Annotated in this window: 47 protein-coding genes (1 of these 47 running past the window's edge); 29 read left to right on the forward strand and 18 right to left on the reverse strand. The window is 72.0% G+C overall.

Annotation, left to right across the window (positions count from 1 at the left end; genetic code table 11):
- Window positions 1-335 precede the first annotated feature (335 nt).
- Window positions 336-1925, forward strand: a complete 1590-nt coding sequence (gene serA / locus IE244_RS27655) for a phosphoglycerate dehydrogenase (RefSeq protein WP_191876305.1) — start codon at window positions 336-338, stop codon at window positions 1923-1925.
- Window positions 1926-2000: 75 nt separating this feature from the next.
- On the opposite strand, the gene IE244_RS27660 is transcribed toward serA, so the two are convergent.
- Complete coding sequence (locus IE244_RS27660) at window positions 2001-3545, reverse strand: MFS transporter (protein ID WP_191876306.1); 1545 nt, start codon at window positions 3543-3545, stop codon at window positions 2001-2003.
- A 97-nt stretch (window positions 3546-3642) separates the two neighbouring features.
- On the opposite strand from IE244_RS27660, the gene IE244_RS27665 reads away from it, so the two are divergent.
- The 3 genes from IE244_RS27665 to IE244_RS27675 all read left to right on the forward strand — a co-directional run bounded on the left by IE244_RS27665 (window position 3643) and on the right by IE244_RS27675 (window position 6224).
- Window positions 3643-4227, forward strand: coding sequence for a TetR/AcrR family transcriptional regulator (locus tag IE244_RS27665; RefSeq protein ID WP_191876307.1), 585 nt, complete (start codon window positions 3643-3645; stop codon window positions 4225-4227).
- Window positions 4228-4261: 34 nt separating this feature from the next.
- Window positions 4262-4519 carry a hypothetical protein gene (locus tag IE244_RS27670; protein WP_191876308.1) on the forward strand — a complete coding sequence of 86 codons (258 nt, stop codon included), beginning with the start codon at window positions 4262-4264 and terminating at the stop codon, window positions 4517-4519.
- A gap of 118 nt (window positions 4520-4637) precedes the next feature.
- Window positions 4638-6224 carry an FAD-dependent monooxygenase gene (locus IE244_RS27675; RefSeq protein WP_191876309.1) on the forward strand — a complete coding sequence of 529 codons (1587 nt, stop codon included), beginning with the start codon at window positions 4638-4640 and terminating at the stop codon, window positions 6222-6224.
- Window positions 6225-6444: 220 nt separating this feature from the next.
- Here IE244_RS27675 and IE244_RS27680 read toward each other — a convergent pair whose 3' ends face one another.
- The gene (locus IE244_RS27680) at window positions 6445-7641 is read right to left on the reverse strand and encodes a PucR family transcriptional regulator (protein WP_191876310.1); all 1197 of its coding nucleotides are present in this window, start codon (window positions 7639-7641) and stop codon (window positions 6445-6447) included.
- A gap of 181 nt (window positions 7642-7822) precedes the next feature.
- On the opposite strand from IE244_RS27680, the gene IE244_RS27685 reads away from it, so the two are divergent.
- The 3 genes from IE244_RS27685 to IE244_RS27695 all read left to right on the forward strand — a co-directional run bounded on the left by IE244_RS27685 (window position 7823) and on the right by IE244_RS27695 (window position 11081).
- Window positions 7823-8749, forward strand: a complete 927-nt coding sequence (locus tag IE244_RS27685) for a proline dehydrogenase family protein (protein ID WP_191876311.1) — start codon at window positions 7823-7825, stop codon at window positions 8747-8749.
- 39 nt (window positions 8750-8788) lie between these two features.
- Window positions 8789-10420 carry an L-glutamate gamma-semialdehyde dehydrogenase gene (pruA, locus tag IE244_RS27690; RefSeq protein WP_191876312.1) on the forward strand — a complete coding sequence of 544 codons (1632 nt, stop codon included), beginning with the start codon at window positions 8789-8791 and terminating at the stop codon, window positions 10418-10420.
- A 121-nt stretch (window positions 10421-10541) separates the two neighbouring features.
- Entirely contained in the window at window positions 10542-11081 is a 540-nt protein-coding gene (locus IE244_RS27695) for a GNAT family N-acetyltransferase (protein WP_191876313.1), read from the forward strand.
- 45 nt (window positions 11082-11126) lie between these two features.
- On the opposite strand, the gene IE244_RS27700 is transcribed toward IE244_RS27695, so the two are convergent.
- Entirely contained in the window at window positions 11127-12119 is a 993-nt protein-coding gene (locus IE244_RS27700) for an MDR family NADP-dependent oxidoreductase (RefSeq protein WP_191876314.1), read from the reverse strand.
- A 103-nt stretch (window positions 12120-12222) separates the two neighbouring features.
- On the opposite strand from IE244_RS27700, the gene IE244_RS27705 reads away from it, so the two are divergent.
- The 4 genes from IE244_RS27705 (at window position 12223) to IE244_RS27715 (ending at window position 15945) form a co-directional block, all read left to right on the forward strand.
- Window positions 12223-13131, forward strand: coding sequence for a LysR family transcriptional regulator (locus IE244_RS27705; RefSeq protein WP_191876315.1), 909 nt, complete (start codon window positions 12223-12225; stop codon window positions 13129-13131).
- A gap of 220 nt (window positions 13132-13351) precedes the next feature.
- Window positions 13352-13483 carry a hypothetical protein gene (locus IE244_RS42875; protein ID WP_107069346.1) on the forward strand — a complete coding sequence of 44 codons (132 nt, stop codon included), beginning with the start codon at window positions 13352-13354 and terminating at the stop codon, window positions 13481-13483.
- Between the two features lie 85 nt (window positions 13484-13568).
- The gene (locus tag IE244_RS27710) at window positions 13569-14612 is read left to right on the forward strand and encodes a 3-isopropylmalate dehydrogenase (RefSeq protein ID WP_191876316.1); all 1044 of its coding nucleotides are present in this window, start codon (window positions 13569-13571) and stop codon (window positions 14610-14612) included.
- Window positions 14613-14856: 244 nt separating this feature from the next.
- The gene (locus IE244_RS27715; protein WP_031167140.1) at window positions 14857-15945 is read left to right on the forward strand and encodes a branched-chain amino acid aminotransferase; all 1089 of its coding nucleotides are present in this window, start codon (window positions 14857-14859) and stop codon (window positions 15943-15945) included.
- Here IE244_RS27715 and IE244_RS27720 read toward each other — a convergent pair.
- Entirely contained in the window at window positions 15942-17411 is a 1470-nt protein-coding gene (locus IE244_RS27720; protein WP_191876317.1) for a cytosine permease, read from the reverse strand. The two genes, IE244_RS27715 and IE244_RS27720, sit on opposite strands and share 4 nt — an antisense overlap.
- A 144-nt stretch (window positions 17412-17555) precedes the next feature.
- Here IE244_RS27720 and ureA point away from each other — a divergent pair, with 144 nt between their 5' ends.
- Genes ureA through IE244_RS27740 form a run of 4 tightly spaced genes read left to right on the forward strand, consistent with a single transcriptional unit; the run spans window position 17556 to window position 21675 of the window.
- Entirely contained in the window at window positions 17556-18266 is a 711-nt protein-coding gene (ureA, locus tag IE244_RS27725) for an urease subunit gamma (RefSeq protein WP_191876318.1), read from the forward strand.
- Entirely contained in the window at window positions 18263-19987 is a 1725-nt protein-coding gene (locus IE244_RS27730) for an urease subunit alpha (protein WP_191876319.1), read from the forward strand. The genes ureA and IE244_RS27730 overlap by 4 nt, the downstream gene beginning before the upstream one ends.
- 16 nt (window positions 19988-20003) lie before the next feature.
- Window positions 20004-21044, forward strand: coding sequence for an agmatine deiminase family protein (locus IE244_RS27735; protein WP_191876320.1), 1041 nt, complete (start codon window positions 20004-20006; stop codon window positions 21042-21044).
- A gap of 19 nt (window positions 21045-21063) precedes the next feature.
- Window positions 21064-21675 (forward strand): TetR/AcrR family transcriptional regulator, encoded by a 612-nt coding sequence (locus tag IE244_RS27740; RefSeq protein WP_191876321.1) that lies wholly within the window; start codon window positions 21064-21066, stop codon window positions 21673-21675.
- Here the strand turns inward: IE244_RS27740 and IE244_RS27745 are convergent.
- The gene (locus tag IE244_RS27745; RefSeq protein WP_191876322.1) at window positions 21641-22348 is read right to left on the reverse strand and encodes an ABC transporter ATP-binding protein; all 708 of its coding nucleotides are present in this window, start codon (window positions 22346-22348) and stop codon (window positions 21641-21643) included. The genes IE244_RS27740 and IE244_RS27745 overlap by 35 nt on opposite strands.
- The gene (locus tag IE244_RS27750) at window positions 22345-23433 is read right to left on the reverse strand and encodes an ABC transporter permease (RefSeq protein ID WP_191876323.1); all 1089 of its coding nucleotides are present in this window, start codon (window positions 23431-23433) and stop codon (window positions 22345-22347) included. Before IE244_RS27750 ends, IE244_RS27745 begins: the two co-directional genes overlap by 4 nt.
- A gap of 168 nt (window positions 23434-23601) precedes the next feature.
- Here IE244_RS27750 and IE244_RS27755 point away from each other — a divergent pair, with 168 nt between their 5' ends.
- From IE244_RS27755 to IE244_RS27775, 5 genes are all read left to right on the forward strand, one after another.
- Window positions 23602-24876 carry a sensor histidine kinase gene (locus IE244_RS27755; protein WP_191876324.1) on the forward strand — a complete coding sequence of 425 codons (1275 nt, stop codon included), beginning with the start codon at window positions 23602-23604 and terminating at the stop codon, window positions 24874-24876.
- Window positions 24873-25508, forward strand: a complete 636-nt coding sequence (locus IE244_RS27760) for a response regulator (protein WP_191876325.1) — start codon at window positions 24873-24875, stop codon at window positions 25506-25508. Before IE244_RS27755 ends, IE244_RS27760 begins: the two co-directional genes overlap by 4 nt.
- 72 nt (window positions 25509-25580) lie before the next feature.
- The gene (locus tag IE244_RS27765; RefSeq protein ID WP_191876326.1) at window positions 25581-26903 is read left to right on the forward strand and encodes an MFS transporter; all 1323 of its coding nucleotides are present in this window, start codon (window positions 25581-25583) and stop codon (window positions 26901-26903) included.
- 285 nt (window positions 26904-27188) lie between these two features.
- Window positions 27189-28799: a citramalate synthase gene (gene cimA, locus IE244_RS27770; protein WP_191876327.1), complete on the forward strand. Its 1611-nt coding sequence runs from the start codon at window positions 27189-27191 to the stop codon at window positions 28797-28799.
- A 13-nt stretch (window positions 28800-28812) separates the two neighbouring features.
- Entirely contained in the window at window positions 28813-29262 is a 450-nt protein-coding gene (locus tag IE244_RS27775) for a VOC family protein (RefSeq protein ID WP_191876328.1), read from the forward strand.
- Between the two features lie 55 nt (window positions 29263-29317).
- Here IE244_RS27775 and IE244_RS27780 read toward each other — a convergent pair whose 3' ends face one another.
- Complete coding sequence (locus IE244_RS27780) at window positions 29318-29920, reverse strand: GOLPH3/VPS74 family protein (protein WP_191876329.1); 603 nt, start codon at window positions 29918-29920, stop codon at window positions 29318-29320.
- 308 nt (window positions 29921-30228) lie between these two features.
- Here IE244_RS27780 and IE244_RS27785 point away from each other — a divergent pair, with 308 nt between their 5' ends.
- Both IE244_RS27785 and IE244_RS27790 read left to right on the forward strand, forming a co-directional pair.
- On the forward strand, window positions 30229-33240 hold the full coding sequence (locus IE244_RS27785; RefSeq protein WP_191876330.1) for a glycoside hydrolase family 3 N-terminal domain-containing protein: 3012 nt from the start codon (window positions 30229-30231) through the stop codon (window positions 33238-33240).
- A gap of 47 nt (window positions 33241-33287) precedes the next feature.
- Window positions 33288-34658 carry a hypothetical protein gene (locus IE244_RS27790; protein ID WP_191876331.1) on the forward strand — a complete coding sequence of 457 codons (1371 nt, stop codon included), beginning with the start codon at window positions 33288-33290 and terminating at the stop codon, window positions 34656-34658.
- 900 nt (window positions 34659-35558) lie between these two features.
- On the opposite strand, the gene IE244_RS27795 is transcribed toward IE244_RS27790, so the two are convergent.
- Window positions 35559-36167, reverse strand: coding sequence for a YceI family protein (locus IE244_RS27795; RefSeq protein ID WP_191876332.1), 609 nt, complete (start codon window positions 36165-36167; stop codon window positions 35559-35561).
- A 225-nt stretch (window positions 36168-36392) separates the two neighbouring features.
- On the opposite strand from IE244_RS27795, the gene IE244_RS27800 reads away from it, so the two are divergent.
- From IE244_RS27800 to IE244_RS27815, 4 genes are all read left to right on the forward strand, one after another.
- Window positions 36393-36908, forward strand: coding sequence for a hypothetical protein (locus IE244_RS27800; protein ID WP_191876333.1), 516 nt, complete (start codon window positions 36393-36395; stop codon window positions 36906-36908).
- 30 nt (window positions 36909-36938) lie between these two features.
- Window positions 36939-39242 carry a polysaccharide lyase 8 family protein gene (locus tag IE244_RS27805; RefSeq protein WP_191876467.1) on the forward strand — a complete coding sequence of 768 codons (2304 nt, stop codon included), beginning with the start codon at window positions 36939-36941 and terminating at the stop codon, window positions 39240-39242.
- Between the two features lie 154 nt (window positions 39243-39396).
- A complete protein-coding gene (locus IE244_RS27810; protein ID WP_031167180.1) occupies window positions 39397-40992 on the forward strand; it encodes an acyl-CoA carboxylase subunit beta in 1596 nt (531 codons plus the stop codon).
- A 57-nt stretch (window positions 40993-41049) separates the two neighbouring features.
- Window positions 41050-41244 carry an acyl-CoA carboxylase subunit epsilon gene (locus IE244_RS27815; RefSeq protein ID WP_191876334.1) on the forward strand — a complete coding sequence of 65 codons (195 nt, stop codon included), beginning with the start codon at window positions 41050-41052 and terminating at the stop codon, window positions 41242-41244.
- A gap of 62 nt (window positions 41245-41306) precedes the next feature.
- Here IE244_RS27815 and IE244_RS27820 read toward each other — a convergent pair whose 3' ends face one another.
- The 10 genes from IE244_RS27820 to IE244_RS27865 form a co-directional block, all read right to left on the reverse strand.
- A complete protein-coding gene (locus IE244_RS27820; protein ID WP_191876335.1) occupies window positions 41307-44396 on the reverse strand; it encodes an NACHT domain-containing protein in 3090 nt (1029 codons plus the stop codon).
- Window positions 44397-44439: 43 nt separating this feature from the next.
- Complete coding sequence (locus IE244_RS27825) at window positions 44440-44826, reverse strand: hypothetical protein (RefSeq protein WP_191876336.1); 387 nt, start codon at window positions 44824-44826, stop codon at window positions 44440-44442.
- A gap of 82 nt (window positions 44827-44908) precedes the next feature.
- Window positions 44909-45490, reverse strand: a complete 582-nt coding sequence (locus tag IE244_RS27830) for a GTP-binding protein (RefSeq protein ID WP_030216560.1) — start codon at window positions 45488-45490, stop codon at window positions 44909-44911.
- Window positions 45471-46046 (reverse strand): DUF742 domain-containing protein, encoded by a 576-nt coding sequence (locus tag IE244_RS27835; protein ID WP_191876337.1) that lies wholly within the window; start codon window positions 46044-46046, stop codon window positions 45471-45473. Before IE244_RS27835 ends, IE244_RS27830 begins: the two co-directional genes overlap by 20 nt.
- A 97-nt stretch (window positions 46047-46143) precedes the next feature.
- A complete protein-coding gene (locus tag IE244_RS27840; protein WP_004983065.1) occupies window positions 46144-46557 on the reverse strand; it encodes a roadblock/LC7 domain-containing protein in 414 nt (137 codons plus the stop codon).
- A gap of 10 nt (window positions 46558-46567) precedes the next feature.
- A complete protein-coding gene (locus tag IE244_RS27845) occupies window positions 46568-49774 on the reverse strand; it encodes a sensor histidine kinase (protein WP_191876338.1) in 3207 nt (1068 codons plus the stop codon).
- A 393-nt stretch (window positions 49775-50167) separates the two neighbouring features.
- Window positions 50168-50743: a GTP-binding protein gene (locus tag IE244_RS27850; RefSeq protein ID WP_191876339.1), complete on the reverse strand. Its 576-nt coding sequence runs from the start codon at window positions 50741-50743 to the stop codon at window positions 50168-50170.
- The gene (locus tag IE244_RS27855; protein WP_009190816.1) at window positions 50724-51122 is read right to left on the reverse strand and encodes a DUF742 domain-containing protein; all 399 of its coding nucleotides are present in this window, start codon (window positions 51120-51122) and stop codon (window positions 50724-50726) included. The genes IE244_RS27850 and IE244_RS27855 overlap by 20 nt, the downstream gene beginning before the upstream one ends.
- 110 nt (window positions 51123-51232) lie before the next feature.
- A complete protein-coding gene (locus IE244_RS27860) occupies window positions 51233-51646 on the reverse strand; it encodes a roadblock/LC7 domain-containing protein (RefSeq protein WP_023546525.1) in 414 nt (137 codons plus the stop codon).
- A gap of 9 nt (window positions 51647-51655) precedes the next feature.
- Window positions 51656-55465: a sensor histidine kinase gene (locus IE244_RS27865; RefSeq protein ID WP_191876340.1), complete on the reverse strand. Its 3810-nt coding sequence runs from the start codon at window positions 55463-55465 to the stop codon at window positions 51656-51658.
- 567 nt (window positions 55466-56032) lie between these two features.
- Between IE244_RS27865 and IE244_RS27870 the strand changes: the two genes are divergently transcribed.
- From IE244_RS27870 to gltX, 3 genes are all read left to right on the forward strand, one after another.
- Window positions 56033-56227 (forward strand): hypothetical protein, encoded by a 195-nt coding sequence (locus IE244_RS27870; RefSeq protein ID WP_191876341.1) that lies wholly within the window; start codon window positions 56033-56035, stop codon window positions 56225-56227.
- A 441-nt stretch (window positions 56228-56668) separates the two neighbouring features.
- The gene (locus IE244_RS27875; RefSeq protein WP_031167197.1) at window positions 56669-57454 is read left to right on the forward strand and encodes a fumarylacetoacetate hydrolase family protein; all 786 of its coding nucleotides are present in this window, start codon (window positions 56669-56671) and stop codon (window positions 57452-57454) included.
- On the forward strand, window positions 57447-57671 hold the 5' end (the start) of the coding sequence (gltX, locus tag IE244_RS27880; protein WP_191876342.1) for a glutamate--tRNA ligase. Its footprint extends 1260 nt past the window's final position; only the first 225 of its 1485 coding nucleotides appear in the window; its start codon is at window positions 57447-57449; the stop codon falls past the right edge of the window. Before IE244_RS27875 ends, gltX begins: the two co-directional genes overlap by 8 nt.

Genomic DNA, 57671 nt, shown 5'->3' on the forward strand with positions numbered 1-57671 from the left:
GTACAAGCAGCAGGACTCCGAGCACCTGCTGGAGACCACCGGCAAGCAGCTGCGCAAGCTGATGAGCTGGGTGAACGAGGAGGCGTAAGCCTCACGGCAGGGGGTCGGGGCAGCTGCTCCGGCCCCCTGTTCCACAACCGGCGGCAGGGCTACAAAATGTAGATTCCCGTCCGGGTGATACTTCCGCGGTGGCGCAAAACGACGACCGCCGCGCCACTACACTGCTGCACAACATACGCGTCAGGCCCACAGCGTCGTGCGTCTTCCGCGGCTAGCCCCCTCCACCGCCAGCGGCCGTCGGGACGGCCGTCCGCATTGGACTTGTGAGGACTCACGTGAGCTCGAAACCCGTCGTACTCATCGCTGAAGAGCTGTCGCCCGCCACCGTCGACGCGCTTGGGCCGGACTTCGAGATCCGGCACTGCAACGGAGCCGACCGCGCCGAGCTGCTTCCCGCCATCGCCGACGTCGACGCGATCCTGATCCGTTCCGCCACCAAGGTCGACGCCGAGGCCATCGCCGCGGCGAAGAAGCTCAAGGTCGTCGCGCGCGCCGGCGTCGGCCTGGACAACGTCGACGTCTCCGCCGCCACCAAGGCCGGCGTGATGGTCGTCAACGCCCCCACCTCCAACATCGTGACCGCCGCCGAGCTCGCCTGCGGTCTGATCCTCGCCAGCGCCCGCAACATCCCGCAGGCCAACACCGCGCTGAAGAACGGCGAGTGGAAGCGCAGCAAGTACACCGGTGTCGAGCTGGCCGAGAAGACCCTCGGCGTCGTCGGCCTCGGCCGCATCGGTGCCCTGGTCGCCCAGCGCATGTCCGCCTTCGGCATGAAGGTCGTCGCCTACGACCCCTACGTGCAGCCCGCGCGGGCCGCGCAGATGGGCGTGAAGGTGCTGTCCCTGGACGAGCTGCTGGAGGTCTCCGACTTCATCACCGTCCACCTGCCCAAGACCCCCGAGACCCTCGGCCTCATCGGCGACGAGGCGCTGCGCAAGGTCAAGCCGAGCGTGCGTGTCGTCAACGCCGCGCGCGGCGGCATCGTGGACGAGGCGGCGCTGTACGCGGCGCTGAAGGAGGGCCGGGTCGCCGGCGCCGGTCTCGACGTGTACGCCAAGGAGCCGTGCACCGACTCGCCGCTGTTCGAGCTGGACCAGGTCGTCTGCACCCCGCACCTCGGCGCCTCCACCGACGAGGCCCAGGAGAAGGCCGGCATCGCCGTCGCCAAGTCGGTGCGCCTCGCGCTCGCCGGCGAGCTGGTGCCGGACGCGGTGAACGTGCAGGGCGGTGTCATCGCCGAGGACGTCAAGCCGGGTCTGCCGCTCGCCGAGCGCCTCGGCCGGATCTTCACCGCGCTCGCCGGTGAGGTCGCGGTCCGCCTCGACGTCGAGGTCTACGGCGAGATCACCCAGCACGACGTGAAGGTGCTGGAGCTGTCCGCGCTCAAGGGTGTCTTCGAGGACGTCGTCGACGAGACGGTGTCGTACGTCAACGCGCCGCTGTTCGCGCAGGAGCGCGGCGTCGAGGTCCGGCTGACCACCAGCTCCGAGTCGGCCGAGCACCGCAACGTCGTCACCGTGCGCGGCACGCTCGCGGACGGCGAGGAGGTGTCGGTCTCCGGCACGCTGGCCGGCCCGAAGCACGTCCAGAAGATCGTCGCGGTCGGCGACTACGACGTCGACCTCGCGCTCGCCGACCACATGGTCGTGCTGCGCTACGAGGACCGCCCCGGTGTCGTCGGCACCGTGGGCCGCATCCTCGGCGAGGCGGGCATCAACATCGCCGGCATGCAGGTCGCCCGCGCGGCGGTGGGCGGTGAGGCGCTGGCCGTGCTCACCGTCGACGACACGGTCACCGCCGGTGTGCTGGCCGAGGTGGCCGCCGAGATCGGTGCGACGTCCGCCCGCTCGGTGAACCTGGTCTGAGACCCTCGCACGACAAGCGCCGGACGGCCTGACCGATGTCAGCCCGTCCGGCGCTTTTGCGTGCCGTGAGGAACCTCAGACCACAGCCTCCTCGGCCTCCGCCGCCGGCGTCTCCCGCACGTGGATCCGGCGCAGGGTCGTCGCCGCCGCGATCGCCGCGAGGAGCAGGACCGCCGTGCCCGCGAGGGCGGCGCCGTGCATGCCGGTGGTGAACGCCTCCCGGGCCGCCGTCGCCAGGGCGTCTCCCGCACGCCCCGGCAGGTGTCCGGCGACGGCCAGCGCGCCGCCCAGGGTCTCGTGGGCCTCGGCCGGGGCCGAGGACGGCATCTCGTGGCGGTAGACCGCCGTACCGATGGAGCCGAGGACCGCCATGCCCAGCGCGCCGCCGAACTCCTGGCCGGTCTCCAGCAGGGAGGAGGCGGCGCCCGCCTTCTCCACCGGGGCCGCGCCCATGGCCAGGTCGGTCATCTGCGACATCACCATGACGATGCCGGAGGCCAGGACGCCGCAGGCGGCGAGGACGAGCCAGAGGGAGTCCGTGCCGGCCAGGGCCAGCAGGCCGTAGCCCACCGCGGCGATGACGAAGCCCGAGGTGACCACGTAGGCGCGGTTGACGCCCTTCTGGACCAGGGCGGTCGCGATCGGGGCCGCCATGCCGATCGGCACCGAGGGCAGCAGCGCCCACAGGGCCGCCTCCATCGCGCTCTTGCCGAGCACCGACTGCAGGTACTGCGTGGTGAAGAAGGCCGAACCCATCATCGCGAACGCGGAGACGAGGTTCAGGACCACCGCGGGGGCGAAGCCCCGGCCGCGGAACAGGGCCGGCGAGATCATCGGCGAGGCGGCCGTCCGCTGGCGGTGGACGAAGAGGACCGCGAAGAGCAGGCCGACGGTGACCGAGACGACGTACTGCGGGTGCCAGCCCTCGGACGGGATCTCCTTGAGGCCGTAGATCACCGGGAGCACCGCCGCCAGCGACAGCGGCACGCTCACGAGGTCGAAGCGGCCGGGCTCAGGGTTCCTCGACTCGGGGAGCAGGAGCGGACCGAGGACCAGCAGCAGGGCCATCGCGGGCAGGTTGACCAGGAAGACCGAGCCCCACCAGAAGTACTGGACCAGCACACCGCTCAGCACGGAGCCCAGTGCGATGCCGCCGGTCATCACGCCGGACCAGATGCCGATCGCCTTCGCCCGCTGCCCGGGGTCGGTGAACATCGTGCGGACGAGCGCCATCGTCGAGGGCATCAGGGTCGCCCCGCCGATACCGAGGACCGCGCGGGCCGCGATCAGGGTCTCGGCGCTGTTCGCGTAGGCCGCGACCAGGGACGCGGCCCCGAAGGCCGCGGCGCCGATCAGGAGGAGCTTGCGGCGGCCGATGCGGTCGCCCAGCGAACCCATCGTCATCAGCAGGCCGGCCAGGACGAAGGCGTAGATGTCGAAGATCCACAGCTGCTGGGTGCCGCTCGGGGCGAGGTCCGCGCTGATCGCCGGGATGGCGAAGTAGAGGACCGAGACGTCCATGGAGACCAGCAGCAGCGGAAGCATCAGCACCGCGAGCGCGGTCCATTCGCGGCGACCGGCGCGTCCGGCAGGGGAGTTGGTGCTCGTCGAGTGGGTCATGCCGATGACTGTACGGGCGTCTTAAACACTTGTCTAGAACGAATGTATAAGTCATCCGTCTAGGACGCTCGTATGGATCGGCGGTAGGGTGGGACGCATGGGACACCGTGAGGATCTGCTCGAAGGCGCCAAGCGCTGCCTGCTGGAGAAGGGGTTCCTGCGCACGACCGCGCGGGACATCGTCAAGGAGTCGGGCACCAACCTGGCGTCGATCGGCTACCACTACGGGTCGAAGGCCGAGTTGCTGGTGCAGGCCTACGTCGCGCTGATCGAGGAGGTGGGGGAGCGGTTCGACCCCGGGCTCGGCGGGACGGTGACGCAGCCCCCCGGGTCGCTGGAGCGCTTCCAGGAGGTGTGGACGAGCATCATCCGCACGGTGCCCGACTCCCGGGCGATCTGGCTGCTCAGCTTCGAGCTCATGTTCCAGGACGAGCGGCTGGAGCAGGTGCGCAAGCTCCTGGCCGAGGCGCAGAAGGAGGGCCGCGCGGGGCTCGCCGCCATGTTCAGCGGTGTCCCGGAGGCCGAACTCGACCCGGAGGCGGTCGATACCGAGGGGCGCCTCTACCAGACGCTGCTCAACGGCCTCATGGTCCAGTGGCTCTTCGACCCGGACTCGGCCACCACCGCCGAGCAGCTGACGGCGGGGCTGCGCCGGGTGATCGACGGGGTCGGCAACAGCTAGCAGCGCCGGCTGCGTACGGATCGGCGGCGTCCCGGTGACCTGTGCGGGCAACGGCGTCCGGGGCCCGCTGACCCTGGACGCCGACACCGGCGGCTTCTCGGTCACCGGCAACGCGGTCACCGGCCCGGTGCGGATCACCGGCAACAGCGGCAGCGGCCCGCTCCCCGAGGAGTCCACGCCCGCCTTCGTGGACGACCAGGTCGACGGTCCGCTGTCCTGCGACGGCAGCGCGCCGGAACTGCGGCAGAGCGGCAACACGGTGAGCGGGCCACGGTCCGGACAGTGCCGGTGAGCCGTTGACGTGCGTACGCGCCGGTACGCGCTGAACGCGCCGGTGCGCGGATTGCGGGCGGCCGTCGGGTGCGGGAGATTGACCCCATGTGCCCGAATCGCCAGGAACCCTGGCCGAGATGCCCGTAGCGGACACCCGGACGGCGGTGCTGATCGTCGGGGCCGGCCCGGTGGGGCTCACCGCCCGCGCCCTGCTGGAACGCTGGGGCGTGCGGACGCTGCTGGTCGAGCGGCATGGCGAGCTGTCACCGTTTCCCCGGTCACGGCTGGTCAACGTGCGCTCGATGGAGATCTTCCGGGGGCTGGGGCTCGCCGACCGGATCACCGCCAGGGCGTTCGCGCCGCGCTACGGCCGGGTCCGCTTCCGTGACACCCTGAGCGGCCGCGACTTCGCCACGGCGGCGATGGCCGCGGTGCACGCACCGGTGCCGGAGAGCCCCGTGACCGGCGTGGTCACCTCGCAGGACCGGCTGGAGCCCGTCCTGCTCGGCGCGGCGGACACGCCGGTGCGGTTCGGGACCGGGCTCGCCGGCCTGACCGAGGAGGACGACGCCGTCGTCGCGCGGCTCGCCGACCACCGCACCGGCGCCGAGACGCGGATCCGCGCCCGGTACGTCCTCGCCGCCGACGGCGCGCACTCCACCGTCCGGCGGCTGCTGGGCATCGGCACCGCCGGCCCGGGCGCGCTCGGGGACGCCACCACCGTGGTGTTCGACGCCGACCTGGACCGCTGGTGCGCCCGGCAGCCCGCCGGGGTCTACTTCACCCCGCACGGCTCCTTCATGCCGCTCTACCCCGAAGGAGGCTGGGCCTGGTTCGGCCCCACGCCCGACGGCGCCGGGGACACCGACTGGGCCGGCCTCGTGGCGCGCGCCCTCGGCCCCGGCACCGGCGTACGGCCCCGGGTGCTGCGTGTCCAGCACTGGGTGATGGAGGCGTTCGTCGCCGAGCGGCTCCTGCACGGCCGGGTCCTGCTGGCCGGCGATGCCGCACACGCGGTCCCGGTCATCGGCGGCCTGGGCATGAACGCCGGCGTGGCCGACGTGCACAACCTGTGCTGGAAACTGGCGGGCGTGCTCCAGGGCTGGGCCGGGCCGGGGCTGCTGGCCACCTACGAGCCGGAACGGCACCCCGTCGCCCACGAGACGCTCCGCCAGGCGGTGGCCAACGCCCAGCTCCTGCGCGAGGTGCAGCGCCGCCGGCTCGCACAGCTGCGGGCCGGGGGAGCGGTGCCGGACCCGGTCGAAACCCCCTGGGCGGACCGGTACTTCGCCCAACTGGGCCTGGTGCTCGGCGCCGTCTACCGCTCCGCCGCCGTCCTCCCCACCGACCAGCCGCCCACCCGGCCCTCCGACCCCGGCACGGACCCCGGCCCCGGCTCCGGTACGGACTACGTGCCCACCGCGGATCCGGGGCGGCGCCTGCCGCACCTCTGGCTCGGCGACGACCGCTCCACGCTGGACACCGTCGGCGCGTGGTTCACCCTGCTCACCCCGGACCCCGCCGCCTGGGCGCAGCGCACGGCCGGGTCCGTCCCGCTGCGCGTCGAGCCACTGCCCCGCGAGCACACCGAGCCGTACGGCCTCGGCCCGCGCGGCGCCCTGCTCGTCCGGCCGGACGGGCACATCGCAGCCCGCTGGCCCGACCGCCCCCCGACCACCACGCCCCTCCCCGACGCCCTGGCCGGTCTTACCGGCCGCCCTTGACGCCCTGGCCGGACGGGACGACATCCCCATCCGCCGGCCCGACCGTCCGCGGGCGGCCATGCCCCTCGCCGCCACCTTGGCCGTTCTTCCGGGCCGCCTGTGGCACGTTCGGCGGGGTGGGATGACCTTGCCGCGCGCTGGCCCGACCGCTCACCAAACGCCACGACCTCTTCTCGGCGCCCTGGCCGGTCTTACCGGGCGTCCCTGATGTCCCGGCCGGTCACAGTCGGGCCCGCTTCAGGGCCATGTGCAGGAGGAGGCGGTCCTCGCCGTCGTCCAGGTCCAGGCCGGTCAGCTGCTCGACCCGGGACAGGCGGTAGTACAGGGTCTGCCGGTGGATGCCCAGTTCGGCGGCCGTGCGGCCGGCCTGCCCCGCGCGGTCGAGATAGACCTCCGCGGTGCGGGCGAGCTCCCGGTGGGCGGGGGAGAGGAGCGGGCCGACCACGGGATCGTGCGCGGACTCGGGCGGCAGCGCGGTCAGCAGCCGGTACGGCCCGATGCGGGCCCACTGGGCGATGGGCCCGAAGCGCGGCTCGGCCAGCGCGGCGCGCGCCGCCGCCGCGGCCTCCTGCCACACCGTCCCCAGTTCGGTGAGACCGACGCGGGGCTCGCCGACCCCGGCGGCCGCCGCTGCCACCCGGGCGCCGGCCCCGCGCGCCGTCTCGGCCTCCTTCAGCACCCGCCCGGCCGCCGCCAGCGCGGGTGTGCTCGTCTGGGTGGTCCGCAGCCGGATCAGCAGCGCGAGGCTCTGCCCCGACACCCCCCAGGGAAGGGTGCACAGCGCCGCCGTGTGGGGGATCGTACGGGCGGCCGGGGCGTCGTCCGGGTCGGCGGACGGCCAGGGGGCGACGCACACCAGGGTGACGGGTCCGTCCGCGCGTGCGCCGAGCGCGGTGCGCAGCTCGGCCACCGCCATGTCCCGCTGCCAGCCGCGTTCCGCGGTCAGCACCGCCCGCAGCTCCCGGCTCAGCCCGGCCCCGGCCTCCGCCTCGTCGGCGAGCAGCGCGCCGATCCGGCCGGCCACCTGCATCGCGGCGGCCAGCTGCGCGTCCGTCGGCCCCGGATCGCCGTCCAGCAGCCAGACGTAGCCGAGGACGACCCCCCGATGGCGTACCGGCAGGCAGATCCGGCCGCGGTACACGCCGGCCTCGGGGCTCGGCGGGATGCGCACCGGGCCGGTCGCGCGGGTGATGCCGAAGCCCTCGAACCACGACCGGACCGTCGCCGTGGAGCGGCGGGTGAGGATCGAGCGGGTGCGCACCGGGTCCAGCGCCGAGGGATCCAGCTCGTCGTCGCTGTCGTACGCGCCGAAGACGATCAGCTCGAAGTCGCGGTTCTCCAGGGTCGCCGGGAAGCCCAGCAGCTCCGAGATCTCGTCCACCAGTTCCTGGTAGTCCGCCTTGTATTCCGCCGCCACTCGGGCATTCTCTCCCATTTTCCGGCGCCTTCATACATCTGTCTGAGATCCCGGGCACGGATGCGTGACAGCTGTCGATGGCTCACGATCGGAGAGATCCTTAGGTTTCACGGTGGTTCTCCGTGCCGTACCCGAAACGTCGGGTGACGGCCCATTTGATGCTTGTCTGTGGAGGTGCCCCGTGCTGGGTCCCGTGATTCTCGCCGCGTCGCGCAGCGACCGGATGCGACGCCTGATCTCGGCGGCCCCGGTGACCAAGCAGGTCGTCGACCGCTTCATACCCGGCGAGACCGTGGCCGACATCGTCCCGATCATCGAGGACCTGACGGCCAAGGGCCTGGAGCTGACGATGGACGTCGTCGGCGAGGACATCACCACCCCCGAGCAGGCCACCCACGCCCGCGACGCCTACCTGGCGCTGATCGACCACCTCAAGGAGCTGCAGCTGGGCGAGCGGGTCGAGATGTCCGTCAAGCTGTCCATGTTCGGCCAGGCGCTGGAGGGCGGCCACGAGCTGGCGCTCGGCAACGTCCGCCCGGTCGTCGAGGCCGCCGCCGCCATCGGTACGACCGTGACACTGGACGCCGAGGACCACACCACCCTCGACTCGATGTTCGCCATCCACGACGAGCTGCGGAAGGACTTCCCGCAGACCGGCTGCGTCATCCAGGCCTACCTCTTCCGCACCGAGGCGGACGCCCGCCGCCTCGCCGCCTCCGGCAGCCGGGTCCGCCTGGTCAAGGGCGCCTACAAGGAGCCCGCCGAGGTCGCCTACCAGCAGAAGCACGAGATCGACAAGGCGTACGTCCGTATCCTGAAGACGCTGATGGAGGGCGAGGGGTACCCGATGATCGGGTCCCACGACCCGCGTCTGATCGCCATCGCCCAGGAGCTGGCCCACCAGGCCGGCCGCAAGCTGGACGAGTACGAGTTCCAGATGCTGTACGGCATCCGCAGCGACGAGCACCTGCGGCTGGCCGCCGAGGGCCACCGCATGCGCGTCTACACCGCCTACGGCACCGACTGGTACGGCTACTTCATGCGGAGGCTTGCCGAGAAGCCGGCGAACCTGCGCTTCTTCGTCCGGTCGATGGTCAGCAAGGGCTGAGCCCGAACACCCGCTCAAGTTCAAGGAGTCAAGGATCTCATGGACGCTGTGACCCAGGTCCCCACCCCCGTCAACGAGCCGGTGCACGGCTACGCCCCCGGCTCGCCCGAGCGCGCCCGGCTGGAGGCCAAGCTCAAGGAGCTGGCCGAGAACCCGATCGAACTGCCGATGACCATCGGCGGCGAGAAGCGGATGGGCGGCGGCGAGCCCTTCGAGGTCGTGCAGCCGCACAACCACAAGGCCGTCATCGGCACCGGCCGCCACGCCACCCAGCAGGACGCGACGGACGCCATCGACGCGGCCCTGGCCGCCGCCCCGGCCTGGCGCGCGATGTCCTTCGACGACCGTGCCGCGATCATCCTGCGCGCCGCCGAGCTGCTGGCCGGCCCGTGGCGGGAGACGATCGCCGCCTCCACCATGCTGGGTCAGTCGAAGACCGCCCAGCAGGCCGAGATCGACTCCCCCTGTGAGCTGGTCGACTTCTGGCGGTTCAACGTCCACTACGCCCGGCAGATCCTCGCCGAGCAGCCCCCGGCGAACTCCCCGGGCGTCTGGAACCGCCTGGACCACCGCCCGCTGGAGGGCTTCGTCTACGCGATCACGCCGTTCAACTTCTCGGCGATCGCCGCCAACCTGCCGACCGCGCCCGCGCTGATGGGCAACGTCGTGCTCTGGAAGCCGTCGCCCACGCAGACGCACGCCGCCGTGCTGCTCATGCAGCTGCTGGAGGAGGCCGGTCTGCCCAAGGGCGTCATCAACCTCGTCACCGGCGACGGCATCGAGGTCTCCAAGGTGGCTCTTGAGCACCGCGACCTCGCGGGCATCCACTTCACCGGCTCGACCAAGACCTTCCAGTACCTGTGGAAGACGGTCGGCAACAACATCGAGAAGTACCGCTCCTACCCGCGTCTGGTCGGCGAGACCGGCGGCAAGGACTTCCTGGTCGCCCACCCGAGCGCCGACCGCGCCGTCCTGAAGACCGCCCTCACCCGCGGTGCCTTCGAGTACCAGGGCCAGAAGTGCTCGGCCACCTCCCGTGCGTACATCCCGGCCTCCATCTGGAACTCCGGCTTCAAGGAGGAGTTCGCGGCCGAGGTCGACTACCTGACCATGGGTGACGTCACCGACCTGTCGAACTTCATCGGCGCCGTGATCGACGACCGCTCGTTCGCCAAGAACAAGGCCGCGATCGACCGTGCCAAGGAGGACCCGACCTGCACGATCGTCGCGGGCGGCACCTACGACGACTCGGTCGGCTACTTCGTCCGCCCGACCGTCGTCGAGTGCTCCGACCCCGAGAACGAGGTCTTCCGCACCGAGTACTTCGGTCCGTTCCTCGCCGTGCACGTCTACGAGGACGAGAAGTACGACGAGATGCTGACCCAGATGGAGTCGGTGTCGGACTACGCGCTGACCGGTTCGGTCATCTCCAACGACCGCGCCGCGGCCGCGTACACGATGGAGAAGCTCCGCTTCGCCGCGGGCAACTTCTACATCAACGACAAGTCGACCGGCGCCGTCGTCGGCCAGCAGCCCTTCGGCGGCGGCCGTGCCTCCGGCACCAACGACAAGGCCGGCGCCCCGCAGAACCTGCTGCGCTGGACCCTGACCCGCGCCATCAAGGAGACGCTGGTCCCGCCGACCGACTACGCCTACCCGCACATGGGCTGACAGCCCCCTCGAACACGGGCCGGGAGGCCTGCCACCGAGCAGGCCTCCCGGCCCGTTTCCAACTCCCGGCGGCCACACGGTCCCCTGCCGGCGCGGGCCGGTGACGGGCGACCATGGGGGCATGGACATCCGACTGCGCCTCGTGCACACCGCCGGCCTCGAACCCGCCGAACTCGGCCGTGTCCGCGCCCTGTTGGACACGGCCTTCGACGGGGAGTTCTCCGCCGAGGACTGGGATCACGGACTCGGCGGGCTGCACGTGCTGGCCGAGGACGGGGACGGGCTCGCCGCGCACGGGGCCCTGGTGATGCGGCGCGTGCGGCATCGCGGGCGCTGGCTGCGCACCGGTTACGTCGAAGCCGTCGCCGTACGGGCCGACGTGCGGCGCACCGGACTCGGCGGGCGGGTGACGGGCGAACTGGAGCGGGTGATCGGCCGGGCGTACGACCTCGGCGCTCTCTCCGCCAGTGCGCAGGGGGCCCGGCTGTACTCCGCCCGGGGCTGGCGGCGGTGGGCCGGACAGGTGCACGCCCTCTCGCCGGACGGGATCGTACGGCTGCCGGAGGAGGAGGGCGGCGTGTACCTGTGGCCCGCGCTCGCCGGGCCGCTCGACCCGGACGGGGAACTGGTCTTCGACTGGCGCGACGGCGACGTGACCTGACGACGGCATGTCCGGACGGCGGCGTGCCCCGACGGCGACGGGTCGTCAGGCGGCGCGGACCAGGATCTTGCCCGTGTTGCCGCCGCGCAGCATCAGCAGGAACGCCTCCACGATCCGCTCGAACCCGTCGACCACCGTCTCGTCCGCCGTCAGCGCCCCGCTGCGCAGATGCGGTACGGCGAAGTCGTACAGCTCGTCCTGCGCGTCCCGGTGGCCGCTCACCAGGAAGCCCTCGATGCGCAGGCTCTTCTCCACGACGGCGGCGTGGTCGAAGACGACCGGCGGGGCGTCCGGGGTGTTGTACTGGCTGATCGTGCCGACCCGCACCACCCGGCCCCGTTCGCGCAGCGCGCCGATCGCCGCGCCGAGCTGGTCGCCGCCGACGTTGTCCACGAAGACGTCGATGCCGGTCGGGGCGGCCTCGGCCAGCAGGTCGGCGACCGGGGCCGTGCGGTAGTCGAAGGCGCTGTCGTAACCGGCCTGTTCCGTCAGGTACGCCACCTTCGCGGGACTGCCCGCGCTGCCGATCACGCGTCCCGCGCCGAGCAGCCGGGCGAAGCGGCCGGCCGCCGTGCCGACCCCGCCGGCCGCGCCGGAGACGAACACGTCCTCGCCCTCGCGCAGCCGGGCGACGCGGGTGAGGGCGACGTACGCGGTCAGACCCGTGCCGCCCAGCACGCTCAGGTACGCCGACAACGGGACGCCGGGGTGGTGGGGGAGCCGTCTGACCTCCTCCGGGCGGACCACGGAGTGCGTGCGCCAGCCCTGGCGGTGGAAGACGACCTCACCCTCGGGCAGGTCCGGTGTGCGCGAGGCGAGGACACGGCCGAGGGTGCGGCCCTCCAGCGGGGCGTGGAGGGCGAAGTCGCCGTCCATCATCTCGCGGTGGTACGGGTCCACGGACCAGTAGAGGTTCTCCACCAGGGCCGTGCCGGGCGCCGGTTCAGGCACCGGGGACTCGGCGAAGCGGAAGTGGTCCGCGGTGGGGAAGCCGGTGGGGCGGGCGGTCTGCTGCACGGTGAGCGCGATCTCGGTCATGCGGGGGACGCTAGGGAGGAATGCCGGGGCCGGGCAGGGGGTTGGGCTCATGGAACGCGCCGATCCATGAAGCGCCCTCATACACGCAGGTGGGAGACCCCGAGTGGCAGCAGCCGACCTTGCCCCGCAGGAACTGAGGATCCTGGTCGCGGTGGCCGACGAGGGCGGGTTCTCCACGGCGGCCGTCCGGCTCGGGGCCACCCAGTCGGCCGTCTCCCACGCCGTGCGGGGGATCGAGCGGAAGCTGGGCGTGGTGCTGTTCGAGCGCGGGCGGTTCGGTGCCCGGCCGACGCCCGCGGGGGAGCGGGCCGCTGCCCATGCGCGGCGGGTGCTGCGGATGCTGGAGGCCCTGGCCGCCGACGTCCGCGATGCGGACACCGGTGAGAGCTCCGGACCGCTGCGGATCGCCGCCTTCCGCAGCGCGGCCCTGCATCTGCTGCCGCCCGCCCTGGAACGGCTCGCCGAGCGGCACCCCGGTGTCGAGGTGACCGTCACCGTCGTACGCGAACTGGGCGCGGGCACCGCGGGAGAGGTCGCCGCGGGACGGGCCGACCTCGGGATCGCCACCCTGAGCGGGCCGCCGCCGGCCGGACTGGTCGGCGGGGTGCTGCTCCAGGAGCCGTACTCCCTGGTCCATCCGGCGGGGCACCGGGACCCGCGCGCCCTCCCGCTCGTCGACTGGGCGGAGAACTGCGGCTCCTACACGCGTGCCTGGTGGGCCGCCCAGGACTGGATCCCGGCGGCGACCGTCAGCGCCGAGGACGACGGCGCGGTGCTGTCCATGGTGGGCAGCGGGCTCGGCATGGCGATCATGCCGGCGCTCTCCCTCACCGGTGCGCCGCCCGCCGTGGAGATCACCGACCTCGGGCCGGACCGCCCCCACCGCTCCGTCGGCTACGTCACCACCAGGGAACTGGCCACCACCGCCGCCGTACGGGCCCTGATCCGCACCCTGCGTTCCCTCCGAACGCCCACCCCTGAACGCGCGGAATCCCAGGTCAGAGAGGTGTGACCCGGCCTGCCGTCTCAGATAGTAGGAAGTCCGAGTAATTGTGCAGACAGAAGCGGGAGACTCCCTTACTTTTGTAGGAGCCGAACGTCTCGCTCGATCCAGCGAATGGCGGTCGTGAGCCGGGCCCTGTGCAGGTAACCCCTGCGGCCGTCGCTCGCCGCCTCTCCGGCGTCTCCCTGCCCCTCTGCGTGCTCCATGTTTGCCGAAGGAGACGATTTCCATGGCCGAGACGACCATCCGCCGCCGCGTCCGCCACGCGTCCCGCACGAGCGAGTCCGACCGCAAGAACGCCGCCGCCGCCCTCCAGCGCGCCCTCGACCGCCGTGACAACGGCGGCGAGACCGGCCACTGAACCCGCCCGCCGGAGGACACCCGTCCGGGTGTCCGAATGGTGGAAGGGTCATGTCAGCACCTGGGACGAGGAGTAGGGTGCCCGCATGTCTCGCAGCATCAATCTCGCAGTGATCCCGGGTGACGGCATCGGCCAGGAGGTCGTGTCCGAAGGTCTCAAGATCCTCTCCGCAGTCCTGCCGCAGGATGTGAAGCTGGAGACCAAGGAGTACGACTTCGGCGCCCGGCGCTACCACGCCACGGGTGAGACCCTCACCGACGCCGACCTCGACGCGCTGAAGCGGCACGACGCCATCCTGCTCGGCGCCATCGGCGACCCGTCGGTGCCGTCCGGCGTCCTGGAGCGCGGCTTCCTGCTCAAGCTCCGCTTCGCCTTCGACCACCACGTCAACCTCCGCCCGTCGAAGCTGCTGCCCGGCGTCGCCACGCCGCTCGCCGGCCAGCCGCAGATCGACTTCGTCGTCGTCCGCGAGGGCACCGAGGGCCCGTACACGGGCAACGGCGGCACCATCCGCAAGGGCACCGAGCACGAGGTCGCCACCGAGGTGTCGGTCAACACGGCCTACGGTGTCGAGCGCGTGGTCCGCGACGCCTTCGCCCGCGCCCAGGCCCGCCCGCGCAAGAAGCTCACGCTGGTCCACAAGAACAACGTGCTGGCCTTCGCCGGGCACCTGTGGACGAACGTCTTCAACAAGGTGGCCCAGGAGTTCCCCGAGGTCACCACCGACTACATCCACGTCGACGCGGCCACGATCTACCTGGTCACCGACCCGGGCCGGTTCGACGTCATCGTCACCGACAACCTCTTCGGCGACATCATCACCGACCTCGCCGCGGCCGTCTCCGGCGGCATCGGCGTGGCCGCCTCCGGCAACATCAACCCCAGCGGCGCGTTCCCGTCCATGTTCGAGCCCGTCCACGGCTCGGCCCCGGACATCGCCGGGCAGGGCAAGGCCGACCCCACCGCGACGGTCCTGTCCGTCGCCCTGCTGCTGCGCCACCTCGGCTACGCCGGCGAGGCCGACCGCATCGAAGCCGCGGTCGCCGCCGACCTCACCGAGCGCGCCTCGCTGGGCGCCCGCAGCACCGCGCAGATCGGCGACGCGCTCGCCGCCCGAGTAGCCGGCTGACCCGGCACCCCCTCCCCACAAGCCGCCGGGTCGCTGCCGCACCCGGCGGCTTTTCCTGTGCCTCGCCGGGTGCCACCATCAACCCCTGGGCCGCTTTCACCCTGGTTCCGTCCACCGCTGCCTCCGCGCGATAATCGAACGCGGAGCCGCGGTATGAGGGAAAGCTCGGACGTCCTAACACTGGCCACCGGTCGTGCGGGCGTGTCTGCGGCCTGTCACTACAACCGGTGAAGGACAACCACTCATGACGACGCCCACGATCGAGCTCAAGCCCTCCGCCCACCCGCTCGCCGCCGCGGAGCGCGAGGCGATCCTGGCCAACCCCGGATTCGGCCGCCACTTCACCGACCACATGGTGACCATCAGGTGGACCGAGGGCCGCGGCTGGCACGACGCCCAGCTCGTTCCGTACGGCCCGATCTCCCTCGACCCCTCCACCCACGTCCTGCACTACGGCCAGGAGATCTTCGAGGGCCTGAAGGCCTACCGGCAGCCCGACGGCTCGATCGCGGTCTTCCGCCCCGAGGCCAACGCCCGCCGCTTCCGCAACTCCGCCCGCCGCATGGCCATGGCCGAGCTGCCCGAGGAGCTGTTCATCGCCGCGCTGGACGCGCTGCTCACCCAGGACGCCGGCTGGGTCCCGCCGCACGGCGGCGAGGAGTCCCTCTACCTGCGCCCGTTCATGTTCGCCACGGAGGCCGCGCTCGGTGTCCACCCGGCGAACGAGTACCTGTTCATGCTGATCGCCTCCCCGTCCGGCGCCTACTTCGCGGGCGGCGTGAAGCCGGTCACCATCTGGGTCTCCGAGGACCACGTCCGCGCCGTCCCGGGCGGCACCGGCGACGCCAAGACCGGCGGCAACTACGCCGCCTCCCTGCTGCCGCAGGCCGAGGCCGCCGCACACGGCTGCGACCAGGTCGTCTACCTCGACGCGGTCTCCCGCACCAAGGTCGAGGAGAGCGGCAGCATGAACGTCGCCTTCGTCTACGGCGACCGGATCGTCACCCCCGAGCTCACCGGCTCGATCCTGGAGGGCATCACCCGCGACTCCCTGCTCCAGGTCGCCCGCGACCTCGGCTACAAGGCCGAGGAAGGGGTCATCACCCTCCAGCAGTGGCGTGAGGACGCCGCATCCGGCGCCCTCACCGAGGTCTTCGCCTGCGGCACCGCGGCCGTGGTCACGCCCATCGGTCACGTCAAGACCAAGACGGACGCCTGGACCCACGGCGACGGCGCTCCCGGCGCGGTCACCGTCCGCCTGCGCGAGGCCCTCCTCGGCCTGCAGCGCGGGATGACGGAGGACAAGCACGGCTGGATGCACAAGGTCGGTTAAGAGCGCGGTTCGAATTGCCGTGAAGGGGCGTCGGGCGTCTGCGGGGCCGTGGTGGCTGATCGCGCAGTTCCCCGCGCCCCTTCGCGGCGTTCGGCGAGCGTCAGCGACACGTACACCGCGCCCCCCACGAGCCCCGACAGCAGGAAGCTGCAGTCCACCCCGCCGGTCAGGCGCAGGAGCGGGCCCTGGTACGACGGCAGGGACACCGCGAGCAGGCCGACCCCGGCACCCACCGCCCAGGACACGGCCGCCCGGAGGTTCCAGCCCGCCCGGTACCAGTAGATCCCGCCCTGTGAACGGCGGTTGAAGACCTGCAGGGCGTCGGCGTCGTAGACCCCGCGGCAGCGGGCGAAGCCGATGAGGGTGATGACGGCCCACGGGGTGCCGATGGCGGTGAGCAGCAGGACGAAGGACGTCATGGCGGACTGCGCGTTCCAGGCGTAGTGGCCGACGAAGACGCAGGCGGTGGCGACGACGGCGACCGTGTAGGTGGCGCGGGCGCGGGAGGCCCTCGGCAGGATGGCGTCCAGGTCGAGGCCCATCGAGTACAGCATCAGGCCCGCGTTGCCGACCGAGCCGGCCGAGGCGGACAGCAGCAGCGGGACCAGGTACCAGGCGGGAGAGGCCGACACCAGCGGACCGGCGTAGTCGAGCGCCGCGTGGGCCGCGTACGCCGTGAACGTGCCGAACAACTGCGGCACCAGCAGGCCGAGGACCAGACCGAGCCAGGTGGCGTGCAGCACGCGGCGGCTGGAGTACCGGGACGGCGAGATGTAGCGGGTGTAGTCGCCGAGCAGCGTGATGAAGGCGATGGGGCCGGACAGGCCCGCGGCCACGGCGGCCAGGAACCAGGTCGGCCAGAAGGAGCCGAGCAGATACCCGCCCGTGCCCGGGAGCGCGGCGGTGCTGAAGTGCGGGGCGTAGGCGAAGACGCCCAGCACCAGCAGGGACGTCATGCCGATCGCCAGCACCTTGGACATCGCGAGCAGCACCCGGTAGCCGTACACCGCGCCGGCGACGGTCGCCGTGGCGAGCACCGCGTAGACGACGGCGTACGACACCCCGTCCGCGGGCAGCCCGAACAGCCGGCCGAGCACGCTCAGCATCACGTCGCCGCCGATCCACACGGTCAGCGCGGTGTACCCGAGGGCCAGCAGCAGGCCGACGACCGAGCCGACCAGCCGGCCCCGCACCCCGAACTGGGCGCCGGACGACGTGGAGAGGTTGGTCGCGGTGCGCAGGGAGACCAGCGCGAGCGGTGCGGTGAAGAGGGTGCCGACGACCGTGCCCGCCAGGACGGAGCTCACCGACGCCCACCAGCCGAGCCCGAAGGACGGCGGCAGCCAGCCGAAGATGATCACCCCGAGGCAGAGGTTGGAGCCGAGCAGGATCGAGACGAGGTCGCGCGGACCGCTGGTCCGCTCCTCGTCCGGGATGGTGTCGACTCCGCGCTGTTCTATCGGCATGGCTGGTCTCCTTCGACGCCGCCTGAGAGTTTTGAGCGACGTTCAATGTGACGTGAAGCTTCCCCGCCGGTCAATGCTTCTGTTTCATGAATTCTGTGTTTAGAGTGATGCTCTAAAGTGCGGAAGGCAAGGAGGTGCCGCGACGTGAGACTGACCCCCACGGAACGTGACCGGCTGCTGCTGTTCGGAGCCGCCGAGCTGGCCCGGGCCCGCCGGGCGCGCGGCCTGAGGCTGAACGTGCCGGAGGCCACCGCGCTGATCGCGGACACCGTGTGCGAGGCCGCACGCGACGGCAGGCGGCTCGCGGAGGCCATCGAGGCGGCCCGGTCCGTGCTCGGTCCCGAGGACGTGCTGCCGGGCGTCGCCGACGTGGTCACCGAGGTGATGGTCGAGGCGGTCTTCGACGACGGCTCCCGGCTCGCGGTGGTCTCCGACCCCATCGGCGGCGGCCTCGGCGAGGACGCACCGGGCGCGCTGCTGCCCGGACCCCAGCACGCCGACCCCGGGCCGGTCGTCCGGCTGCCGGTCACCAACACCGCGACCGTGCCGGTCTCGGTCACCTCCCACTTCCATTTCTTCGAGGCCAACCCGCGCCTCGACTTCGACCGCTCGGCCGCCTACGGCATGCGGCTGGCCGTACCCGCCGGATCGTCCGTGCGGTTCGGGCCGGGGGAGTCCGAGGAGGTCGGTCTCGTGCCCATCGGCGGTGACCGGATCGCGATCGGCTTCGCCGGACTGGTCGACGGGCCGCTGGACGCGCCGGGCGCGAAGGACGAGGCCCTGCGCCGGGCCGCCGCCTGCGGCTACCTCGGAGTCACCCACGTCAGCACGCCGGAAGGAGGCGAGGAGCGATGAGCCGCTCGAAGGGACGAGAGGTGAGCCGGGCGATCCACATCGACCCGCACGCCTACGCGGCCACCCACGGCCCCCGCGCCGGCGACCGTATCCGCCTCGGCGACTCGGGCCTGACCGTCCGCGTCGAGTCCGACTCCCAGCGGTACGGCGACGAGTTCCTGGCCGGCTTCGGCAAGACCGCCCGCGACGGACTGCACCTGAAGGCCGCCGCCGTCCGCGAGACCTGTGACGTCGTCATCAGCAACGTCGTGGTGATCGACGCGGCGCAGGGCATCCGCAAGGTCTCCATCGGCATCCGGGAGGGCCGGATCTGCGGCATCGGGCGCGCCGGCAATCCCGACACCCTGGACGGCGTGGACGTCGTCGTCGGCACCGGCACCTCCATCGTCTCCGGCGAGGGGCTGATCGCCACCGCCGGGGCCGTCGACACGCACGTCCACCTGCTGTCGCCGCGCATCATGGAGGCCTCCCTCGCCTCCGGCGTGACCACGATCATCGGGCAGGAGTTCGGCCCGGTCTGGGGCGTCGGCGTCAACTCGCCCTGGGCGCTGCGCCACGCCTTCAACGCCTTCGACGCGTGGCCGGTCAACATCGGCTTCCTGGGCCGCGGTTCGTCCTCCCATGACGCGCCCCTCGTCGAGGCCCTGGCCGAGGGCGGCGCCTCCGGCTTCAAGGTGCACGAGGACATGGGCGCCCACACCCGCGCCCTGGACACGGCGCTGCGGGTGGCCGAGGAGCACGACGTCCAGGTGGCCCTGCACAGCGACGGCCTGAACGAGTGCCTGTCGGTCGAGGACACCCTTCGCGTCCTCGAAGGCCGCACGATCCACGCCTTCCACATCGAGGGCTGCGGCGGCGGACACGTGCCCAACGTGCTGAAGATGGCCGGTGTCCCGAACGTCATCGGCTCCTCCACCAACCCCACCCTGCCCTTCGGCCGGGACGCGGTCGCCGAGCACTACGGCATGATCGTCTCCGTCCACGACCTCAAGCCCGACCTGCCCGGCGACGCCGCCATGGCCCGCGACCGCATCCGGGCGGGCACGATGGGCGCCGAGGACGTGCTGCACGACCTGGGCGCGATCGGCATCACCTCCTCCGACGCCCAGGGGATGGGCCGCGCCGGTGAGACGGTCCGCCGTACGTTCGCCATGGCCGGCAAGATGAAGGCCGAGCTGGGGCCCCTGGAAGGCGACGGCGAGGGCGACGACAACGCCCGCGTCCTGCGCTACATGGCCAAGCTGACGATCAACCCGGCCATCGCCCACGGCCTCTCCCACGAGGTCGGCTCGATCGAGACCGGCAAGCTCGCCGACATCGTGCTGTGGCGCCCGGAGTACTTCGGCGCCAAGCCGCAGCTCGTCCTCAAGTCCGGCTTCCCGGCCTACGGCGTGGTCGGCGACCCCAACGCGGCCACCGACACCTGCGAACCCCTCGTGCTGGGGCCGCAGTTCGGCGCGTACGGCACCACGGCCGCCGACATCTCGGTCGCGTTCGTCGCCCAGGCGGCCGTCGACCAGGGCAACGACCGGATGCCGACCCGGCGGCGCCGGGTCGCCGTGCGCGGCACCCGCGGCATCGGCCCCGCCGACCTGCGGCTGAACGCCCGTATCGGAGCCGTCGACGTCGACCGGCGCACCGGCCTGGTCACCCTCGACGGCGAGCCGCTCAGCTCCGAGCCCGCCGACTCCGTCCCCCTCAACCGCCTCTACTTCCTCTAACCCTCAGGGATCTCACATGACCACCCCCGCCGCCGACGGCTTCCGCATGCCCGCCGAGTGGACCCCGCACGAGCGCACCTGGATGGCGTGGCCGGGCCCCAACCCCACCTTCGACGACCCCGACGACCTCCGCCTCTCCCGCATGGCCTGGGCCTCGGTGGCCCGCGCCGTCCGCCGCTTCGAACCGGTGACGGTCGTGTGCGGCCCCGGGCAGTCGGCGGACGCCGAGGCGCTGCTCGGCCCCGGCATCGACACGGTCGAGCGCGAGCTGGACGACGCCTGGATGCGGGACATCGGACCCACCTTCCTCACCGACGGACGCGGGCGACTGGCCGCCGTGGACTGGACGTTCAACGGCTGGGGCGCGCAGGACTGGGCCCGCTGGGAGCACGACTCCAAGATCGCCGCCTATGTCTCCGATCTCGCGGGCGCGAAGACGTACGCCTCGAAGCTGGTCAACGAGGGCGGCGCGATCCACGTCGACGGCGAGGGCACCGTGCTGCTCACCGAGACCGTCCAGCTCGGCCCCGAGCGCAACCCGCACTGGTCGAAGGCGGAGGTCGAGGCCGAGATCCACGCCCACCTCGGCACCAGCAAGGCGATCTGGCTGCCGCGCGGCCTGACCGGCGACTACCCGCCGCACGGCTTCGGCACCCTCGGCCACGTCGACATCGTCGCCGCCTTCGCCCGCCCCGGTGTCGTCGTCGCCCACCACCAGCCGGACCCGGCCCACCCCGACCACGAGGTCACCAAGGAGGTCATCGGCCTGCTGAAGTCGGCGACCGACGCCCGGGGCCGCAGGCTGGAGGTCGTGGAGGTACCGGCCCCGACCGTCCTGGAGGCCGACGGCCACTGGGCCGACTACTCCTACATCAACCACTACCTCTGCAACGGCGGCGTCGTGCTGTGCGGCTTCGAGGACCCCCGCGACGAGATCGCCGCCGGGATCTTCCGCCGCCTGTTCCCCGAGCGGACGGTCACCCTGGTGGACGCGCGTACGATCTTTGCGGGTGGGGGCGGCATCCACTGCATCACCCAGCAGCAGCCGAAGGCATGAGCATCGAGGAGAGTCAGGGATGGCCGGTGCGGCACGGGCGCGGAAGAACGCGCCGCCGCGCGAGGAGGTCCTCGCCGCCGCCATGGACATGATCGCCGAGCGCGGTCTGGAGAAGCTCACCATGGCGGCGCTGGGCCGCGAGGTCGGCATGAGCAGCGGCCATCTCCTCTACTACTTCCGCTCCAAGGACGAACTGCTGCTGCAGGCCCTGGAGTGGAGCGAGGGGCGGCTCGGCGCGGAGCGGGGCCGGCTGCTCACGGGCCCCGGAAACGCCCGGGAGCGCCTCGCCGCCTACGTCGACCTGTACGTCCCCGACGGCCACCGCGATCCGCACTGGACCCTGTGGCTGGAGGTCTGGAACCGCTCGCAGAACGCCGACGACGACGCCCGCGAACGGCAGGCTGCCATCGAGGGCGCCTGGCACCGGGACCTGGTCGCCCTGCTCGCCGAGGGCATCTCCCGCGGTCAGTTCCGCCCCGTCGACGCCGACCGGTTCGCCGCCCGCCTGCGCGCGCTCCTCGACGGATTCTCCATCCATGTGGCCGTGGGCCTGCGGGGGACGAACCGGGAGCAGGTCATGGGCCACGTACGGGAGTTCATCGCCGATTCGCTGCTGGTGCCGGGGGCCTGAGCGCGCACCGGGTCAGCCGGCCGTCGTCCACCTCGGCGACCTGGTCGGCGGCGGTGAGATGGGTGCGGTCGTGGGTGACCAGGACCGTGGCCGTGCCCCGCTCGTGGGTGAGCCGGGCGAGCAGGTCGATGACGGCGGCCCCGCGTTCGTGGTCCAGGGCGCTGGTCGGCTCGTCCACGAGCAGCACGGTGGGGTCGTTCATCAGGGCGCGGGCGATGTTCACGCGCTGCCGCTGCCCGCCGGAGAGCTGGTGGGGGCGCCGCCCGGCCTGGGCGGCCAGGCCCACCGCGGCCAGCAGCTCCATCGCCCGGCCGCGGGCCCGGGCCGGGCGGCGGCCGTCGATCTGCGCCATGACCTGGAGCTGTTCCACAGCGGTCAGCGAGGCCAGCAGGTTCGGCTGCTGGAAGACGATGCCGACCGAGCGGCGGCGCAGATCCGTGCGTGCGCGGCGGCTCATCCCGGTCGTGCTCGTGCCGTCGACGGTGACGGTGCCGGAGTCGGGCGTCACCAGCGTGGCGGCGACCGCGAGCAGACTGGACTTGCCCGAGCCGGAGGGCCCGGCCACCACGGTCAGGGTGCCCTTCGGGACGTCCAGGGTGACCTGGTCGAGGGCGGTCAGCCGGTCCTCGCCGTCCGGATAGGTGAGGGTGACACCGGTCAGGTTCAGGCTCATCGGGCGCTCCCCAGGGCGGTCAGCGGGTCGACGGAGGTGATGCGGCGGATGGACAGCGCGGCCCCGAGCGCCCCGAGGGCGATCATCACGACGGCCGGCAGCAGCACGGTCGAGGGCGTCAGCAGGAACGGCACCGCGCCCCCGGCGATCACGGCACCGAGCGCCGCCGCGATACCGGTGCCGGCCAGGGTGCCGCCGGCCAGCAGGACGAGCGCCTGTCCGAGCGCGTCCTTCAGGAGGGTGGCGGTGGGCGCGCCGAGCGCCTTGAGCACGGCGACGTCGGCACCGCGCTGGATCGTCCACACGGTGAAGAACGCGCCGACCACCAGGGCGGAGATGGCGAACAGAAGGCCGCGCATCAGCTGGAGCGAGCCGTTCTCGGAGGTGTAGGAGCCGATCGCGGACAGCGAGGCGTCCCGGGTGACGGTCCTGGTGCGCGCGGCCCGGTCGGCGGCCCGTACGTCGGTGCCGGGGGCGGTGTCGAGGGCGATCACGGTCGCGGTGGGGCCGGTGCCGGGGCCGGCCGGAGGGGCGGTCCTCCCCCAGGCGCCGAGGCTGATCCAGACCACCGGGGTGTGGCTGAAGAAGGCGTCACCCCGTACGGAGGCCACGGTCAGCTTCCGCCCGGCCAGGGTGAAGGTGTCGCCGGTCCGCAGCCCAAGGCGGTCGGCGGCAGGGGCGGACAGCACCGCCGAACCGTCCCCGATCCGGCCGCCGTCGGGAGCCAGCGGCGAGCCGGGCCGCACGCCGAAGGCGGACACCCCGGTACTCCTGGTCCCGGCGGTGGCCCTGGTGGTGGTGATGCCCAGCGGTTCGGCGCTGCGGACGCCCGGCGTGCGGGCCCACCGCCGCCACTGCCGCTCGGTGACCGTGGAGTCCGCGTACGCCAGGTCCTGCCCGCCGCCCGGCGCGGCGAAGGCGATCCGGTCGGCGGGCAGCGAGGTGATCGCGGAGGTGTTCTGCCGGCCGAGCCCGGCGGTCAGCCCGGACAGCAGCCCGACCAGCAGGGTGATCAGTACGATCACCGTGCCCATCAGGGCGAAGCGGCCCTTGGCGAACTTCAGGTCTCGGAAGGCGACGAACACGGCTCGGCCTGCTCTCTGCGCGGGAAACGGTCGGCCTCCACCGTCGCCGCCGCACCCCCGCACGGACATCTGGCGGGGGACGGCACTTCCCGGACCGAAAGGGAGGGTGCGGCTTCCAACTTTCGACAGAGGCCCGGCCGCCGCCCGCCTCCTTAGTCTGGAGGGACCGTGAACGTGAACACTCCCTCCGTGACCCCGACCACCCGGACCCTGGCCTGGTGCCTGCACCTGCTGATCGCCGGCCTGCTGGTGCTGGCCGCCGTCCGGGCCCTCGCCGACGGCCTGCCGCACCCCGGGTGGATCGCCGCCGCCGCCGCGGCCTGCGCGGCGGTGTACGTGGCCGGGCCGGCGCTGCCCCGCGTCCGCGCCTCGCGCCCGGCCGCCGTCCGCTGGCTGGCCGCTGTGGGCGCGATGTGGCTGGTGCTGCTGGCCCTGTCCGCCGACGGGGTCTGGGTCGCCTTCCCGCTGTACTTCCTCCAGCTGCACCTGCTGGCGCGCCGCGCCGCGCTCGCCGCCGTGGCCGGCACCGCGCTCGCCGCGATCGGCGCCTACGCCGCCCACACCGGCTCCTTCGCCCCCGCCATGGCCATCGGCCCGGCGCTCGGCGCCGCCGTCGCGGTGGCCGTGGTGTGGGGCTACCAGGCCCTGTACCGGGAGAGCGAACAGCGGCGCCGGCTGATCGAGGAACTCACCGCCACCCGCGCCGATCTGGCCGAGGCCCAGCACACGGCCGGGGTGCTCGCCGAGCGGGAGCGGCTGGCCCGGGAGATCCACGACACCCTCGCCCAGGGCCTGACCAGCATCCAGTTGCTGCTGCGCGCAGCGGAACGCGCCCTGCCCCAGGCGCCGGAGAACGCCGCTCGCTTCGTCGGCCAGGCCCGGCAGGCGTCCGTGGACAACCTCGCCGAGGCCCGCCGCTTCGTCGCCGCCCTCACCCCGCCCGCCCTGGAGGGCAGCAGCCTGGCCGACGCGCTGGAGCGGCTGTGCGCGACCACCGCCGCCCGGCACGGGATCGCGGTCCGCTTCCGCCTCACCGGCGACCCGCGGCCGCTGCCCACCGCCCAGGAGGTCGCCCTGCTGCGCACGGCCCAGTCGGCCCTCGCCAACACGGTCCGCCACGCCGGCGCGACCACCGCCGAGGTCACCCTCGGCCATCCGGCCGGCCAGGTCGCCGTACACATCACCGACGACGGCACCGGGTTCGACCCCTCGCGCCTGCCCGAACCCGACCCGCAGAGCGGCGGCTTCGGCCTGAGGGCGATGCGCACCCGGATCCACAGCCTCGGCGGCACGCTGACGCTCGACTCCGCCCCCGGCCGCGGTACGGCGCTGACCGCCGCCTTCCCCGCGGACCCGGCCCCCCGGACCACGTCCTCCCTCGCCCCCTCCGCCGGCGCCCACACCCCCGTCCGCACGCACCCCGAACCCGAGGCCCGCCCGTGACCGAGTCCCCCATCCGACTGCTCCTCGCCGACGACCACCCGGTGGTGCGGGCCGGCCTGCGTGCCGTGCTGGAGACGGAGGCCGGTATGACGGTGGTGGCCGAGGCGGCCACCGCCGAGGACGCCGTGGCCCGTGCCGCCGCGGGCGGGATCGACGTCGTCCTGATGGACCTCCAGTTCGGCAGGGGCATGAACGGCGCCGAGGCCACCGCCGCCATCACCGCTCGCCCGGGTGCTCCCCGCGTCCTGATCGTGACGACGTACGACACCGACGCCGACACCCTGGCCGCCATCGAGGCCGGGGCCACCGGCTACCTCCTCAAGGACGCCCCGCCCGAGGACCTGGCCGCGGCCGTGCGCACCGCCGCGGCCGGCCGCACCATCCTCGCCCCCGTGGTCGCCGACCGGCTCCTGGACCGGCTGCGCGCCCCCGCGACCGCCCTGACCCGGCGTGAGACCGAGGTCCTCACCCTGGTCGCCGAGGGCCTGTCCAACCAGGCGATCGGCGCCCGGCTGCACCTCACCGAGGGCACCGTCAAGTCCCATCTGGCCCGGGTCTACGCCAAGCTCGGCGTCGAGTCCCGCACCGCCGCCGTCGCCACCGCCACGGACCTCGGCCTCATCCGCCGCTGAGCCGGTCCCGGCCCCCGGCCCCCCTACTGGGTAAAGGAATCGTTTCCTCCGTCGCCGGGCATGTACCGCCGCATGGGACGACAACACTGGAAGAAGATCTGGGTCGGTTCGGCGGGCAACATGGTCGAGTGGTTCGACTGGTTCGTGTACGCGAGCTTCGCCACCTACTTCGCCGGCGCGTTCTTCCCGAGCGGCAATCCCACCGCCCAGCTCATGAACACCGCCGGCATCTTCGCCGTCGGGTTCTTCATGCGGCCCGTGGGCGGCTGGCTGCTCGGCCGGGTCGGGGACCGCAAGGGCCGCAAGGCGGCGCTGACGCTGACCGTCACGCTGATGTCGGCGTCGGCGATCCTCATCGCCGTCGCCCCGACCTACGCGGTCGCCGGGTACGGCGGCGCGTTCGTGCTGCTCGTAGCGCGCCTGCTGCAGGGCCTGTCGGTGGGCGGCGAGTACGCGGCCAGCGCCACCTACCTGACCGAGGCCTCGGACCCCAGGAGGCGCGGGTTCGCCTCCAGCTTCCAGTACGTCTCCATGACCGCCGGCCAGATCGCCGGTCTCGGCCTGCTGATCGTCCTGCAGCGCACCATGTCGGACAGCGCGCTGCACAGCTACGGCTGGCGCATCCCGTTCGTCGTCGGTGCGCTCGGCGCCGCCGTCATCTTCTATCTGCGGCGCAGCATGCTGGAGACCGAGGTGTACGAGGAGGACGACTCGCACGCCGAGGAGCGCGGCACCCTGCGCGCCCTGTGGGCGCACAGGCGGGAGGCGTTCCTGGTCATCGCCCTGACCATGGGCGGCACCGTCGCGTACTACACGTACACCACCTATCTGACCAAGTACCTGTCCAACTCGGCCGGCCTGTCCAAGCAGACGGCGACGCTCGTCTCCTTCACCGCGCTGATCGTCTTCGCCTGCCTGCAGCCCCTCGCGGGCGCCCTGTCCGACCGGATCGGCCGGCGCCCCCTGCTGATCACCTTCGCGGTCGGCTCCACCCTCCTCACCGTGCCGGTCATGACCCTGCTCAGGCACGTGGACGGCTACTGGCCGGCCCTCGGACTCGCCCTGCTGGCGCTGGTCGTCGTCACGGGCTACACCTCGATCAACGCCTGTGTGAAGGCCGAGCTGTTCCCGACCGGCGTCCGCGCGCTCGGCGTCGCCCTGCCGTACGCCCTCGCCAACGCCCTGTTCGGCGGCACCGCCGAGTACATCGCCCTGTGGTTCAAGAAGGCCGGGACCGAGTCCGGCTTCTACTGGTACGTGGCGGGCTGTGCCGCCGTATCCCTTGTGGTGTACGTCACCATGCGGGAGACCAAGGACCTGGACCTGAGCCGGGCGAGGGCCGGTCGGGAAGCCGGAGCAGGCTCCGGGGAGTCCACCCTGACGCCCGCATCCTGAGACGACCGGTGAGCCGGGGGCGGGGCTGTGCCAGACTGCCCCCGTGCTCTCGTTCGCCATGATTATGGGCAGCAGGCGCGCCGGTCCGCAGTGACCACCTCGTACGACCAGGTGCGGGTGGCCACCGTCGTCCTCGACCCGCGCGCAGACCTCTCGCACCCGCGAGGGGTTTTTTCGTTTTCCGGCCCACCCACAGCCGGGAGCGGAGCGCGAGGGACCATTGGGGGGACGGTGGAGCCGGTCATTCCGGTAAGACCGAAGATCCACAACAGGAGCCTTGAGACCATGACCGAGACGGCAACCAGCGAGCTCGACGACTCGTTCCACGTCTTCGACACCACGCTGCGCGACGGCGCGCAGCGGGAGGGCATCAACCTCACCGTCGCGGACAAGCTCGCCATCGCACGGCACCTGGACGACTTCGGCGTGGGCTTCATCGAGGGCGGCTGGCCCGGCGCGAACCCTCGCGACACCGAGTTCTTCGCCCGCGCGCAGGCCGAGATCGCCTTCAAGCACGCCCAGCTGGTCGCCTTCGGCGCCACCCGTCGTGCCGGGGCGAAAGCCGCCGAGGACCCGCAGGTCAACGCCCTGCTGGAGTCCGGCGCCCCGGTGATCACCCTGGTCGCCAAGTCCCACGACCGGCATGTGGAACTGGCGCTGCGCACCACCCTGGACGAGAACCTGGAGATGGTCCGCGACACCGTCTCGTACCTGAAGGACCAGGGCCGCCGGGTCTTCGTGGACTGCGAGCACTTCTTCGACGGCTACCGCGCCGACCCCGAGTACGCGAAGGCCGTCGTCCGTACGGCCTCCGAGGCGGGCGCGGACGTCGTCATCCTCTGCGACACCAACGGCGGCATGCTGCCCGCCCAGGTCCACGCCGTCGTCTCCACCGTCCTCGCCGACACCGGCGCCCGGCTCGGCATCCACGCCCAGGACGACACCGGCTGTGCGGTCGCCAACACCCTCGCCGCCGTCGACGGGGGCGCCACCCACGTCCAGTGCACGGCCAACGGCTACGGCGAGCGCGTCGGCAACGCCAACCTCTTCCCGGTCGTCGCGGCCCTGGAGCTGAAGTACGGCAAGAAGGTGCTGCCCGAGGGCAAGCTCCGCGAGACGACCCGCATCTCGCACGCCATCGCCGAGGTCGTCAACCTCACCCCGTCCACCCACCAGCCGTACGTCGGTGTCTCCGCCTTCGCGCACAAGGCCGGCCTGCACGCCTCCGCGATCAAGGTCGACCCGGACCTGTACCAGCACATCGACCCCGCGCTGGTCGGCAACACCATGCGCATGCTGGTCTCCGACATGGCGGGCCGCGCCTCCATCGAGCTGAAGGGCAAGGAGCTCGGCGTCGACCTGGGCGGCGACCGCGCGCTGGTCGGCCGCGTGGTCGAGCGGGTGAAGGAACGCGAGCTGAAGGGCTACACGTACGAAGCCGCCGACGCCTCCTTCGAACTGCTGCTGCGCACCGAGGTCGAGGGCAGGCCGCTGAGGTACTTCGAGGTGGAGTCCTGGCGGGCCATCGTCGAGGACCGCCCCGACGGCACCCACGCCAACGAGGCCACCGTCAAGCTGTGGGCCAAGAGCGAGCGGATCGTCGCCACGGCCGAGGGCAACGGCCCCGTCAACGCCCTCGACCGCGCCCTGCGGGTGGCCCTGGAGAAGATCTACCCGCAGCTCGCCAAGCTGGAGCTGGTCGACTACAAGGTCCGCATCCTGGAGGGCAAGCACGGCACCTCCTCCACCACCCGGGTCCTGATCTCCACCTCGGACGGCTCCGGCGAGTGGTCGACCGTCGGTGTCGCCGAAAACGTCATCGCCGCCTCCTGGCAGGCCCTGGAGGACGCCTACACCTACGGGCTGCTGCGGGCGGGCGTGACGCCGGCCGAGTAGCCACAGTGGAGGCATGAGCACACAGGCGAGTGACCTCCTGTCCCGGGCCCGCGTGGCGACCCGGCTGCCGGCCGGCGACCTGGAGCGGGCCCGGCGCTTCTACGCCGAGAAGCTCGGCCTCGCGCCGGTGGACGAACGCCCCGGCGGGCTGCTGTACCGATGCGCGGGCGTGGACTTCGTCGTGTTCCGCTCCACCGGCACCTCGCCGGGCACCTTCACCCAGATGGCCTTCGAGGTGGACGACCTCGACGCGGTGGTGGCGGAGCTGCGGCGCCGGGGCGTGGTCTTCGAGGAGGTCGACGTGCCCGGCATTCGCACCCGCGACGGCATCGCCGAGATCGAGGGCAACTACCCGAGCAAGGGCGCGCGCGGGGAGCGGGGTGCCTGGTTGCGGGACAGCGAGGGCAACCTGCTGGGCATCGGCCAGCCGGTCCGCGGGTCGTCGGCGCCCTTCCTCCGCTAGGGCCCTTCTTCCGGATGGGGCCGGCCGCGGCGACGGCGCCCTCCGGCGCCGGGGCTCAGGGCGCCCGCCAGATGTTGTCGAAGGCCACGTTCTCGATCCGCCGCCGCTCGCGCACCGCTTCCAGCTCGGTCACCGCGTCGCCGACCGCCACCAGGACGGTGACGACCGCCTCGTCGCCGGGTTCGGGTGCGGCCGGGCGGTCGTCCGGGATGCCCAGGGTGGAGGCGAGCCCCGCCAGGACGGGCTCGTGGGACCACCACCGGTCGGCCGCGTGCCGGCGGGCCGGGGTGTCGGCCGTGGGGTCGTCCCGGTCGCGCAGGGCGAGCCAGCGCCGGCGCTTCCCGGTCAGCTGCCCCTCGGACTCCAGGACGTCCCGGTAGGCCGTGGCCAGCCCCTGCCCGCGCCGCCACAGCCAGTCCTCGACCGTCTCGTACGGCTCCTTGCGCACCAGAGCCGCCCCGGCCTCGTCCAGCAGCCGGTCGCCCGTGGTCAGCACCGGTCCCGGCACGATCCGCCCGCCCTCCAGGGTGAGCGCCCGGGCGCCGAGGAGGTCGACCAGCTCGGCCCCGGCCAGCGCCAGTGACAGGTCCCCCTGCTCGACGGGCTGCTCGCGGGGAACGTCCAGGCTGACGAGGAACAGGTCCTGCGGTGTGGTCATACTCCTACCATGGGCCGCAGGGGGCCGGAGCGCAGCACGGCACCCGCGTTCCGCGTCGCGTGGGCCGTCCCCGGCCGGCCGGGCCGTCGCTCCCCGCACGGGCCGCTTCTGGGACCAGGTGAACGTGGCGGAGGTCCTGGCGGGCAGCCGAGGGTGAGGGTCCGCGCCGTGGACCAGCCGTCGACTCCCCACGCTGTGTCGCCCTTCCCGGAATGTCTGACGTGGTGTCTTGACGGGTCTGGGGGCCGTTAGTTAACTCACGGCGTGATCTAAGCCATGAGTGAACCATGACAGCCGAGGGAAGGTCCATGCCAAGAACCGCCCTGCTCGTCTCCGGGGCCTTGCTCGCCGCCCTGCTGCCCCTGGCCGCCGCCCACGCGGCCGACGACCCCGCGCCGGCCACCGTCGACCGCTTCGAGGGCGAGGTCCCCTTCGCCTCCCAGCCCGCCGACGGCATCTTCACCTGGGGGAGCGACACCGACGACCCGCCCGCCCTCCACCTCACCGACCGCGCCGACGCCCCCGAGGGCGCCAAGGTCCTCACCGGCACCTACGACATCAGCGGCTACGGCGGCTTCACCCACGACTTCGCCGCCGACCGGCCCGCCCACGACTGGTCGGCCCACCAGGGCATCCGCTTCTGGTGGGAGGGCCGGGACGACGGCCGGAAGATCGCCTTCGAGATCAAGGACGGCGGAGCGAACGGCGAGGCCTCGGAACTGTGGACGACGTCCTTCACCGACGACTTCACCGGCTGGAAGCGGATCGAGATCCCCTTCACGGACTTCGTCTACCGCACCGACTACCAGCCCGTCGGCGGCATCGACCACGTCCTCGGACTGACCGGGATGTGGGGGTACGCGGTCACTCTCCCGGCCGGCACCAAGGGCGACTTCGCCATGGACGACGTCGAGCTGTACGGCAGGGCCGACCAGTCGCTGCGCGCCTCCGTCAGCACCGACGCGCCCGTCTACCCGGTCAGCCAGGGCGGCACCGCCAGGGTGACGGTCACGCTGGCCACGACCGGCGACCGGCCCGTCGACGACCCGGTGACGGTCACCTACACGACCGGGGGCGGCACCGCCACCGCCGGCCGGGACTACTCCCCGGTCTCCGGCACCCTCACCTTCCCGGCCGGCACCGCGTCCGGAGCCTCGCGGACCATCGAGGTGCCCACCCGGAGGGTCCGGGCCGCCGCGTCCGCGAAGACCATCCCGCTGAAGCTCACGGTCACCGGAGCCAGGGCACCCGCCGAGACCCCGCAGATCGTCGTCGACGCACACGGACTGCCGTATCTGAACGCGGAGTTGCCGGTGCGAAGGCGCGTCGCCGACCTGCTCTCCCGCATGTCCCCGGAGGAAAAGGCCGGGCAGATGACCCAGGCCGAACGGGGCGCCGTCGGCAGCGGGGGTGACATCGCCGCGTACGACCTGGGCTCGCTGCTGTCCGGCGGCGGCTCCACGCCCACGCCCAACACCCCCGAGGCCTGGGCGCGGATGATCGACGGCTTCCAGCTCCGCGCCCGGGCGACCCGCTTCCAGATCCCGCTGATCTACGGCGTCGACGCGGTCCACGGCCACAACAACCTGGCCGGCGCCACGATCATGCCGCACAACATCGGCATCGGCGCCGGCCGCGACCCCCAACTCGCCGAGAAGACCGGCGCGGTGACCGCCGCCGAGGTCCGCGCCACCGGCATCCCCTGGGACTTCGCGCCCTGCCTGTGCGTGAGCCGTGACGAACGCTGGGGCCGCTCCTACGAGTCCTTCGGCGAGGACCCGGCCCTCGTGCAGTCCATGGAGACCGTGATCCAGGGCCTGCAGGGCCGGGCCGACGGCCGGGACCTGAGCCGCGACGACAAGGTGCTGGCCACCGCCAAGCACTTCGCCGGCGACGGCGGCACCGAGTACGGCTCCTCCACCACGGGCACCTACACGATCGACCAGGGCGTCACCAAGGTCACCCGGCGGCAGCTGGAGGACATCCACCTGGCGCCGTACGCGACGGCCGTCCGGCGGGGCGTCGGCACGGTCATGCCGTCGTACTCCTCCCTGGACATCGCCGGCGACGGCCGGGGCGCGGTGAAGATGCACGCCCGCGGCGACATGATCGACGGCGTGCTCAAGGACCGGATGGGCTTCGACGGCTTCGTCATCAGCGACTGGAACGCCATCGACCAGCTCCCCGGCGACTACGCCGCCCACGTCCGTACGGCGGTGGACGCGGGCGTCGACATGATGATGGTGCCGTACTCCTACAAGGACTTCAGCTCGACGCTCGTCGACGAGGTGAAGGCGGGCCGGATCAGCGAGCGGCGGATCGACGACGCCGTCTCCCGCATCCTCACCCGGAAGTTCGAGCTCGGCCTCTTCGAGCACCCGTGGGCCGACACGTCCGGCGCCGCCGCCATCGGCTCCCCGGCCCACCGGGCGGTCGCCCGCCGGGCGGCCGCCGAGTCGCAGGTGCTGCTGAAGAACAGCGGCGGGCTGCTGCCGCTCAGGAAGAGCGAGAAGGTGTACGTCGCCGGGTCCGACGCCGACGACCTCGGCAACCAGACCGGCGGCTGGACCCTCACCTGGCAGGGCGCGTCCGGCACCCACACCCGGGGCACGACCATCCTGCAGGGCATGCGCGAGGCCGGCGGGGACGTCACCTACTCCAAGGACGCCTCGGCCCCGACGGACGGCTACGACGTCGGCGTGGTCGTGGTCGGCGAGACCCCGTACGCCGAGGGCGTCGGCGACGTCGGCAACGGGCACTCTCTGCAGCTGTCGGCGGCCGACCGGGCGGCCGTGGACAAGGTGTGCGCGGCCATGAAGTGCGCGGTGCTGATCGTCTCCGGCCGTCCCCAGCTGATCGGCGACCGCCTCGGCGGGATCGACGCGCTCGTGGCCTCCTGGCTGCCCGGCACCGAGGGCGAGGGCGTCGCCGACGTCCTCTACGGCACGCGCCCCTTCACCGGGCAGCTCCCCGTCACCTGGCCGAGGTCCGAGTCCCAGCTGCCGATCAACGTGGGCGACGCGTCGTACGACCCCCAGTTCCCCTACGGCTGGGGCCTGACCACGCTCACCGGCGTCCCGCGCGGCGGTACGGCCACCCTGCACGCCCTCGCCGTGGCGGCCGCCGCGGCCGAGCGCAAGGGTGCCGGCCGGGCCGGCCGTGCGCTGGTCGCCAAGGCGCGGCTGCTCGTCCAGCAGAAGGCCGGCGAGCGGATGACGGAGGCGGTCGCGAAGCCCTTCGCCGACGCCGACCACCTGCTGCTGACCGGCCGGTACGGAAAGGCGGTGGAGAAGCTGATCGAGGCATACCGGGCCGTGTAGGTCCGCCCGAACGCCCCCGTGCGGGAGGCTTCGGGTAGCTTCGAAGCATGAAGGCCGTCCTGCGGACCCGAAGCCTCCCAGCGCTGCTGCTGGCCGTCCTCGCCCTGGCCGTGGCGACCCTGTTCGCGCCCGCGGCGAGCGCGCAGACCGGCGTCTCCACGATCGCCGAGGCCCTGCGCGCGGGCCCGGTCTACGTCGACCCGGCCGCCTCCGCCCAGCTGTCGAAGGCGGATGCCGACGCGCTCGCGAAACGCATCAAGGACGCCGACAAACCGCTGTTCATCGCGGTGCTCCCGGCCGACTACCCCACGGCGAACCTGTTCTCCCGGCTCCGCGCGGCCACCGGCGTCACCGGCCTGTACGGCATTCGCCTCGGTGAGCGCTTCGACGCCCGCGCCGACTCCTCGGTCATGTCGGTGACGGCCCGGCAGAACCTGGTGGCGAGCGTCCAGGGCGAGCCGGCCAAGGCCCAGCTCACCGACTTCACCGACCGCGCCCTGGCCCATATGGGCGGCCACGCCCCGAAGAGCTGGGGCGGCTCCTCGGGCGGGGGCGGCGGTGCTTCCGGCACGGCGCTGATCGTGGCCGGCGCGGTGGTGGTGGCCGGCGGCGCGGGCGCGTACGCGCTGGTCCGCCGCAACCGCCGGCGCCGCGAGCAGGAGCAGCGGGCCGCCCTGGACCGGCTGCGGGTGGTCGTCGACGAGGACATCACCGCGTTCGGCGAGGAACTGGACCGCCTCGACTTCCAGCCGGCCGCGCCCGGCGCCGACGACGCGATGCGCGCCGACTACGAGCACGCCCTGGACACCTACGACACCGCCAAACAGCGCATGGCCGCCGCGAGCCGGCCGGAGGACGTCCGCACGGTCACCGAGGCCCTGGAGGACGGCCGCTTCTCCCTGGCCAGGCTGGCCGCCCGCCGTGAGGGCCGCCCCCTGCCCGAGCGCCGTCCGCCCTGCTTCTTCGACCCGCGGCACGGCCCCTCGGTCACCGACGCCACCTGGACCCCGCCCGGCGGAGCCGCGCGCGAGGTCCCCGTCTGCGCGGCCGACGCCACCCGGCTGGCCGACGGCCGCGACCCGGTGATCCGCGAGGTCGACACGGACCACGGCCGCCGCCCCTACTGGGACGCGGGGCCCGCCTACGGCCCCTGGGCGGGCGGCTACTTCGGCGGCGGCATCCTGCCCGGCCTGCTCGTCGGCACCCTGCTCGGCAGCATCATGGCCACCCCGTCCTACGCGGCCGACTACGGCACCGGCTACGGCGACTTCGGCGGAGGCGACTTCGGGGGCGGCTACGAAGGGGGCGACGTGTCCGGCACGGACTTCGACCCCGGGGACTTCGGGGGCGGATTCGGGGACGGCGGGGGAGACTTCGGTGGCGGGGACGGCGGGGGAGACTTCGGCGGCGGGTTCTGAAGCCGGCCGGCGCCCCTCACCCCTGCCCGGGAAGGGACCCCGGCCGCCCCGTCGGTGCGGCCGCCGGCTCCAGCACCCCGCGCCCGCTCTCACCCGGCGATCCGAGCGCCCCGGCCAGCCGTGCGTCACGCCCGCCCTGTCGCGCTCCGACGCCCGCCGTCCGGACGCGGTGAGGGACAGCACGGACCGGCGCCGGTCGTCCGTCCCCCGCTGCCGCACGACCAGGCCCGCGTCCGCGGGTTCCGCGCAGACCCGGGTGAGCGACTGCGGCCGCTGCCGCTCCTCCGCCGTGATCTCGCCGGGCGTCGCCGTCCCGTGCCGGTGCAGACGGCGTCGGGGCCCCGAGCGGCCCGCACCCCGCAGGGCCTCCCCGCCTGCACCCGCGCCCCCGTACCCGCACGGCCGTGCGGATGGCGGAGGATGATGGCGTCGGCGTTCCTCCGCGGTCGGCTGCTCTTCGCCGGCCGCTGGCCGTGGGCGGTGCCCACGGCGTACGTCGCGGCGAGTGGTATCGGCGGGTGAACGGATGTGCCGCGCAAGGGAGTCGAACGGTTCCCCGGTGCGTGCGCGGGCGCGCTGCCGGTGACCGGGATGGCGGCCGCCGGTGTCACGGGTCGTGTGCCGGTGGCGGTGATGTGCGCGGTCCTGGACGTGGCGCTGCGGCCGCGTCCGCTCAGCCCGCCTGCTGGGCGGCCGGCACGGCGACCGCCCCGTCCCCGCTCCCCGGCTACTTCGGCCGGGACGCGGCGAGCCTGCCGCCGACCCGCCCGGCCGCGCCAGCGGTGGGCGCGGCGCCGGCCGTCGCGGCGGCGTGGTGGGTGCTCCCGGTTCCCGCCGGGAGACGAGACCCTCGCCGCGGTGCCCCGGAGCGGGACGGCGTCCGGCCGTCCCCCCCAAGGGTCACGCGTTCCTGATCGCCGAGATGTCGAAGTTCAGCTTGATCTTGTCGGAGACGAGCACGCCCCCGGTCTCCAGCGCCGCGTTCCAGGTCAGGCCCCACTCCGAGCGCAGGATCTCGGCCTTGCCCTCGAAGCCGACGCGCTGGTTGCCGAACGGGTCCGTCGCGGCGCCGTTGAACTCCAGGTCGATGGTGATCGGCTTGGTGACACCGAGCAGGGAGAGGTCGCCGGTGATGCGGTAGTCGTCGCCGCCCAGGGCCTCCGCCTTGGTGGAACGGAAGGTCATGACCGGGAACTCGTCGGTCCTGAAGAAGTCCGACGACTTCAGGTGCCCGTCCCGGTCGGCGTTGCCGGTTTCGATGCTCTCCATCTTGATGTCGAGCGTGGCGGTGGACCTGCTGGGCTCCGCCCCGTCCAGGTGCAGCGTGCCGGTGAAGTCGTGGAAGCCGCCCTTGACGTTGGTGACCATGGCGTGCCGGGCGACGAAACCGATCGTGGTGTGCGCCGGGTCGATCGTGTAGTCGCCGGTCAGCGCGGTCAGGCCGGGGTCCGTGGCGGCCGGCGCGGCGGTGGTCGGGGTGGTGCTGTCCTTGCGGCTGAAGATGCCCATGTCGTGCTCCAGGAACTGATCTGTTGAACGTTAAACAACCTGACGTTCTCGACGGTAGACCCATTCGGTTCGATTTTCAACATCATCCGGAGCGTGTTTTCACGGCCACTCGGGGTGACGGCGTCCGCCCTCTGGCGGACACGCGGAGAGCTCGGGCACCATCTGCGTGCACCGCCTGCACAGCCGCCCCACAGGAAGCCCGGCCCGACCGCAGGAAAGGTCCCCATGAAGCCCGTGAAAGCCATGAGGCTCCGCTCCGTCCTGACCGCGCTCAGCCTCCTCGTCACCCCCGCGGTCGCCGTCGTCGGCGCCGCGGGAGACGCCTTCGCCGTCACCAGGATCAGCCAGGCCACCGCCGAGTCGATGTTCCGTCAGGTCGGCATCACCTGGTCGTCCTCCGGCAACTGCACCGACCGGAACAACCCCACCTGCACGTCCTTCGAGCAGCTCAACCTCGCCACCGCCCAGGGCGCCCAGACCCTCAAGCGGGCCGGCGGCTGCGCCCTCGCCATCACCGGCGGGACCGAGACGGGACACGCCTCCGGCACCTACTCGCACTGGAACGGCTACAAGCTCGACTACGGCAAGAACACCTGTGTGACGTCGTACATCAAGAACAACTTCACCTACATCGGCCTGCGCGGCGACGGCTACCCGCAGTGGCGCTCGGGGTCCGGCAACATCTACGCCGACGAGGGCAACCACTGGGACGCCCTCTACTACAACTGCGGCGGCTGCTGAGCCGCCGGGAGAGAGGCGGTGACCGACCGCATGGGCGTGAGCCGACGCGCACTGCTGCTGGCCGCCGCCCTCGTCCCGGCCCTGGCGCCCGGCGCCCGGGCCGACGGTGATCCCTACGACGCCCTGCGCCGCCGCTGGCTCGCCCTCGCCCTCGGCGCGGGCTACGACCCGGGCGCCGAGCCGTACGCCTCCCGCCTCGCCCGACTCGGCGCCCTCGCCCGTGACTTCGCCGCCACCATGGTCCCGGCCACCGGCTCCCTCTGGCCCGGCCACCCCTTCGACCCGCCGTCCGGCATCACCTTCAGCTACGGCCGGCTGTGGACCATGGCCCAGGCCTGCGTCCAGCCCGCCACCGGTGCCACCGGCGACCCCGCGCTCCTCGCCGCCGTCCTGCGAGGCCTCGACCACCTGTCCGCGACCGTCTACAACCCCTCGACCACCCGCTACGGCAACTGGTGGGAATGGCAGATCGGCAGCCCGCGCCTGCTCATGGACATCACCGCCGCCCTGTACGAACGGCTCGGCGCGGCCCGTGTCAGCGCCGCCTGCGCGGCTGTCGACCACTTCATCCCGGACGCCCTGCTGACCGACTACTCCGGGACCTCCACCGGCGCCAACCGCGTCGACCTGTGCCGCAGCGTCGCCCTGCGCGGCGTCCTCGGCCGGGACGCCGGCCGGATCTCCCTGGCCCGGGACGCGCTCTCGCCGGTCTTCCCGTACGTCACCCGGGGCGACGGGCTCTACGCCGACGGCTCCTTCGTCCAGCACACCTGGGTCGCCTACTCGGGGACGTACGGCCAGGTGCTGCTCGACGGCCTCGGACGGCTCTTCGCGCTGCTGGCCGGTTCGCCGTGGGAGATCACCGACCCCGCCCGGCACGGCCTCCTGGACGCCGTGGAGCACGCCTGGGCGCCCCTGATCCACGACGGACTGGTGATGGACTGCGTCAACGGCCGTGCCATCAGCCGGGGTTACCTGCGCGACGACGACCGGCACCTCATGCGCAGCGACCACTTCCACGGGCAGGCGCTCGTCGCCGCCATCGCGCTGCTCGCGGCCGGCGCGGGGGAGGAGCGACGGGAGCGGTGGTACGGCCTGGTGAAAGGCTGGGCCGAACGGGACACCGTCACACCGGTCCTGACGGCAGATCAGTTCGACGTCGCCGACCTGGCACGCCTGCACGCCGTCGCCGACGCGCCCGTCCCGTCGGCCGCCGAACCCCTCGGGCACCGGCTCTTCGCGGCCATGGACCGAGCCGTCCACCGCGGGCCCCGGTTCACCGCCGCCCTCGCCATGGCGGGCGACCGCATCGCCCACTACGAGTGCGGCAACGGCGAGAACCCGCGCGGCTGGCACACCGGTTCCGGAATGCTGTACTGGTGGCCGGCGGGCCGCGGCGACCAGTACACGGACTGGTTCTGGCCGACCGTCGACTGGTACCGGCTGCCCGGCACCACCGTCTCCACCAAGCGGCTCGCCGACCGGGCCGGCGGCGAGTGGGGTGCGCCCAGGCCGGACGTGCGCTGGGTGGGCGGGACCACGGACGGCCGGTACGCGGCCGTCGGCCAGCATCTGAAGGGTCTCGACTCCACGCTGCAGGCCCGCAAGTCCTGGTTCTTCCTCGACGACGCCGTCGTCTGCCTCGGCGCCGGGATCGGCTGCGCCGACGGCGTCCCGGTCGAGACGGTCGTGGACAACCGCAACCTGGGCGAGAACGGCACCCAGAGCTTCGCACGCGGCCGGAACTGGGCCCATCTGGCGGAGCACGGGGGCTGGATCCTGCCGTGCGGGGGTGAACTGCGCACCTTGCGCGAGGACCGCACCGGCGCCTGGTCCGACATCAACACCGCCGGCACCGACGAACGGCGCACCCGGCGCTGGCAGACCCTGTGGCTCGACCACGGCACCGACCCGGACGATGCCGCCTACGTCTACGTGCTGCTGCCCGGCGCCTCCCGCGCCGAGACCGCCGCCCGGGCCGCCGACCGCGACTGGCTGTCCGTCCTCGGCAACGACCCCGCCCGCCAGGCCGTCGCCGTACCCCGCATCGGGCTGGTGGCGGCCAACTTCTGGCGGGCCGGTACGGTGGGAGGGCTGACCGTCTCGGCGGGCGCCAGCGTCCTGATCGTGCGCCGGGGTCGTACGGCCACCCTCCGGATGAGCGAGCCACCCCGCACGGGAGTGCCGCTGGAGATCGTCTGGGACCGGCCGGTGCGGGCGGTGACCCGGGCCGGCGAGGGCGTGGAGGTCCTGTCCACGGAACCCCGTCTGAGGCTCCGTGTCACTCCGGGGATGGCATCCGCCACGCACGAATGTGAGCTGGCTCTCAGGTAACGCCTTTGTGGCCTCCCTACAACGCCGAGGCCCTGTGAGCAGTCGGAAAGGCTGCACGCGGCCAAGGTTCTGTTCACTCGCACCAGGAAAACGGGCCGGAGACTGTACGGAGTCGACGGCTCGCTTTCCTTGGCATCCTTCGTAAGGTCGCTACATGACCGTTTTGGAAGAGACGACGGGTGAGCCGACCGGCGAGCCGACGGACGCGCGCGGACGGGTCGCCGAGCTGCACGAGATTCGTGCCCAGGCCGTGGCGGGTCCCAGCGAGAAGGCGACCGAGGCGCAGCACGCCAAGGGGAAGCTGACCGCGCGGGAGCGGATCGAGCTGCTCCTGGACCCGGGGTCCTTCCAGGAGGTCGAGCAGCTGCGCCGGCACCGGGCGTCCGGCTTCGGCCTGGAGGCGAAGAAGCCGTACACCGACGGTGTCATCACCGGCTGGGGCACGGTCGAGGGCCGCACGGTCTTCGTCTACGCCCATGACTTCCGGATCTTCGGCGGCGCGCTGGGCGAGGCCCACGCCACCAAGATCCACAAGATCATGGACATGGCCATCGCGGCCGGTGCCCCCCTGGTCTCCCTGAACGACGGCGCGGGCGCCCGCATCCAGGAGGGCGTCTCCGCGCTCGCCGGATACGGCGGCATCTTCCAGCGCAACACGAGGGCCTCGGGCGTCATCCCGCAGATCTCCGTGATGCTGGGCCCGTGCGCGGGCGGCGCGGCCTACAGCCCGGCCCTCACGGACTTCGTCTTCATGGTCCGTGACACCTCCCAGATGTTCATCACCGGCCCGGACGTGGTCAAGGCGGTGACCGGCGAGGAGATCACCCAGAACGGCCTCGGCGGCGCCGACGTCCACGCGGAGACCTCCGGCGTCTGCCACTTCGCGTACGACGACGAGGAGACCTGCATCGCCGAGGTGCGGTACCTGTTGTCGCTCCTCCCGCAGAACAACCGGGAGAACCCCCCGCGCGCGGAGGCGTCCGACCCCGTCGAGCGGCGCAGCGACGTCCTCCTCGACCTGGTCCCGGCCGACGGCAACCGGCCGTACGACATGGCCAAGGTCATCGAGGAGATCGTCGACGACGGCGAGTACCTGGAGGTCCACGAGCGCTGGGCGCGGAACATCATCTGCGCGCTGGCCCGCCTGGACGGCCAGGTGGTCGGCATCATCGCCAACCAGCCGCAGGTCCTCGCGGGCGTCCTGGACATCGAGGCGAGCGAAAAAGCTGCGCGCTTTGTCCAGATGTGTGACGCTTTCAATATCCCGATCGTCACCTTCCTGGACGTGCCGGGGTTCCTCCCCGGTGTCGACCAGGAGCACGGCGGAATCATCCGTCACGGCGCGAAGCTGCTGTACGCCTACTGCAACGCGACCGTGCCGAGGATCTCGCTGATCCTGCGCAAGGCGTACGGAGGTGCCTACATCGTCATGGACTCCCAGTCGATCGGTGCCGACCTCACCTACGCCTGGCCGACGAACGAGATCGCCGTCATGGGCGCCGAGGGCGCGGCCAACGTCATCTTCCGCCGCCAGATCGCCGGAGCGGAGGACCCCGAGGCCATGCGGGCGCGCATGGTCAAGGAGTACAAGTCCGAGCTGATGCACCCGTACTACGCGGCCGAGCGCGGCCTCGTGGACGACGTCATCGACCCGGCCGAGACCCGCGAGGTCCTGGTGAAGTCCCTGGCGATGCTGCAGTCCAAGCACGCCGACCTGCCCTCCCGCAAGCACGGCAACCCCCCGCAGTAACCGAGCGGACCCGCCGCGGCAACCCCGCGGACCTCTCTCTCACGGAGACTGACACCCATGAGCACTCCCGACATCCGCGTCGAGAAGGGCCACGCCGAGCCCGAGGAAGTCGCCGCCATCACGGCCGTCCTCCTGGCCCGCGCGGCGGCCCAGCCGGCCTCTTCCACCCACACCCACCGGGGCCGCGCCAAGGCCGGCTGGCGCCGCCTGGAGCGCGAGCCGGGATTCCGGGCGCCGCACAGCTGGCACTGAGCTCTTTCCGCACGTGCACCGCAGCCCCGCCGCTCCCTCAGGGAGGCGGGGCTGCGGTGCGTTCAGCTGACGGTGACGGTGATGCCGGGGAGGTCCAGTTCGGTGACGGGGCCTTCGGGGGTCTCGCATTTCTCCAGCACCAACCTCCTCAGCTGCTTCAGCTCACGCAGGCCGTCAAGCCCGTCGGACAGCAGGCAGTGGCTCAGGGTGAGCTCGACGAGCCCCGGGCAGCCCGACATCAGCCGCCGGGGCAGGTCCTTGGCCTCGAAGTTGTAGAGCGTCAGCGCACGCAGGAGGGACAGCGCGGAGACGGGCGCGAGGTCGGGCAGGAGACCGCGTCCCAGTCCGACGAGGTACAGATACGGGACGCTTCGGTGCGGTGCCAGGAACCCCAGCCTGGTCTCCGCTGTGACGCCCGAGAGGGCCAGCTGGAAAAGGCACGGCAGGAGCGGGAGGCCGTCGATGCCGTCCGGGCCGGCGAGTGGCAATTGCAGGAGGCTCAGTGCGGGCAGCTGCGCCAGAGCTTCCGGATGCCGCACTGCGGTGGCACCGAGCAGCTGGAAGGTCTCCAGCCTCGGATGCCCCTTCAGCAGGGACAGATCGGCCGTGCCGTGCACGGCACAGATCAGTTGCTGCAGCGGGGGCAGTTCGCTGAGGACGGACAGGTCCCGGAGCCTGAACTTGATCCTCAGCGAGGTGAACGACCTCATCCGAACCGCTGCCCGCAGTTGCCCGGAGTGCGTCAGTACCACCGTGTGCTGGTCCAGAGGAAGCCCGGCCATCACCCGATCGGCGTAAGCGTCCGCGTCGAAGTACGCCCAGGAGTCGATGAGCGCGGCGACCACGTCCCGGCGCTGGTCTGCTGCGTATCCCTCCAGCAGCCCCAGTGCCTGCTCGCCGCCGATCAACGCCGCGGTCCGCACCGTCTGCACCGCCGCGTTCGACGTCAGCCCCTCCATGGAACGGGGCAGTCTCCGCAACAGACCCGGCCCGACCGCCGCCAGCGCGGGCGGGTCCGTGCTCCGGCGCGGCGGCAGGAGCGCCGACACCGCCTCCTCCAGCCGCCCGGCCAGACCGTCGCAGACCTCCGGCACCGTCTCCTGGCACGCCGCCGCCAGCAACCGCAGCTTCCGGCCGTACCGGGGTTCGGACTCCGCCCGGTCCAGGATGCCGCCCAGCAGCTCCTCGCGCTGCGGCCGGTTCGCATGGCCCGCCGCCATGATCACGGTCTCGCGCCACAGGTCCAGATGGGCCCGCTCGACCAGGTTGCCGATGCGGTCCTCCTCGGTGGCCTCCTCGGCGGCCAGGTACTCCTGGAAGGTCCGGTGGACGAAGTCCAGGCGGCCCTCGGCGGGGGAGCGGAGGATCCCCGAGCGGTCCCGGAGCTGTTCCAGGACTCTGGAGCCGTCCTGTTCCTCCAGGTGCCGCATCGCCGCCAGCTTCTTGCCGACGTGCACCGCCGCCTGCTCCACCGCGATCTCGCTGCGGTTGTTGTCGGACAGCCGCCACGCCAGGTCCCGCAGCAGCACCAGCTTGTCGTTCAGGCTCAGCCGGCTGTCCACCGCGCTCGGTACGCTACGGTCCGCGTCCCGTTCGTGGACCAGGGTGTGCAGGGCGTTGCGGTACAGCTCCATCCGGTCCCGGGGGAGCCGGCTGCCCCGGTTGAGGTGCATCGCGCACAGCATCGCCGCCAGCAACGGCGTGCCCGCCAGCGACTGCAGGTGCGGACGGTCCTTGAGGCTCGTCAGCAACGACTGCTCATAGCGCGGGAGTTGCTCGGGGACGCACGGCAGGTCGTCGCCCAGCTCCCGTACCGCCTGGTGCCACTGCCGTACGAAGGCCGCCAGGTCGGGCGGTGTCATGCGGTCCAGGTGCAGGGCCGTGAACTCCTCGCGGCGCAGCCAGTCGGCACGTGCCGCAGCGGGGCGCGAGGTGACGACGACCCGTACGGTCCCGTACGCCGTCAGCAGCTTGCGCAGCCACTCGCGGACCCCCCGCCGCTCGCCGTCCAGCAGCTCGTCCACGCCGTCGATCAGCAACAGGGCGTTGCCGTCGGCGAGTTGGCGTTCCACCCACGCCTTGGGCATGACCCCGGTGATCTGTCCGGCCACCGAGTCCAGCATCGCCTCGGGCCTCGGCAGCTCTCGCCCGCTGTGTTCGCGCAGCTTCACGAACACCGGTGTCAGGCCGTTCCATCCGGCCAGTTCGCCGGTGAAGGCGCCCCGCGCCGCCGTGATCGCCAGCCAGCGCAACAGCGTCGTCTTCCCCGAGCCCGCCTCGCCCCGCAGCAGCACCCGGGTGGCGCCGCCCAGCGCCGCCTCCACCCGCATACCGGCGCTCTCGCCGGGCTCCTCCCAGTCGCCCATGTCGGGCCGGAGAGCGGGCAGCGCACGAGCGTGGCGTCGGCGGCTCCCATCGTCACCGGTGGCACGCAGGCTCACGTACGCCACCGACAGGGGTACCTGCGCCCCCGCCCGGTCGGAGGTGCGCCGGAACAGCTCCACCTCGTCCAGGCCGGTGCTGACCAGCTCCAGATAACGGCGACGGAACTCCCCGTCCCGATCGGTCCCCTCCGGCGCGAACAGGGAGCGGTCAGGCAGCCGTTCCAGCACCCGGGCGATCTCCGCGCCCAGGGACGTCGTACGCGCCAGCAGCTCGCTCAGCGCCCGCTCCTCGAACACCGGAAGTCCCTGCACGATGCGGACGTAGTACTCCACGCACTCCGCGAACAGCACCTCGTACAGCCGGAACTCCGCCTCACCGAGGCCCACCGGTGGCCGTACCGCCCCCCGGACCCGCCGCACGACCTCGGCCGGCTGGGCGTCCGCCGCCAGGATCGCCCCGTCCGACAGGTCCGCCGCCGCGAACGTGTCGCACACGCCGGCGATCACGGCTTCCCGGCCGCTCTCCTCCAGCCCACCGAACTCCCGCTCCAGGAACGGCGCCAACCGGTCGAACACCGCGTCCGCGATCTCCCCGAACTGGCGCTCCACGCTCCGCTGGAACCGCAGCCCCGGCACCCGCAGCCGGATCAGCCCGGCCATGTCCGTCCGGCGTTCCTGCTCCCGCCGTTTCCCCCCGAGCCATGCCTGGGCCGCCGCCTTCGCCACGGTCGTCCCCAGCCGTAACGCCGCCGTCTCGGCACCGCTCATCGCCTGCCCCCTCCACGAAATCGCGACGCGACGACGGGCATTGTCACCCGGTACGGCGCTGCTCGTCCCGCTTTTCCAGCCACCAGCCCAGCGGAATCTCCAGGGTCGCCAGGCACACCGCGGGCCACAGGGACGACGTGTGCAGGCCGGGCGTCCAGGACTGGACCAGGACCGCCGTCAGGAACATGGACAGCCAGCCCAGGACGTACCGGTTGCGCAGGCCGAGCAGCCGCGCCGGGTACAGCACCGCCGTGGCCAGCGCGGCACACGGCAGGCTCAGCAGCACCGCCCAGAACACCGCGCCCACGCCGTCGATCTCGATCGTCCCCGGAAAGGCGGCCACCGTCCCCAGCACCACCAACAGCAGGAACAGGACCACCGGCACGGCACCGAACAGCGCCAGAAGGGCGCCCACCAGAAACTTGCTCACCATCATCCCCGTAACACGACAAAGGCCTCTGTCGCTCAGGAAGAGCGGCAGAGGCCGGAGTCGGTTGCCCCGAGCGGCGGCGTCAGCGCAGGCGGGCCATCAGGGCGTGCTCGACCAGCGTGATCAGCGCGCTCTTGGCGTCGGCGCGGTGCCGGGCGTCGGTGGTGATGATCGGGGTGTCGGGCCCGATCTGCAGGGCCTCGCGCACCTCGTCGGGCTGGTACGGCTGCTGCCCGTCGAAGCCGTTGAGGGCGATGACGAACGGCAGGCCGCTGTTCTCGAAGTAGTCGACCGCGGGGAAGCAGTCGGCGAGGCGCCGGGTGTCCACCAGCACGATCGCGCCGATCGCGCCGCGCACCAGGTCGTCCCACATGAACCAGAACCGGTCCTGGCCGGGGGTGCCGAACAGGTACAGGATCAGGTCCTGGTCCAGGGTGATACGGCCGAAGTCCATGGCCACCGTCGTGGTGGTCTTGTCTCCGGTGTGGGTGAGGTCGTCGATGCCGGCCGAAGCGGAGGTCATGACGGCCTCGGTGCGCAGCGGGTTGATCTCCGAGACAGCGCCGACGAACGTGGTCTTGCCCACGCCGAAGCCGCCCGCCACCACGATCTTCGCGGAGGTGGTGGAGCGGGAAGGACCGCCGCTAGAGCTTGCGAAGTCCACTGAGCACCCTTTCGAGCAGTGTCACGTCTGGCTGGCCACCGGCGTTCTCGTCGCCGCCGGGCTGATGGATGGCGACCAGGCCCGCCTCCGCCAAGTCGGCGACGAGAATCCTGGCCACGCCGAGGGGGATGGTCAGCAACGCCGAGATCTCGGCCACCGACTTGATCTCCCGGCACAGGTTGCAGATCCGCTGATGCTCGGGCAGCTGGCCCTGCATCTGGTGCGGAGCGGCGGTGGTGTGCACCAGTGCCTCGATGGCGAGCTGGTAGCGCGGGCGGGTCCGGCCGCCGGTCATGGCGTACGGACGCACCAAGGGGTTGTTCGAGGCGCTCGCGGGCGCCGGCTCGGGGCGGCGCTGCGGCTGCACCGGCTGGATCCGCGGGGCCGGCGGCTGGTCGTACGGCGAGGGGCCGGGGCCCTGGGGAGCGTACGGCTGCCGGTGGCCCGGGGCGGAGGGGAAGTTGTAACGGTTCGGGTTCTGGGAACCGTCGCCCTGGCCCTGGGCAGGGCCGTACGACCAGTTTCCAGAATTCGAACCGCCTGGGGGTGTTGCCACTCTCTTCTCCTCCTCCGACTGTGCCGGGCACCCATCCGTGTGGAGCCGCGTCCCGAAACCTTACGGCCCCGGGACGCGTATACGCACCGTTCGCCTGTTAGTTGAGAAGGCTTCCCTGGAGTTCTGCACGCAGATCCGGGGTGAGGACCGTGCCCGCGCGGTCCACCAGAAGGGCCATCTCGTACCCGATGAGGCCGATGTCCGCCTCCGGGTGGGCCAGTACCGCGAGCGACGAACCGTCAGAGATGGACATGATGAAGAGGAATCCCCGCTCCATCTCCACAACCGTCTGATTCACACTGCCTCCCTCGAAGATCCGGGAGGCGCCTGCCGTCAGGGACGTCAGACCGGAGGCGACGGCCGCGAGCTGGTCGGCACGGTCGCGGGGGAAGCCTTCGGACATCGCCAGAAGGAGTCCGTCGGCGGAGACCACCACCGTGTGGGACACCCCCGGGGTGTTGTCCACGAAGTTGGTGATCAACCAGTTCAGGTTCTGTGCCGCCTGGCTCATCGGGCTCACACTAACGCTCCTGGTTGTAGGTGCTGTCAGGACCGAAGCCCTGGCCGTTCGTTTCACTGCCTGCGCTGCGTCCGCGCTGGACGCCCCGACGCAGGTTGCTCAGCCTGCCCCGGACGTCCTCCGGGGCGCGGGAGACCTGTGGGCCCCCCTGGGGTGTGGTTTCGGCGGAACCCTGGACCAGGTTGGCCTTGGGCACCCGCCGCGGCAGACCGGAGGCGGTGACCCCGCCTGCCTTGGGCTTCCGGAGCTGCGAGGCCTGCTGCCAGCGCTCGTCGTTGGCCGAACGCCAGCCGTTGTCGCCGGTCGCCCCCGGGGTGTTGTCCGGTGCCGGGGCTTCCTGCTGCCCGCGCGCCGTGCCGCCCGGGGTACCCGAGCCGTTGGAACCGCTCGCGACGGATCCGCGGCGGGGCAGCCCGGCGTCGGTCAGCTCGTGGGCGGCGGGAGAGGCCGGTCCCGGACGGTCGAAGCCTACGCGGTTCCGCTCACTCGCGTCAGCGGCCTGCGAGGATTCCGTTTCCGGAGCGTACTGGGCCGGATACCCGTTCCGGTAGCCGTCCTGCTGCGGCTGCTGGGGCCAGTCGTCCTGGTAGGACGGGGCCGGCTCCGTGTACCCGGGGTCCGGGTAGCCGCCGTTCGGCGCGTAGTACTGCTCGTCGTACGGCTTGTCGTACGACCGCTCGTCGAACGAGGCCTGCTGCGGCTCGGCGTACGTCTGCGCCTCGTACGTCTGCTGCGGCTGCTCCTGGTAGGCCTGCTCCTGGTACGACGGCTGCTGCTCCGGGTAGGCCTGCCGGCCGTCGAAGAGCGGGTCGGCGTAGTCGGCCGCGGTCTCCGGCGCCTCCTGCTGCGGCTCGCCGTTCGGCTGGCCGTGCGTCTGGGCCTCCAGCGCCGCCCGGCGCTCCTCGCGCATCAGGGAGCGGCCGACGGGGTCCAGGTCGCGGATGTCGTCGGGGACCTCCGTGTACCGGCTGTCGTCGAAGCCCAGCTCGGCGGCGGTGCGCAGCGGCTGCACCTGGTGGAAGCTCTCGCCCTGGAACTGCTGCTCCGGGATGATCTGCGAGACCGTGAACTCCTCGCGGTCCAGCGGGGTCTCGCCGCCACCGCCGTGCGTGATCGCGTCCGGCAGCATGACCAGGGAGGTGGTGCCGGCCTGCTCGCCCGAGGGGCGCAGCTGGACGCGGATGCCGTGCCGGTCGGACAGCCGGCCGACCACGAACAGGCCCATGCGCTGGGAGATCGCGGCGTCCACGGTCGGCGGGTTGGCCAGCTTGTGGTTGATGTCCGCGAAGTCCTCGGCGGTCAGGCCGATGCCCTTGTCGTGGATCTCGATCATGATGCGGCCGTCGGGCAGCCGGGTCGCGGTGACGCGGACCTTGGTCTGCGGCGAGGAGAACGTGGTGGCGTTCTCCAGCAGCTCGGCCAGCAGGTGCACGAGGTCGGTGACCGCGCGGCCGTGGATCTCGGCCTCCGGGACGCCGGACAGCTCGATGCGCTCGTACTGCTCCACCTCGGAGGAGGCGGCGCGCAGCACGTCGACCAGCGGGACCGGCTGGTCCCAGCGGCGGCCGGGCTCCTCGCCGGCGAGGACCAGGAGGTTCTCGCCGTTGCGGCGCATACGGGTGGCCAGGTGGTCCAGCTTGAAGAGGTTCTCCAGCTGGTCCGGGTCGGCCTCGTTGTTCTCCAGGTCGGTGATCAGGGTCAGCTGGCCCTCGATCAGCGACTGGTTGCGGCGCGAGAGGTTGGTGAAGATCGCGTTGATGTTGCCCCGCAGCAGGGCCTGCTCGGAGGCGAGCCGGACCGCCTCGCGGTGGACCTGGTCGAAGGCGCGGGCGACCTCGCCGATCTCGTCCTTGGTGGTGATCGGGATCGGGGCGACCCGGGTGTCCACCCGGCCGGGGTCGGTGCGGGAGAGCTGGTCGACCAGCATCGGCAGGCGCTGCTCGGCGATGCCGAAGGCGGCGTTGCGCAGCTGGCGCATCGAGCGGCTCATCTGGCGGGCCACGGCACCGGCCAGGATGAAGGCGAGCAGCAGGGCGACCACGACGACGCCACCGGTGATGAACGCCGACGTCTTGGCGTTGTCGGCGATGTCGGAGGCCTCGTTCACGGCCTTGTCGGCCATGTCCGACTCGATCTGGCGGTACGCCTTGTACCTCAGCGTGTTGACCGCGTACCAGTTGTCGGCGGTGATGCCGCCCGCCGCGAGGGTCTGACGGGTGAGAAGGCTCGTGTCCTTCATCTGGGCGAGCTGCGCCACCATCGCGGTCGGGTTGGAGGGCGGCGGGACGTAGTTCGGGTTCTGCTGCTTGGCCGCCGCGGCCATCGCGGCGCCCTGCGACTCCATCTGCGCCTGCTTCTGCTTCAGCTTCTGCGCGTCGGCCGCGGTGCCACCGCCCTTGTACTCCTCCACGGCGATGCGCTCGAGGTAGGCGTACGAGGACAGGGAGACCCGCTGGGTCGCCAGGTTCGGGGCGTCCGGGCCGGGCTTGACCAGCAGGTGCGTGCCGATCGACCGCTCCAGCGACAGCGCCGCCTTGGTCAGCGAGATGGCGTAGACGGTACGGCCGTAGGAGGTGATGTTGCCGGTGCCCAGACCCAGCTCGTTGGCGAACTCCATCAGGGGGTGGGCGAAGTCGACGTACTTCTCTTCGGTCTGTACGCCGGTCATCTTCGAGGTGTACGCGACCTGCCGGAGCTGCGCGAGCTTGGGCTCGACCGCGCGGAACAGCTTCATCCGGCGCACCAGGCCCGACTTCTGCGGCATGTTCTGTGCGGCCTGGTCGAAGACGTCGGCGGCGTCGTCGGTGGCCTTGCGGGCGGCGGCGACGGTCGCCTTGCTCTTGGCGTCGGTCTTCTTCAGCAGCAGGGGCGCCGCGGTGACGTCACGCTCGTTCTCGAGGGCGTCGGCGTAGGAGAGCGCGGCACGCACCAGACGGGCGGTGTTCTCGGCGTCGCGTGCCTGCTGCCAGGTGTCGATCGAGCTCTTCACCTGGAAGCCACCCATGACGAGGCCGACCGCCACGGGTATCAGCAGGATCGCGTTCAGTCTGGTGGGCACGCGCCAGTTGCGCGGCGAGAAACGGCCGCCGCTGGGCGCGGGAGCCGCCGCCGGTTCCGCGCCGGGCGCGGGGGTGGGCGCCGCAGCGCGCGGCGGCGGGGTGAAGTTGCCCCGCGCCGACGGCTCGGGACCGTTCTTGCTTCGCCTCACTCGACCAACAACCTCTCGGCGGTCGGCACCTTCGTCGTGCCGCAGTCTCTCAGAGCCCGGTTCGTCATCGACCCCTTGGTAGGTACGTCTTTGACTAATGGGCAGTTCAGGCATTCCAGCACGTGGACCAGCGCTCTTCCAAACAGCGGAAACCCCCGAGTGACCCTCTTGTAAGCCCCAGATAAAACGGTCATAAAGAGCGAGCCCCGCCAAAAGGCGGGGCGTTTGTGAGCGCAGCGGCACTACATGACCGCGTCGCGTGGTGAAGCCGGGGGATTCCTCTGCCGAACTGTTATGAACACCGGAGCCGACCGTGTCAAAGGCCACAGTCGGCTCCGTTGCGCTTACGACAACTGCCGTACACGCCGTCTTACTTGGGTACGTACCCGTGTGCTACTTGAGCCGCGCCATCAGGGCGTGTTCCACCAGCGTGATCAGCGCGCTCTTGGCGTCGGCGCGATGCCGGGCGTCGGTCGTGATGATCGGGGTGTCGGGCCCGATCTGCAGGGCCTCGCGCACCTCCTCCGGCTGGTACGGCTGCTGCCCGTCGAAGCCGTTGAGGGCGACGACGAACGGCAGGCCGCTGTTCTCGAAGTAGTCGACCGCGGGGAAGCAGTCGGCGAGGCGCCGGGTGTCCACGAGCACCACCGCGCCGATCGCGCCGCGCACCAGGTCGTCCCACATGAACCAGAACCGGTCCTGACCCGGCGTACCGAACAGGTACAGGATCAGGTCCTGGTCCAGGGTGATACGGCCGAAGTCCATGGCGACGGTGGTCGTCGTCTTGTCCCCGGTGTGGGTGAGGTCGTCGATGCCGGCCGAAGCGGAGGTCATGACGGCCTCGGTGCGCAGCGGGTTGATCTCCGAGACGGCGCCGACGAACGTGGTCTTGCCCACGCCGAAGCCGCCCGCCACCACGATCTTCGCGGAGGTGGTGGCCCGGCCCGCGTCAGAGCTTGCGAAGTCCACTGAGCACCCTTTCGAGCAGCGTCACATCCGGTGCGCCGCCGTTGTTCTCGTCGCCACCCGGCTGGTGGATGGCGACCAGGCCGGCCTCGGCGAGGTCGGCGACCAGGATCCGGGCCACTCCGAGCGGCATGGCCAGCAGCGCGGAGACCTCCGCGACCGACTTGACCTCACGGCACAGATGGCAGATGCGCTGGTGCTCCGGGAGCAGACCCATGAGCGCTGCCGGGTCGGCCGTGGTGCTGATCAGCGCCTCGATCGCGAGCTGGTAGCGCGGCCGGGTCCGGCCGCCGGTCATCGCGTACGGACGTACCAGCGGCTGGTCGCCCTCGTCCCCGTACGGCTCCGCGTACGGATCATGATGGGCGGTGGGCGGGGTCATGAGTCCTCCGGGCGGGACAGCAAGTCGGTCAGTCAAGCCGTCTGACGGGGCCGGTGGGGGGATTGTGGCGGCCGGACGGTGGTTTGGTGAGGTGGGTGGTGCCGGGGCGGTCAGTGGAGCAGACTGCCTTGGAGTTCGGCGCGCAGGTCCGGGGTGAGTACCGCCCCTGCGCGGTCGACGAGCAGTGCCATCTCGTAGCCGACGAGACCGATGTCGCACTCGGGGTGGGCCAGGACCGCGAGGGACGACCCGTCCGAGACGGACATCAGGAAGAGGAACCCGCGCTCCATCTCGACGACCGTCTGTGCCACGGTGCCGCCCTCGAAGATCCGGGACGCCCCGGCCGTCAACGAGGTCAGCCCGGACGCGACGGCCGCCAGCTGGTCGGCGCGGTCCCGCGGGAAGCCTTCGGACATCGCCAGCAGAAGGCCGTCGGCGGAGACCACCACCGTGTGCGACACCCCGGGGGTGTTGTCCACGAAGTTGGTGATCAACCAGTTCAGGTTCTGTGCCGCCTGGCTCATCGGACTCAACTAACGCTCCTGCTGGTGAGTGGGGCTCGGGAAGCTGCCGGTCTGGCCGCTGCCGGCCTGACGGCCCTGAGCGATACCCCGACGGAGATTGGTCAGCCGCCCGCGTACGTCATCAGGCGCACGCGAGACCTGCGGACCGGCTTGGTTCTGTTGCTGCTGGGCCGTACCCGGGACGAGGTTGGCCCGGGGCACCCGGCGCGGCAGGCCGGAGGTGGTGACCCCGCCCGACGCGGGCTGCCGGACGCGCTCGGCCTGCCGGACGAGGTCGTCGTTCGGCGAGGTGCGCCAGGCGCCGTTGCCGGCGCCGTTGCCGCCGGCGGGACGCTGCGGAGCCGGGGCGGGTGCCTGCGGCTGCTGCTGCTGTGGCTGCTGCGGCGCGGGAGCGCCCTCCGCCTGCGGACCGCCGTGGAACCAGTTGGTCTCCAGCGTGTCGTACAGCGGGGTACGGCCGTCACCCGGGCCGGTGGCCGGCGGCAGGGCCTCCGGCTCACGGTGCGCCGGACGCTGCTGCGGGGCCTGCGGGCGCTGGGCGCCGAAGTCGTTCCGGGCGGCCGGCTGCGGGCGCTCGAACTGACCGGTCTGCGCCGGGTCCTGGCGACCGGGCAGGGCGTGCCGACCGGTGGTGCCGGCGTCGTAGCCCTGCGGAGCCGCGAACTCGCCCGTGTTCCGACCCGTGTTCTGTCCGGTGCCGTCCTGCTGCGCCGCCGGCGTGCCGAAGATGTCGGGGCGGACGTACGGACCGGAGTCCTGCCGGCCACCGGCAGGGTCGAACCGGCCGGGCAGCTCGGGGGTTTCGGGGCGGGCGAACTGGCCGGTCTGCTGCGGGTTGTCGGGGCGGGCGAACTGGCCGGTCTGCTGCGGGTTCTCCGGGCGGGCGAACTGGCCCGTGTGGTGCTGGGGGCCGCCCAGGCCGTTCAGGTCCGGACGCGGGAACTCGCCCGTGGCGGCCGGGTTCTGTGCGTCGGTCCGGGGCACCGCCGGTATCTCGGCGGTCGCGCCCGGGCCCTGCCGGTCGTCGACACGCGGCATGCGCGCGGTGTGCGCCGGGTTCTGCTCGTCGTGGCCGCGCGGGGCGTCCAGCGAGGCACGCTGCAGCGGGGCCTGGGTGTCACCCCAGTCCGGGGTGCGCTGCTGCTGGTCACCGCCGGGCAGCTCGGCCCGGCCGCCGCGCGGCGGCAGCTGGGGCTGACGGCCCTGGTCGGCACCGTTGCCGGGCCGCCGCGGGCCACGGCCGCCGAAGGCGTCCTGCTGCGGACCGCCCGGGTTCGCGGCCTGCAGGCCCTGTGCGGTGCCGGGAGCCTGACCGCCGAAGCCGCCCGCACCGGCACCCGCGCCCGCCGGCCGGCCCTGCTGCGGGCCACCGGGACCGCCCTGGGGTCCGCGCGCACCGCCCGGCGCACCGGGACGGCCGCCCTGGCCGGTGCCGGGCAGCGCGGCCCGGGGACCCTGGCCGGCGCCGACCTGGCCGCGTGGAGCGGGACCGGCACCGAGCAGACCACCGCCGGCCGGAGCACCGCCCTGGCCGTTGCCGGCGTTCGCGCGGCGCGCCGCGGCCGCGCCTGCGGCGGCCTGCGCGGCGGCGGGACCACCGGTGACGCCGGGCGCGCCCGGCTTGCCCGGAGTGGGCTTCCTGCCGCCCTGGGCGACGTCCACGGGCAGCATGACCAGCGCGGTCGTACCACCGGAGTCGGACGGGCGCAGCTGGATACGGATGCCGTGGCGCTGCGACAGACGACCGACCACGAACAGACCCATGCGGCGGGAGACCGAGACGTCCACGGTGGGCGGCGAGGCGAGCCGCTCGTTGATCGCCGCGAGGTCCTCGGGGGACAGGCCGATACCGGTGTCGTGGATCTCGATCAGCACACGGCCGTCGGGCAGCGCGTGACCGGTGACCTTGACCTTGGTCTGCGGCGAGGAGAACGAGGTGGCGTTCTCCAGCAGCTCGGCGAGCAGGTGCACGAGGTCGTTGACGACCCGGCCGGCGACCTCGGTCGTCGGGACGGCGGCCAGCTCGATGCGCTCGTACTGCTCCACCTCGGACGCGGCGGCGCGGAGCACGTCGACCAGCGGGACCGGGCGGGTCCAGCGGCGGCCGGGCTCCTCACCCGCGAGGACGAGGAGGTTCTCACCGTTACGGCGCATACGGGTGGCGAGGTGGTCGAGCTTGAACAGCGAGGACAGCTGGTCGGGGTCGGCCTCGCGGGACTCCAGTTCGGAGATGAGCGACAGCTGGCGCTGGATGAGGCCCTGGGAGCGGCGCGAGAGGTTGGTGAACATCGCGTTGACGTTGCCCCGCAGCAGGGCCTGCTCGGCGGCGAGGCGGACCGCCTCGCGGTGCACGTCGTCGAAGGCCGCGGCCACCTGGCCGATCTCGTCCCGGGAGTGCACACCGACCGACTCCACGGAGGTGTCCACGTCCTGCGGGTCGGACTCCGACAGCTGCTTGACCAGCTCGGGCAGGCGTTCCTGGGCGACCTTGGTCGCGGTCTCCTGCAGCCGGCGCAGCGAGCGGATCATCGAGCGGGCCACGACGAACGCGCCGACCAGCGACACGCCGAGCACGAGCAGGATCAGCGCACCGGAGATGATGGCGTCACGCTGGGTGGCGCTCTTCAGCTCGCGGGCCTTCTGCTCCATCTCCTCGAGCAGCGTGTGCTCGATCTTCTTCATCTGCTCGATCTTGGTCGAGCTGTCGTCCACCCAGTCCTTGTAGGAGCGGGCGTCCAGGCTCTGGATGCCGCCGGAGCGGTCGAAGACGCGCTTGGCGTAGGTGTCCGCGGACTCGATCGTCGGGTTGCCCTCGTCGATCGGCTTGAGGAGTTCCTCGGCGTCGTTGTTCGCGTAGATCTTCCGGAAGATCGCGATTTCCGAGTTCTCGCCCTGGTACGCCGACTGGCCGTACAGGCGGTCGTTCTCGGAGAGGTCGCCCTTCTTGTCCGTGGTCGCGGGCAGCGCGGCGGCGATCGTGGCGCGCTGCATCGAGGCGTACTCCTTGGCGGTGGAGAAGGCCGCCAGGGCGCGCGTGCGCGAGATCATCTCCGGGTTGCTGGACGCCTCGGCCATGTCCTGGGACAGACCGATCAGCTGGGTGATCAGCCGGTGGTAGGCCTCGACGGTCTGGGTCGAGTTGCCCTTCGACTCGTAGGCCGTCTTGCGGATCTTGGCCAGGCCGTCCAGCTGGTTGGCGATGCCGACGAGCGCGTCGCGGACGCCCTGGAGGTTTCCGTCCTTGCTGGCCGCGTCGATCTGCTCGGAGGCGTTGAGGAAGTTGTCGCGGGCCCGGTCGGTCTTCTCCTCGTAGCCCTTGACCGTGTAGTCGCTCTGCGTCAGGCCGTGGGCCAGGGGGCCGGCGGACTGGTCGCGCTCGTCCTGCAGCTGCTGGGCCAGCTCGGTGGCCTGCTTGGTCATGTCCGTCAGCAGCTTCATGTTGTCGAGCTGCTGGATGTCGTCCATGTTCTCGCTGATGCGCAGCGCGCCCAGCGAGGTCGCCGCGATGACCGGGAGCGCCAGCAGCGACACCAGGCGCGTGGAGATGCGCCAGTTGCGCAGGGCCATGCGCGAGCCGGGGCCGGTGGTGCCCTTCGCGGGCTTCGCGGCCGGCGTGGGAGAGCCGGAGCCGGCGCCGCCCGGGGTGGCCGAGGAGGCCGACACGCCGTGGCGTCCGCTGCGCTCACCGCCTTCCCCGGACGGGGCCTGGCCCGGGTTCTGGGCGTGCTGGGGCGAGGAGCTGCCCTTCATGGGGCCAGTCCCGTCGTGCGACTCCGGCTCCGCCGAAGCGCTGCCATCCCTCTTGAAACGTCCCTGCACTAGCGTCGCAACCTCTGGACCAGGCGCCCCTCCGCGTGAACGGCGGGACACGGTGTCGGCGTTGTGGTGAGCGCCCTGAAAACGCCCCCCGGTGGTCTTGAGTGACCGGCGTTGGCTCCCCCTGATCTCGCCGCCGTTCGGCGCTGCGTCGCGCCCCCTGTGCGCCGGCTCGATCCCCGCGGCGGTCCGTGGAATTCCAGCACAGTGCCGGATCTCCAACAAGGCCCGTGGTCCGAGCTGTGACCTCCGTGACGGCCTGTGAGTGCCGAGTTACCAGCCGTGGAACCCGATCCTGGCCAAAACGGGCGTTTCTCTGCGAGTTGCCGCGCGGTGCGTGGTGTCCCAGTCGCCATGATCAGGAGCGGAATGGTGGCTTCAGGGGGTCAATGTCCGTTTCGCAGGGTCGCGTTGCGGGTCAGGTTTGACCGTTTTGTCCGCGACGCCGTGAGCAAACTCACACGTATCTGGTGAACAGTTGGCGCCTTCGGCGGGGAACTGGATGTTTAGCCTGGCGCTTTACAAGAGCGACGCCTCTGTAGACCCCCCAGGACTAGGACTCGTACCCCCGTGAAGACGACGATGATGTTCGACAAGATCGCCAACCCGCGACGCACGACCCTGGCGCATCTCCAGGACGCCGGCGAGCTGCAGACCCCCGAGCTGCCGGAGCACTCCGTCGAACTCCCCGCCCAGACCGCCAACCCGCGGCGCACGGTCCTGGTGGACGTCCCCGTCGGCGCGGCGGCCACGGCCGGAGAGTAGCCGACCCGGCTCCCGGCAGGTCTTTCCCGTCGAATTCCGCGGCCCGTTTTATTCGTACGGCGCCTTTCCCGGGGGCTCGGCCCGCTTTCCGGTGGCTCCCGGGGTGCCGAAATCGGGTCCGCCGATGCCACCGGCCGGATATCCGGATGGGAACGCCACCGATATCCCACTGCCGTGGCCTGACATCCGCACGCTGAGGGCCCGCTCCCGCCGGCCCCCGCGCCGCACGGCCGGGGGACCGGCCGCCCGAGCCGTACGGCACGCCCCGAGCGCGGCCGTCTCCCCGTGCGCCGAGCACCCGCATCCCGGAATTCCGGCCCACGTCATTCCCGTACCGGAAAAGGCGGCGCCGCCACACCGCACCGGCCGAACGTCCAGCGGTCCGACCGGTTAACCTGGGGCGTCAGTACGCCGGTTCTCAGTAAGGGGCGCAAGGATCCCGTGCGCATCGCCAGGTTCTCCATCGACGGGAACGTAGCCTTCGGCGCGGTCGAGGGCGACAAGCAGGACGAACTCGTCCTCGACATCATCAAGGGCATTCCGTTCGCGGACCACGAGCTGTCCGGTACGAAGGTGCCGCTGAGCAAGGTCAGGCTGCTCCCGCCGGTCCTCCCCAACAAGGTCGTGGCGTTCGGACGCAACTACGCCGAGCACGCGCGCGAGCTGGGCAACGAGGTGCCGGACGCCCCGTTCGCCTTCTTCAAGCCCTCCACCTCGGTGATCGGCCCCGGCGACGAGATCCAGTACCCGCCGTTCTCCGAGGAGCTGCACCACGAGGCCGAGCTGGCCGTGGTGATCGGCCGCATGTGCCGCGAGGTGCCGCGCGAGCGCGTCAAGGACGTGATCTTCGGCTACACCTGCGCCAACGACGTCACCGCCCGCGACGTGCAGAAGCGCGAGAAGCAGTGGGCCCGGGCCAAGGGCTTCGACACCTCCTGCCCGCTCGGCCCCTGGGTGGAGACGGACCTGGACCTGGAGCGCGCGAACGACCTGACCATCCAGCTCACGGTCAACGGCCAGCAGCGCCAGCTCGGACGCACCAGCGAGATGATCCACCGCATCGAGGACCTGGTCGTCAACATCTCCGAGGCCATGACCCTGCTCCCCGGCGACGTCATCCTCACCGGCACCCCCGCGGGGGTCGGCCCCCTGCACGTCGGCGACGAGGTCGCCGTCACCATCGAAGGCATCGGCACTCTCACCAACAAGGTTGTCAAGCGTGGCTAGCGCACCCGGCTCACCCGTACGCGTTCGTTTCTGTCCCTCGCCCACCGGTAACCCGCACGTGGGCCTGGTCCGCACCGCCCTGTTCAACTGGGCGTTCGCCCGGCACCACCAGGGCACCCTGGTCTTCCGCATCGAGGACACCGACGCGGCCCGCGACTCCGAGGAGTCGTACGACCAGCTGCTCGACGCGATGCGCTGGCTCGGCTTCGACTGGGAC

Source organism: Streptomyces filipinensis, assembly GCF_014649495.1.
Classification (GTDB): Bacteria; Actinomycetota; Actinomycetes; order Streptomycetales; family Streptomycetaceae; genus Streptomyces; species Streptomyces filipinensis.

Excerpts from the sequence above, each read along its gene's own strand:
- IE244_RS27660 (WP_191876306.1), bottom strand. The coding sequence starts at position 3,545 with ATGACCCACTCGACGAGCACCAACTCCCCTGCCGGACGCGCCGGTCGC.
- IE244_RS27665 (WP_191876307.1), top strand. The coding sequence starts at position 3,643 with ATGGGACACCGTGAGGATCTGCTCGAAGGCGCCAAGCGCTGCCTGCTG.
- IE244_RS27675 (WP_191876309.1), top strand. The coding sequence starts at position 4,638 with ATGCCCGTAGCGGACACCCGGACGGCGGTGCTGATCGTCGGGGCCGGC.
- pruA (WP_191876312.1), top strand. The coding sequence starts at position 8,789 with ATGGACGCTGTGACCCAGGTCCCCACCCCCGTCAACGAGCCGGTGCAC.
- IE244_RS27695 (WP_191876313.1), top strand. The coding sequence starts at position 10,542 with ATGGACATCCGACTGCGCCTCGTGCACACCGCCGGCCTCGAACCCGCC.
- IE244_RS27700 (WP_191876314.1), bottom strand. The coding sequence starts at position 12,119 with ATGACCGAGATCGCGCTCACCGTGCAGCAGACCGCCCGCCCCACCGGC.
- IE244_RS42875 (WP_107069346.1), top strand. The coding sequence starts at position 13,352 with ATGGCCGAGACGACCATCCGCCGCCGCGTCCGCCACGCGTCCCGCACG.
- IE244_RS27710 (WP_191876316.1), top strand. The coding sequence starts at position 13,569 with ATGTCTCGCAGCATCAATCTCGCAGTGATCCCGGGTGACGGCATCGGC.
- IE244_RS27715 (WP_031167140.1), top strand. The coding sequence starts at position 14,857 with ATGACGACGCCCACGATCGAGCTCAAGCCCTCCGCCCACCCGCTCGCC.
- IE244_RS27720 (WP_191876317.1), bottom strand. The coding sequence starts at position 17,411 with ATGCCGATAGAACAGCGCGGAGTCGACACCATCCCGGACGAGGAGCGG.
- IE244_RS27730 (WP_191876319.1), top strand. The coding sequence starts at position 18,263 with ATGAGCCGCTCGAAGGGACGAGAGGTGAGCCGGGCGATCCACATCGAC.
- IE244_RS27735 (WP_191876320.1), top strand. The coding sequence starts at position 20,004 with ATGACCACCCCCGCCGCCGACGGCTTCCGCATGCCCGCCGAGTGGACC.
- IE244_RS27740 (WP_191876321.1), top strand. The coding sequence starts at position 21,064 with ATGGCCGGTGCGGCACGGGCGCGGAAGAACGCGCCGCCGCGCGAGGAG.
- IE244_RS27745 (WP_191876322.1), bottom strand. The coding sequence starts at position 22,348 with ATGAGCCTGAACCTGACCGGTGTCACCCTCACCTATCCGGACGGCGAG.
- IE244_RS27765 (WP_191876326.1), top strand. The coding sequence starts at position 25,581 with ATGGGACGACAACACTGGAAGAAGATCTGGGTCGGTTCGGCGGGCAAC.
- cimA (WP_191876327.1), top strand. The coding sequence starts at position 27,189 with ATGACCGAGACGGCAACCAGCGAGCTCGACGACTCGTTCCACGTCTTC.
- IE244_RS27775 (WP_191876328.1), top strand. The coding sequence starts at position 28,813 with ATGAGCACACAGGCGAGTGACCTCCTGTCCCGGGCCCGCGTGGCGACC.
- IE244_RS27780 (WP_191876329.1), bottom strand. The coding sequence starts at position 29,920 with ATGACCACACCGCAGGACCTGTTCCTCGTCAGCCTGGACGTTCCCCGC.
- IE244_RS27785 (WP_191876330.1), top strand. The coding sequence starts at position 30,229 with ATGCCAAGAACCGCCCTGCTCGTCTCCGGGGCCTTGCTCGCCGCCCTG.
- IE244_RS27790 (WP_191876331.1), top strand. The coding sequence starts at position 33,288 with ATGAAGGCCGTCCTGCGGACCCGAAGCCTCCCAGCGCTGCTGCTGGCC.
- IE244_RS27795 (WP_191876332.1), bottom strand. The coding sequence starts at position 36,167 with ATGGGCATCTTCAGCCGCAAGGACAGCACCACCCCGACCACCGCCGCG.
- IE244_RS27800 (WP_191876333.1), top strand. The coding sequence starts at position 36,393 with ATGAAGCCCGTGAAAGCCATGAGGCTCCGCTCCGTCCTGACCGCGCTC.
- IE244_RS27805 (WP_191876467.1), top strand. The coding sequence starts at position 36,939 with ATGGGCGTGAGCCGACGCGCACTGCTGCTGGCCGCCGCCCTCGTCCCG.
- IE244_RS27810 (WP_031167180.1), top strand. The coding sequence starts at position 39,397 with ATGACCGTTTTGGAAGAGACGACGGGTGAGCCGACCGGCGAGCCGACG.
- IE244_RS27815 (WP_191876334.1), top strand. The coding sequence starts at position 41,050 with ATGAGCACTCCCGACATCCGCGTCGAGAAGGGCCACGCCGAGCCCGAG.
- IE244_RS27820 (WP_191876335.1), bottom strand. The coding sequence starts at position 44,396 with ATGAGCGGTGCCGAGACGGCGGCGTTACGGCTGGGGACGACCGTGGCG.
- IE244_RS27840 (WP_004983065.1), bottom strand. The coding sequence starts at position 46,557 with ATGAGCCAGGCGGCACAGAACCTGAACTGGTTGATCACCAACTTCGTG.
- IE244_RS27855 (WP_009190816.1), bottom strand. The coding sequence starts at position 51,122 with ATGACCCCGCCCACCGCCCATCATGATCCGTACGCGGAGCCGTACGGG.
- IE244_RS27860 (WP_023546525.1), bottom strand. The coding sequence starts at position 51,646 with ATGAGCCAGGCGGCACAGAACCTGAACTGGTTGATCACCAACTTCGTG.